Annotated in this window: 49 protein-coding genes (1 of these 49 running past the window's edge); 31 read left to right on the top strand and 18 right to left on the bottom strand. The window is 58.9% G+C overall.

Features of this window, described 5'->3' with window-relative positions; genetic code table 11:
• Positions 1 to 292, bottom strand: the start of a protein-coding gene (radC, locus tag BW950_RS11480) for a RadC family protein (RefSeq protein ID WP_234969098.1). The gene continues 359 nt to the left of window position 1, outside the view; the window shows 292 of its 651 coding nt (coding positions 1-292); it begins with the start codon at positions 290 to 292; the stop codon falls past the left edge of the window.
• 110 nt (positions 293 to 402) lie between these two features.
• Between radC and BW950_RS11475 the strand changes: the two genes are divergently transcribed.
• Entirely contained in the window at positions 403 to 990 is a 588-nt protein-coding gene (locus tag BW950_RS11475) for a DUF6657 family protein (protein WP_143559221.1), read from the top strand.
• 27 nt (positions 991 to 1017) lie between these two features.
• Here BW950_RS11475 and BW950_RS11470 read toward each other — a convergent pair whose 3' ends face one another.
• Positions 1018 to 2103, bottom strand: a complete 1086-nt coding sequence (locus tag BW950_RS11470) for an AI-2E family transporter (protein WP_076489443.1) — start codon at positions 2101 to 2103, stop codon at positions 1018 to 1020.
• A 124-nt stretch (positions 2104 to 2227) separates the two neighbouring features.
• Here BW950_RS11470 and BW950_RS11465 point away from each other — a divergent pair, with 124 nt between their 5' ends.
• The gene (locus BW950_RS11465; protein ID WP_159438787.1) at positions 2228 to 3388 is read left to right on the top strand and encodes a RelA/SpoT domain-containing protein; all 1161 of its coding nucleotides are present in this window, start codon (positions 2228 to 2230) and stop codon (positions 3386 to 3388) included.
• A 104-nt stretch (positions 3389 to 3492) separates the two neighbouring features.
• On the opposite strand, the gene BW950_RS11460 is transcribed toward BW950_RS11465, so the two are convergent.
• From BW950_RS11460 to BW950_RS11450, 3 genes are all read right to left on the bottom strand, one after another.
• Positions 3493 to 3825: a ferredoxin-thioredoxin reductase catalytic domain-containing protein gene (locus BW950_RS11460; protein ID WP_076489441.1), complete on the bottom strand. Its 333-nt coding sequence runs from the start codon at positions 3823 to 3825 to the stop codon at positions 3493 to 3495.
• Between the two features lie 27 nt (positions 3826 to 3852).
• Positions 3853 to 4161, bottom strand: a complete 309-nt coding sequence (locus tag BW950_RS11455; RefSeq protein WP_076489440.1) for a glutaredoxin family protein — start codon at positions 4159 to 4161, stop codon at positions 3853 to 3855.
• A gap of 111 nt (positions 4162 to 4272) precedes the next feature.
• On the bottom strand, positions 4273 to 4680 hold the full coding sequence (locus BW950_RS11450) for a hypothetical protein (RefSeq protein WP_143559220.1): 408 nt from the start codon (positions 4678 to 4680) through the stop codon (positions 4273 to 4275).
• Between the two features lie 201 nt (positions 4681 to 4881).
• On the opposite strand from BW950_RS11450, the gene BW950_RS11445 reads away from it, so the two are divergent.
• Together BW950_RS11445 and BW950_RS11440 are read left to right on the top strand one after the other, a co-directional pair.
• Entirely contained in the window at positions 4882 to 6672 is a 1791-nt protein-coding gene (locus tag BW950_RS11445; RefSeq protein ID WP_076489438.1) for a DNA topoisomerase IV subunit B, read from the top strand.
• Positions 6672 to 8606: a DNA topoisomerase IV subunit A gene (locus tag BW950_RS11440; RefSeq protein ID WP_076489437.1), complete on the top strand. Its 1935-nt coding sequence runs from the start codon at positions 6672 to 6674 to the stop codon at positions 8604 to 8606. Before BW950_RS11445 ends, BW950_RS11440 begins: the two co-directional genes overlap by 1 nt.
• Positions 8607 to 8640: 34 nt before the next feature.
• Here the strand turns inward: BW950_RS11440 and BW950_RS11435 are convergent, their stop codons facing one another.
• Together BW950_RS11435 and BW950_RS11430 are read right to left on the bottom strand one after the other, a co-directional pair.
• Positions 8641 to 9963 (bottom strand): MFS transporter, encoded by a 1323-nt coding sequence (locus BW950_RS11435; protein ID WP_076489436.1) that lies wholly within the window; start codon positions 9961 to 9963, stop codon positions 8641 to 8643.
• On the bottom strand, positions 9960 to 10721 hold the full coding sequence (locus BW950_RS11430; protein WP_076489435.1) for a DUF2161 family putative PD-(D/E)XK-type phosphodiesterase: 762 nt from the start codon (positions 10719 to 10721) through the stop codon (positions 9960 to 9962). The genes BW950_RS11435 and BW950_RS11430 overlap by 4 nt, the downstream gene beginning before the upstream one ends.
• A gap of 121 nt (positions 10722 to 10842) precedes the next feature.
• Here BW950_RS11430 and BW950_RS11425 point away from each other — a divergent pair, with 121 nt between their 5' ends.
• Positions 10843 to 13518 carry an OmpA family protein gene (locus tag BW950_RS11425; protein WP_083943964.1) on the top strand — a complete coding sequence of 892 codons (2676 nt, stop codon included), beginning with the start codon at positions 10843 to 10845 and terminating at the stop codon, positions 13516 to 13518.
• Between the two features lie 116 nt (positions 13519 to 13634).
• The gene (locus BW950_RS11420) at positions 13635 to 13844 is read left to right on the top strand and encodes a hypothetical protein (RefSeq protein WP_076489433.1); all 210 of its coding nucleotides are present in this window, start codon (positions 13635 to 13637) and stop codon (positions 13842 to 13844) included.
• A 113-nt stretch (positions 13845 to 13957) separates the two neighbouring features.
• Here BW950_RS11420 and BW950_RS11415 read toward each other — a convergent pair whose 3' ends face one another.
• On the bottom strand, positions 13958 to 14737 hold the full coding sequence (locus BW950_RS11415) for a type III pantothenate kinase (protein WP_076489432.1): 780 nt from the start codon (positions 14735 to 14737) through the stop codon (positions 13958 to 13960).
• 11 nt (positions 14738 to 14748) lie between these two features.
• A complete protein-coding gene (locus BW950_RS11410) occupies positions 14749 to 16098 on the bottom strand; it encodes an acetate kinase (RefSeq protein ID WP_076489487.1) in 1350 nt (449 codons plus the stop codon).
• A gap of 240 nt (positions 16099 to 16338) precedes the next feature.
• Between BW950_RS11410 and dhaK the strand changes: the two genes are divergently transcribed.
• From dhaK to ptsP, 3 genes are all read left to right on the top strand, one after another.
• On the top strand, positions 16339 to 17340 hold the full coding sequence (dhaK, locus tag BW950_RS11405) for a dihydroxyacetone kinase subunit DhaK (protein ID WP_076489431.1): 1002 nt from the start codon (positions 16339 to 16341) through the stop codon (positions 17338 to 17340).
• Entirely contained in the window at positions 17341 to 17967 is a 627-nt protein-coding gene (dhaL, locus tag BW950_RS11400; RefSeq protein WP_076489430.1) for a dihydroxyacetone kinase subunit DhaL, read from the top strand.
• Positions 17968 to 18051: 84 nt separating this feature from the next.
• Positions 18052 to 20715, top strand: a complete 2664-nt coding sequence (ptsP, locus tag BW950_RS11395; RefSeq protein ID WP_076489486.1) for a phosphoenolpyruvate--protein phosphotransferase — start codon at positions 18052 to 18054, stop codon at positions 20713 to 20715.
• 80 nt (positions 20716 to 20795) lie between these two features.
• Here the strand turns inward: ptsP and topA are convergent, their stop codons facing one another.
• Positions 20796 to 23339 (bottom strand): type I DNA topoisomerase, encoded by a 2544-nt coding sequence (gene topA / locus BW950_RS11390; RefSeq protein WP_076489429.1) that lies wholly within the window; start codon positions 23337 to 23339, stop codon positions 20796 to 20798.
• A gap of 172 nt (positions 23340 to 23511) precedes the next feature.
• Here topA and BW950_RS11385 point away from each other — a divergent pair, with 172 nt between their 5' ends.
• The 21 genes from BW950_RS11385 (at position 23512) to BW950_RS11285 (ending at position 43848) form a co-directional block, all read left to right on the top strand.
• Positions 23512 to 23730 (top strand): DNA-directed RNA polymerase subunit omega, encoded by a 219-nt coding sequence (locus BW950_RS11385; RefSeq protein ID WP_076489428.1) that lies wholly within the window; start codon positions 23512 to 23514, stop codon positions 23728 to 23730.
• A gap of 59 nt (positions 23731 to 23789) precedes the next feature.
• On the top strand, positions 23790 to 24752 hold the full coding sequence (gene miaA / locus BW950_RS11380) for a tRNA (adenosine(37)-N6)-dimethylallyltransferase MiaA (protein ID WP_076489427.1): 963 nt from the start codon (positions 23790 to 23792) through the stop codon (positions 24750 to 24752).
• Positions 24753 to 25024: 272 nt separating this feature from the next.
• Positions 25025 to 25873, top strand: a complete 849-nt coding sequence (gene folP / locus BW950_RS11375; protein ID WP_234969097.1) for a dihydropteroate synthase — start codon at positions 25025 to 25027, stop codon at positions 25871 to 25873.
• Between the two features lie 14 nt (positions 25874 to 25887).
• Positions 25888 to 26709: a diadenylate cyclase CdaA gene (cdaA, locus tag BW950_RS11370; protein WP_094336539.1), complete on the top strand. Its 822-nt coding sequence runs from the start codon at positions 25888 to 25890 to the stop codon at positions 26707 to 26709.
• Positions 26699 to 27643, top strand: coding sequence for a CdaR family protein (locus tag BW950_RS11365; protein ID WP_076489425.1), 945 nt, complete (start codon positions 26699 to 26701; stop codon positions 27641 to 27643). The genes cdaA and BW950_RS11365 overlap by 11 nt, the downstream gene beginning before the upstream one ends.
• A complete protein-coding gene (locus BW950_RS11360) occupies positions 27640 to 28011 on the top strand; it encodes a holo-ACP synthase (RefSeq protein WP_076489424.1) in 372 nt (123 codons plus the stop codon). The genes BW950_RS11365 and BW950_RS11360 overlap by 4 nt, the downstream gene beginning before the upstream one ends.
• 33 nt (positions 28012 to 28044) lie before the next feature.
• Positions 28045 to 28914, top strand: coding sequence for a DUF2225 domain-containing protein (locus BW950_RS11355; protein ID WP_076489423.1), 870 nt, complete (start codon positions 28045 to 28047; stop codon positions 28912 to 28914).
• 15 nt (positions 28915 to 28929) lie between these two features.
• Positions 28930 to 29703 (top strand): tRNA pseudouridine(38-40) synthase TruA, encoded by a 774-nt coding sequence (gene truA / locus BW950_RS11350; protein ID WP_234969096.1) that lies wholly within the window; start codon positions 28930 to 28932, stop codon positions 29701 to 29703.
• Positions 29704 to 29734: 31 nt separating this feature from the next.
• The gene (locus BW950_RS11345) at positions 29735 to 30577 is read left to right on the top strand and encodes a uracil-DNA glycosylase (RefSeq protein ID WP_076489421.1); all 843 of its coding nucleotides are present in this window, start codon (positions 29735 to 29737) and stop codon (positions 30575 to 30577) included.
• Positions 30578 to 30587: 10 nt separating this feature from the next.
• On the top strand, positions 30588 to 32576 hold the full coding sequence (priA, locus tag BW950_RS11340) for a replication restart helicase PriA (protein WP_076489420.1): 1989 nt from the start codon (positions 30588 to 30590) through the stop codon (positions 32574 to 32576).
• Between the two features lie 13 nt (positions 32577 to 32589).
• Positions 32590 to 33084 (top strand): peptide deformylase, encoded by a 495-nt coding sequence (gene def, locus BW950_RS11335; protein ID WP_094336538.1) that lies wholly within the window; start codon positions 32590 to 32592, stop codon positions 33082 to 33084.
• A 3-nt stretch (positions 33085 to 33087) separates the two neighbouring features.
• Positions 33088 to 34089, top strand: a complete 1002-nt coding sequence (gene fmt / locus BW950_RS11330; protein WP_076489419.1) for a methionyl-tRNA formyltransferase — start codon at positions 33088 to 33090, stop codon at positions 34087 to 34089.
• 4 nt (positions 34090 to 34093) lie between these two features.
• Positions 34094 to 35128, top strand: a complete 1035-nt coding sequence (locus BW950_RS11325; protein WP_083943961.1) for a PASTA domain-containing protein — start codon at positions 34094 to 34096, stop codon at positions 35126 to 35128.
• A gap of 46 nt (positions 35129 to 35174) precedes the next feature.
• Entirely contained in the window at positions 35175 to 38297 is a 3123-nt protein-coding gene (gene ileS / locus BW950_RS11320; protein WP_076489418.1) for an isoleucine--tRNA ligase, read from the top strand.
• Entirely contained in the window at positions 38284 to 39258 is a 975-nt protein-coding gene (locus tag BW950_RS11315; protein ID WP_076489417.1) for a hypothetical protein, read from the top strand. The genes ileS and BW950_RS11315 overlap by 14 nt, the downstream gene beginning before the upstream one ends.
• Entirely contained in the window at positions 39255 to 39866 is a 612-nt protein-coding gene (gene hisH, locus BW950_RS11310; protein ID WP_076489416.1) for an imidazole glycerol phosphate synthase subunit HisH, read from the top strand. The genes BW950_RS11315 and hisH overlap by 4 nt, the downstream gene beginning before the upstream one ends.
• A 60-nt stretch (positions 39867 to 39926) precedes the next feature.
• Positions 39927 to 40700 carry an imidazole glycerol phosphate synthase subunit HisF gene (gene hisF / locus BW950_RS11305; protein ID WP_076489415.1) on the top strand — a complete coding sequence of 258 codons (774 nt, stop codon included), beginning with the start codon at positions 39927 to 39929 and terminating at the stop codon, positions 40698 to 40700.
• A gap of 110 nt (positions 40701 to 40810) precedes the next feature.
• A complete protein-coding gene (locus BW950_RS11300) occupies positions 40811 to 41101 on the top strand; it encodes an FmdB family zinc ribbon protein (protein WP_076489414.1) in 291 nt (96 codons plus the stop codon).
• A 58-nt stretch (positions 41102 to 41159) separates the two neighbouring features.
• Positions 41160 to 41606 carry an ArsR/SmtB family transcription factor gene (locus BW950_RS11295; protein WP_076489413.1) on the top strand — a complete coding sequence of 149 codons (447 nt, stop codon included), beginning with the start codon at positions 41160 to 41162 and terminating at the stop codon, positions 41604 to 41606.
• A 48-nt stretch (positions 41607 to 41654) separates the two neighbouring features.
• The gene (locus tag BW950_RS11290) at positions 41655 to 42707 is read left to right on the top strand and encodes a 3-dehydroquinate synthase (protein ID WP_076489412.1); all 1053 of its coding nucleotides are present in this window, start codon (positions 41655 to 41657) and stop codon (positions 42705 to 42707) included.
• A 112-nt stretch (positions 42708 to 42819) separates the two neighbouring features.
• Positions 42820 to 43848, top strand: coding sequence for a hypothetical protein (locus BW950_RS11285; RefSeq protein ID WP_076489411.1), 1029 nt, complete (start codon positions 42820 to 42822; stop codon positions 43846 to 43848).
• A gap of 28 nt (positions 43849 to 43876) precedes the next feature.
• On the opposite strand, the gene BW950_RS11280 is transcribed toward BW950_RS11285, so the two are convergent.
• Positions 43877 to 46474: a helicase-related protein gene (locus tag BW950_RS11280; protein WP_076489410.1), complete on the bottom strand. Its 2598-nt coding sequence runs from the start codon at positions 46472 to 46474 to the stop codon at positions 43877 to 43879.
• The gene (hisS, locus tag BW950_RS11275; RefSeq protein ID WP_083943960.1) at positions 46474 to 47754 is read right to left on the bottom strand and encodes a histidine--tRNA ligase; all 1281 of its coding nucleotides are present in this window, start codon (positions 47752 to 47754) and stop codon (positions 46474 to 46476) included. The genes BW950_RS11280 and hisS overlap by 1 nt, the downstream gene beginning before the upstream one ends.
• A gap of 133 nt (positions 47755 to 47887) precedes the next feature.
• Between hisS and BW950_RS11270 the strand changes: the two genes are divergently transcribed.
• On the top strand, positions 47888 to 48889 hold the full coding sequence (locus BW950_RS11270) for a ribonuclease Z (RefSeq protein WP_499697558.1): 1002 nt from the start codon (positions 47888 to 47890) through the stop codon (positions 48887 to 48889).
• On the opposite strand, the gene BW950_RS11265 is transcribed toward BW950_RS11270, so the two are convergent.
• The 6 genes from BW950_RS11265 to BW950_RS11240 all read right to left on the bottom strand — a co-directional run.
• Positions 48798 to 50048: a nucleotidyl cyclase domain-containing protein gene (locus BW950_RS11265; RefSeq protein WP_076489409.1), complete on the bottom strand. Its 1251-nt coding sequence runs from the start codon at positions 50046 to 50048 to the stop codon at positions 48798 to 48800. The two genes, BW950_RS11270 and BW950_RS11265, sit on opposite strands and share 92 nt — an antisense overlap.
• Positions 50045 to 51859 carry a 6-hydroxymethylpterin diphosphokinase MptE-like protein gene (locus tag BW950_RS11260; protein ID WP_083943959.1) on the bottom strand — a complete coding sequence of 605 codons (1815 nt, stop codon included), beginning with the start codon at positions 51857 to 51859 and terminating at the stop codon, positions 50045 to 50047. The genes BW950_RS11265 and BW950_RS11260 overlap by 4 nt, the downstream gene beginning before the upstream one ends.
• Entirely contained in the window at positions 51763 to 53337 is a 1575-nt protein-coding gene (locus BW950_RS11255; RefSeq protein WP_076489407.1) for a hypothetical protein, read from the bottom strand. The genes BW950_RS11260 and BW950_RS11255 overlap by 97 nt, the downstream gene beginning before the upstream one ends.
• On the bottom strand, positions 53327 to 54382 hold the full coding sequence (locus BW950_RS11250; RefSeq protein WP_076489406.1) for a hypothetical protein: 1056 nt from the start codon (positions 54380 to 54382) through the stop codon (positions 53327 to 53329). The genes BW950_RS11255 and BW950_RS11250 overlap by 11 nt, the downstream gene beginning before the upstream one ends.
• A gap of 19 nt (positions 54383 to 54401) precedes the next feature.
• Entirely contained in the window at positions 54402 to 57431 is a 3030-nt protein-coding gene (locus BW950_RS11245) for a midas domain-containing protein (RefSeq protein WP_076489405.1), read from the bottom strand.
• A 105-nt stretch (positions 57432 to 57536) separates the two neighbouring features.
• The coding region (locus BW950_RS11240; RefSeq protein ID WP_143559219.1) for a transposase at positions 57537 to 57671 on the bottom strand (135 nt) is incomplete at its 5' end.

The following is a 57671-nucleotide window of genomic DNA, read 5'->3' as shown; positions in this document are numbered from 1 at the left end:
GACGTATCCGGTAGTTTCTGGGGGCCAGAACGCGCCGGCAGAACTCAACTGCCGCTGCCAGAAGAGTTGCCTTGGCGGGGCCAACGCCGCTTACTGACATGAGCTCCTGGGGAGTTGCCCGAAATTGGCTCTCTTCCAGCACCCCCAGAACCCGCTGGGCCAGGGCAAAGACGCCGCATCCCTGGTGGCCGCTTCCCAGGACCACCGCTAAAAGATCCTGATCGCTCAGAACGTGGGCACCTTCTCCCAAAAGTCGTTCCCGAGGACCGCAGCCGTTTTTAACCTGTTCCATGTACCGGGCCATCTCTTTGGCCTCTTTTCCCGTTGCTTTCACATCCTACGGAGACGGGAGAAAGAGCGGTCCTGCTTTTGCGAAACGCTTTTTTTCTGTATACTTGGTTCATGGCAGAGATAAAATCAGCACTGGAGATCGCCCTGGAAAAGACCAGGGATATCCAGGGAGACCCCGAGGCGGTTCGGAAGCATGAGGCACGGAACGAGGGGCGGAAGATGCTCGCGACCCTCCGAAAGGACCCCGATTTTCAGCTCAAGAAGGCTCTGAAAGCCTTCCCCAAGAACGAGTTGGTCTGGGTGAAGGAAGGCCTTTTTGAGGCGGTACGGAGCAACTTGGTGCTTCCGCAGGAGGAGCGCGACCTGGCTCGGCTCGATGAACTTGCGACGGTGATGAAGGAATTGTCGCGGGACCGGTCCATGGTCGATGCGATACTTCAGCAAGTACGGGAGTTCTTCTCGCGCTATCTCCAGGATCGAAATCAATTGATAGAGGGGCTCACGGAGCAGTATGGCCCCCGCCTCAAACAGCGGGAGCAGCAACTGTCCCAACAGTATGGCCGTCCCGTGCGGCTTGAGGCATCCCAGGACCCGGAGTTCGCCAAGCTCCTTCAGGATCACCTGGGGAATCTCCAGGAGCAATACCAGCGGGCCCTGGGCGAAGTGGAGACACACCTGCGGAGTATGGCAGGAATTTGAGACAGAGTTTTGGAAAGAGGCGGGGGCCTACAGAAGGGGCGTGTTTTTCTCGGCCAGGATGCGCTCGTAGCGCTTCCCGAACTGCCTCCAGGTAACAATGAAGAGCGACGCAGCCACGGGACCCACCAGGAAGCCGATCAGCCCCAGGTGGGCCAGCCCTCCGATTGTTGAAAGGAGGGCCAGGGCAGGGTGTAGCCCGGTCCGGTTTCCCACAAGTTTTGGGCGAATAATGTTCTGGTTGATACCTACTATCCCGGCGCCCACACAGATAATGATGAACCCTGCCAGGGGACGGCCCAGGAGGATCGACAAGATTCCGGCCGGAAGAAGAATGAGGTTCGTCCCCACCAGCGGTATCATGGAGAGAACCATGGTGACCACTCCCCAGAGAAAGGGGCTGGGGAGTCCCAGGGAGAGAAAAAGAATTGTTGTCATGGCTCCCTCGAGGATTCCCAGAAAAACGGTGCTGGCCAGGGTGGCGCCGATGGTGTTCACCGTCTCGCTTGTTATCTGATCGATATTGTGATCGCTCAGGGGGAGAAACTCCTTGATGCGGTGAACCATACGCGGGCCATCGAGGATAAAAAAGAAGGTCAGCAGGATAGTGATAAGGAACTTGAAAAGTCCTGTGGAGACGCTTCCCAGGTACCGCCGGGCCATGCGCAGAAGATGATCCCCCGAGGCCCGGAAGGTCTCTTCAAAAGCTCTGGCAACTTCCTCCTCCGGCAGATAGGCCAGAACGCTTCTAATGAGGGGGAGGGCAGCCACATGCTCCTGAAGGATGGTCAGAAGTTCGGTCACCGGGGTTTCGCCCCACTGTCGGCGGAAGATCCCCACCAGTTCGATAACTTCTGCAGCCACCAGAGCTGTGACGGTTCCCGCAGGAATAATAACAATCAGAATGATTAGCCCCGTGGTGAGGGCTGCTGCCAGACGGGGTTTGCCGAAACGCCGGGAAATCCTGTCAAAGATGGGCCAGAAGAGATTTGCCAGAACGACTGCCAGAAAGGCGCTAAGCAAAAAAGGACTCATGAGGCGAAAAAAAGCCAGGGAAAAGGCCGTGAGAACCAGAAGGAATATAATTTCCGGTAAAAGATTGTCAAATTTCTTCATCTTTTTCTCTTCCTCCTCGTTCTAATTGTACTGTGCGTGTTATAATGGGGCAATGTACTGCTTAACGTTGCCGCTCCCTTCTCGTCGGGAGCTCCAGTACCAGTATGAGCATCAGGCATGTGCTTTGGAAAAGGCTTTGCACGAGATGCAACGGCGAATAAAAGTTGCCCTGGCGTCGGCCGAGATCAGCAGCCCCACCTTGAAATACCGCATCAAGTCCTTTGACAGCTTCTACGAAAAACTCTTGCGCCGTTCCCGCGAGAGCGGCCCCGGCGGGGATGTGCTTATTACCGATCTCCTGGGGGTTCGCGTGGTCTGTCCCTTTGTGGAGGAGCTCACCGTGGTGGAGGAGGCGCTCCGTGGAGCCTTCGAGATCACCGAGGTGGAGCGGAAAGGCGCTCATCTGGGGGAGACCGAGTTCGGCTACAGCTCGGTACATCTCCTGATCGAGTTGCCCCGGGATATTCGCGACAGCTTTCATCTGGATCGGCGCTGGATTTGCGAGGTGCAGCTTCGGACGATTCTTCAGGATGCCTGGGCCGAGGTGGAGCACGAGCTTGTGTACAAGGCCGAATTGACTCCCCTGGACACAAAGTTGCGGCGCAAGCTGGCGGCGCTCAATGCAAACCTGACGCTCTCGGATATTATTTTTCAGGAAATTCGTGACTATCAGCGCACCATGAGCCGGAAATTAATGCGTCGTCGGGCCACCTTCTGGTCCCAGCTGGGGGAGCTGTCCGGTAGCAAGAGCGCTTCCGGAAACGGTTCCGAGGGCGAGGACCCGATTCATACCGGGAGTGATACCATTGACACCATGTTGATCAGGGCGTTGCACTTCCACAGCCAGAAGGACTACAAGTCGGCTATTCGGGTCTATGGCGATATCCTGGCCTACCAGCCCGAGCCGTATGTGAGCGCCATCATTTACACCCACCGGGGTATGGCCCGCTTTGCGGTCCAGGATACAGCCGGAGCTGTGGAAGATTTCACCGCCACCATCAAGATATCTCCCAAGACCACCAAGGCTTATCACTATCGGGGGGTGGTGTATCGGGCTCAAGGGAAAACAGAAGAGGCTCTGACAGATTTCTCGCGTTGCCTGGAGTACGACCCGTACCACGTGGATTCGAGGATTGCCCGGGCCGAGCTGTATCGCGAGATGGGAGAGCAGGAGACGGCCCTGGCGGATTGCCAGTTTGTCTTGAAGCTGGAGCCCGACAACCCCGCCGCCGGGGAGCTGCTCCGGGAACTTCACGAGCTTCCCGCTGGCCAGGAAAAGAGCTGAGAACGAAAAAAGGCCCAGACAAAAAGGGCCCAGATAAAAGGGCCCAGATAAAAGGGCCCAGATAAAAGGGCCAGACCAGGAGGCGCCAGGCCCGGAACAGGAGCTTACCGTTCCAGGGGGCGTCTTTCGGGGATCTGGGAGACATCGCCTCCCTCCCGGGATTTTTCGGGGGAGAGAAAGAGTCCGCAGAAGCATTGTCCGTAGTCGGCGATGTCCGGGGCAGCGTATGTGCACGGACAGATGATGTCCCGGTCTTCCTGGCGGAGGCCCTCTCCGTCCCGGCATGGACAGAGGTAGTAGCCGTAGCGGTTTACATTGTCGGTAAGGCCTTGAGCAATCCGTTGCCGGAATTGCGCATCTCCCACCGGGACCCACCCGTAATGTCGGGCGGCTTTATCAATAAAATGCTGTGTTTCCTCGACAGTTCGCTGCTTCACAGGGGCCCTCCTGAAAGGTCCTCAGACCTAGAGATCCAGGGCTCGTGTCCAGACCGATTCGGTAAATCCGGAGAATGCCCGTTGATGATCCACCACGAGAATCGGAAAGACCACGACGTTGTCAAAGCGGTCCGAAAGTTCCCGCTTCACCGCGCGCTTTGTCGATTGGTCGATCAGGTCCAGGTGAATGTACTGGAACTGGACGCCCGACGTGGTGAGAAAATCAATCGCCTTGTGACAGAAGGCGCAGGTAGAGAGAGAAAAAACCGTTACCTCGTGATCCCTCAGGGGGCCATCCACTGTTTCGAACGTAAGAGAATCTATTGCTTTTTCCACACCCTAAAGGTAGTTCTTTTTTCTCATGATTTTCAAGGGATACCCGGGAGATATAGCCCCGGTGCGGTGTCCCGGCGTGGCGGAGGCTCTTCTCCGGGGTATTGCGGGGAGCTATTCGTAAAGCTGGGGATTGATAAAGCGGTCGGGATCAGAAACAAAGGGCGGCGCGGCGGTGGTGTTCACGTGAAAACGGAAGACCAGGCGTGTCGATCGCCGGGGATCCCGATCGGCAAAGGAAACCACCTGGGGATCTCCGGCAAAGACCCTCTTGAGCAAGGGCGAGTGATCCAGGATGAGTTGTGTTCGGGGGGTCGTCCAGTGGAGCTCCAGAATGATCGCGGTTATGGTGAGGAGCGGTTCCGGGTCGTCCTCGTCCAGGGTGACATCCTCGTCGGGAAGAACACCCTGCCGGGATTCCTGATCAGCGGCACCCCCCGGAGTTGTGCAGCTTCCCAGGAGGATGATCAGGGCCAGTGCAAAGGCAGGAGCAATCCCCGTGATGTGCCGACAGGTGACCATCAGACCCCTGAGGGATGGATCGTTGAAGAAGAACCAGAACCAACCGGGCCTGCCTTGCAGGACCCTTTCATTCACGGGACACACCATGGATAGTAATAATAATACGCCAAACCAGAGACGCCAAACCAGGGGCTCGAGCCCCAGGAGTAACAAGGGAGGGACGGTGACCACCCCGGTCGGAATGTGATATCTTCCTGTGCGATGACGAAGTACGACGAGAATTCGATCAAAACCCTCTCCAGCCTGGATCACATACGTCTGCGTAGCGGGATGTATGTGGGGCGCTTGGGGGATGGCAGCAATTTTGAAGATGGAATCTACATCCTGATCAAGGAGATCGTGGACAACGCGATCGACGAGTTTATCATGGGCCACGGTCGGAAGATCGAGATCAAGCGTGATGACGACGGAACGATTACGGTTCGTGACTATGGCCGGGGGATCCCCCTGGGAAAGTTGAAAGATGCGGTAAGTCAGATCAATACCGGGGCAAAATACAACGACGAGGTCTTCCAGTTCTCCGTGGGGTTGAACGGAGTGGGGACCAAGGCGGTAAACGCCCTGTCGGAGCATTTTCACGCTGTCAGCTTCCGTGACGGTGCCTGGGCCGAGGCGATCTTCGCTGCGGGGGTTCTCAAAAAACATCGCCAGGGGAAGAAAAGCAGTCAGAAAGACGGCACCTGGGTTCAGTTCAGGCCGGATCACAGTCTCTTCGGGGAGTATCAGTTCAACGAGGAGTTTATCCTCCAGCGACTGTGGAACTACGCGTATCTCAACGCGGGACTTGCGATCCTCTATAACAAACAGAAGATTTTTTCCAACGGAGGATTGAAAGATCTGCTGGCCAATGAGGTGGGCGATGCAGAACTCTACGGAATTGCTCATTATCGGGATGAACGTCTGGAATTCGCCCTCACCCACACTTCCAATTACGGAGAAACCTACTTCTCCTTTGTGAACGGCCAGTTTACCGCTGACGGAGGAACCCATCAGAGTGCCTTCCGCGAAGGAGTGCTCAAGGGTGTCAACGAGTTTTTCAAGAAGAACTACGCCGGAGAGGATGTCCGGGAGGGGATCGCCGGGGCTGTAGCGGTGCGGCTCAAGGAGCCCCAGTTCGAGGGACAGACAAAAAACAAGTTGGGTAACTCTGACATCCGCGGATGGATCGTGAACCAGGTCCGGGAGGCCGTGGCGGATTTCCTCTTTCGCAACCAGGGGGCTGCCAAAAAACTGGAAGCAAAGATCACCCAGAACGAGAAACTTCGCAAGGAGCTTAATACTGTCCGAAAAGAGAGCCGGGAGGCCGCGAAGCGTATCTCCCTGAAGATTCCCAAGTTGAAGGATTGCAAGTTTCACCGGGGCGATCGGGACAAGCGCGGCGAAGAGAGCACGATCTTCATCACCGAGGGAGACAGCGCAACGGGGAGCATGGTAGGGGCACGCGATGTTTACACCCAGGCGATTTTTTCACTCCGGGGAAAGCCCCAGAACATGTATGCGAAGAAGCGGGGCGAGATCTACCGTAACGAAGAGCTCTACAACATGATGATGGCCCTGGGAATCGAAGAAGACGTGGCCACTTTGCGCTACCAGCGAATCGTTATCGCCACCGACGCCGATCACGACGGGTTTCATATCAGGAATCTTCTGCTTACTTTCTTCCTCCAGTATTTTGAGGAACTGGTCGTGGCAAATCACATGTACATCCTTGAGACGCCCCTGTTCCGGGTCCGAAACAAGAAGGAAACACGCTACTGCTACTCCGAAGCTGAACGGGCCCGGGCGGTCCAGGAAATCCGGGGCGCCGAGGTAACCCGCTTCAAGGGGCTCGGCGAAATATCACCCCGGGAGTTCGGTCAGTTCATCGGCGAGGACATGCGGATTGTCCCGGTGAATCTGAAAACCATCAAGGATATTCAGGAGACCCTGACCTTTTTTATGGGAAAGAACACTCCGGAACGACGGGCCTTTATTATGGAGAATTTGATCTGATGGCCTACGTACATACTCTGTTTAACTCCAACTTTCTGGAATACGCCAGTTACGTTATCAAGGATCGGGCCATCCCCCACGTGGAGGATGGCCTGAAACCGGTGCAACGGAGGATTCTTCACTCCCTTCTGGAAGTGGACGACGGCAAGTTTCATAAAGTGGCCAACGTGGTCGGTCACTGCATGAAATACCATCCCCACGGGGATGCCTCCATCTACGAAGCTCTGGTGGTGCTGGCCAACAAGGGGCTGTTCATCGATACCCAGGGGAACTTCGGGAATATTTTCACCGGGGATCGCGCCTCGGCAGCACGGTATATCGAGTGCCGGATCAATCCTATCGCCAAGGAGATCCTCTGGCGTCCCGAGCTGACAGAATACGTCGAGAGTTACGACGGCCGTAATCGGGAGCCTGTGGTCTTTCCCGCCAAGATCCCCCTGGCCCTGGTGCTTGGAGCCGAGGGAATCGCCGTGGGGATGTCCACGCGGATCTTGCCCCATAATTTTGTCGAGGTGATCCGGGCGGTGCAGGCAGCGTTGCGGGGAGAAACGGTAGAGCTCTATCCCGATTTCCCCACGGGGGGGCTTCTCGATGTGTCGGATTATGCCCAGGGGCAGGGAAAGGTCCTGGTTCGGGCAACTCTCGATACGAGCGATGAGAAACGGATCGTGATCAGGGAGATCCCCTTTGGGACTACCACGGAGTCTCTCATCGCTTCGATTGAGAACGCTACCCGGCGAGGGAAGATAAAGATTGCCCAGATCAACGATTATACCTCGGAGAACGTGGAAATCGAGATCCGCCTGCCTCGGGGTGTCTACACCCAGGATGTAGTGGATGGCCTCTACGCCTTCACCGACTGTGAGCAGTCGATCTCGGTGAATCTCTTGATGATTCATGAAAACAAACCCCGCCTTTTTACCGTGCCCGAGGTGATCCAGTATCATGCCCGGCAACTGGTGACGCTCCTGGAGCGGGAACTTCGCCACGAAGAACAGGAACTCCTGGAGCGGTTGCACCTGCGTACGCTGGAGCGGATTTTTATTGAAGAACGAATCTACAAACGGATTGAGGAAGAACGGTCCCACCAGGGCGTTTCTGCAGCAGTATTCGATGGATTTATCCCGTTTCGCGCAGAGTTGGTGCGGGATGTCACCGATGAGGATATAGAACGACTTCTGAAGATTCCGATTCGGCGGATATCCCGCTATGATATCGAGAGAAACCTCCAGGAGGTTCAGGCGATCGGGCAACGCCTGGAGGCGGTCAGGGAGCATCTGAAGGATCTGGTAACCTACGCCCTGGCTTTTCTGGAAGGTGTTCTGGAAAATCACGGGGAGGCCTTTCCCCGGCTCACCACGCTTCAGGCGTTTCGCCGGGTGGATGTCCGCGAGGCTGCGCCCCGGGACCGGCAGCTCCGGTACGACGAAAAGACGGGGTACCTGGGTTACGGTCTTGCCGAAGGAACAGAGGTGGCCGCTGTATCCCCCTACGATCGGGTGCTCCTCATTGATGCCACGGCGGGGTACCGCGTTGTGGACGTGCCGGAAAAGCTTTTTGTCGGGGAGGGGCTCCTTCATGCGGGGCTGGCCGACAAGGAGCTTCTGGCCGAGACGGTCTTTACCCTGGTTTACTGTAACGATCAGGGGGCAGCCTGCTTGAAGCGGTGCGCTATCGAGCAGTTTATCCTGGGCAAGGACTATTCTCTTCTGCCTGAGGGTGCCCGGGTTCTGGCCTTCACCACCCTGGTTGATGGGGTGATTCGGCTGCGGTACAAGAAAAAGCCCCGGATTCAGAAGCTCGAGGAAGATTTTGATATTTCGGAGTATCTGGTAAAGAGCACTCGCGCCGGAGGGGTTCGTCTCTCTACCAAGGAGGTTTCCTCGGTAAAGGTTCTTACCAGCCGGGCCAGGTCAAGACGGAACCAGGCTTGATGGGTGCGGGGCCTGGCGGGGAGGGTAGCGCCCGTCAGGGCCGAAGCTCCCGGGCCTCTTCCGGCGGTGGTTTTGTTGCTTCCCGAGGGGTTTCCGGGGCCTTCCGCCGTTTGCGTGGCGGCCGACGGAGAAACTGAATCGTCAAGGGTGATGTACGAGGGTAGGTGTGGTAACTCTCGGAGGACCCCCGGATGATAAACCCCGGGACCCGATTGATTCTGGACAGGCCAAAGAGGGCGTAGCCTGCCAGGATGAGCGATATGATCCAGTAGAGGGCAGAGCTCCCCAGTTTTCCCATGCCCTGGGAGGCCGCCAGAGGGCCCGCTACGGAGCCGATGCCGTAGAAGACGTAGAGCGCGCTGGCGGACTGAACCATGTCCTCCGGAAGGAGCTGGTCGTTTACCGTGGCGATGGAGAGGGAATACAGGGGAATGGCAAATCCTCCAAAGAGGAAAGCTGCTCCAGTGAGAAATGGGCCCGGCCCGGGGGCAACCCCCAACCCCAGGGCTGCTATCATCCCGGCCAGGGAACTCACCAGAAGCGCAGCGCGACGTCCCGACCGGTCCGAGATAAGTCCCAAGGGCCATTGCATCGCCATCGTTCCCAGGGAGAAGACCAGCAGAAACAGACCGATTTTTCCCTCGCCGAGGCCCATCCCCTGGGCGTAGCGCGGAGCCAGACTCACGTGGGCGCCTGCCACCAGTCCGCTTGTTATAACGCCCATTGTTCCCATGGGAGATTTTTTCAAGACCCCCAGAAGGCGGATCTTCGTGTCCGTTATAAGGGCCTCGCCCTGAACCGTGGTAAGGGTGACAGGAAGCAGGCAGAGCGAGACCAGGATCGAAGTTATGCCGAATATTTCGAACCCTGCGGGAGAGAAATATCCGATCAGGGGCTGAACCAGGCCCATGGAAGAGAGATAGACGATGCCATAGGCAGAGAGGATTCGTCCGCGCAGGGCCTGAGGGCTTGCCACATTGAGCCAGCTTTCGACCACCACGAAAATGATCGAGAGGCACAGGCCGTGGAGTGTTCGCAGAACAATCCAGGCCAGGGGATCAATCAGGAGAACGTGGGCCAGGGAAGAGACCGAGGCCAGGGAAGCGAAGGCTGCGAAGGATCGCACGTAGCCGGCGTGCTTGATCACCAGGATCGCCAGAAACGAGCCCGCCAGCATCCCTGCGTAGTAGGCGGCGCTGATGATTCCGATGGTGCTGTCGGAGAATCCCTCGAGACCGCCTCGCAGGACCACAGCGGTATTCTGGAGGGCAGAGCCGCTTCCCAGGAGAAAGATACTCGCGAAGATGGCCAGGACTGTAGTAGTTACTCCGCGTTCGGGAAGATTCTGGCCGGTCACGGGGCCTCCTGGTGGTTGCGCCCGAGGCCGTGCCGGGGCGTGCTGGTATGGTCATCCCTCTTCACCCGGGGCTCCAGGTCGGGGAGGATCTCCTGGTACCGGCTCAGGGCCTGTGTTCCCGCCGGGGACAACCGGTAGGTGCCCCTCCGTATCCGATCGAACCAGCCATAGCTGTTTTTTGAGAGGATCTGCTGGGTTTGGGCCGGGGCGCCGGCCTGACGCAATTCTGCCGGTGAGGCTTCGTCCCGAGCCAGCAGGAGCTGGGCCACCCGGAGCGATCGCTGGCGCCAGGCCGTGAGGCGGGGGGCTCCCCCAGGGAGGCCTCCCCGGTCAAACTCGGCGTAGCGCCCGTCGATTTCCCGGAGAATCTCTATCCTGCGGCGGCGGGCGGTGCGGGGCTGGAAGGGCTGGGGGTGCAGGAGAACCTCGATCCGTGTTGTTCTCTGGAGAAACCGGACAACCAGGAGGCCCACTTCGAGACGCCGCAGAAGATCTTGCAGGGCGCGCCCTTTTCTCAGGGAGCTCTTGCTCCCCCGCAGGGGAACCGCAATATAGACCGCCTCGGTCAGAGCCTTGCGCCGGGCAGCCTGAAAAAGCAGATCCAGGGAGAGGCGGGTTTTCATCTCTATCACGATGAACTCTTCCGGTTTCTCGGGAGAGCGGGCCACCAGGTCGCAGTATTTTACTTCGGCCGAGACCAGGTAACCCTGTCCCTCCAGCCAGCTCCGAAGCGGATCAAACATCTCGGTTTCGCGCACGCTTCACCCTATCGCGGGAAAGGGTTTTCTGGGAAGAGTCGATTTTCCTGTTCTCTCGTGATATCTTTGTAACAGTAAGATTCCCCGGTTGTTTCCCGATACATAGGATGGTGAGGTGTCCATGAAAACGAATAAACGAGTACTACAATCAGCAATGCGGCCCGGCAGAATATTTCTTGTTCTTCTTTTGGGTCTGGCCGTCGCAGGGGTTTCCTTTGCCGGGGGGGCTCAAGAGAAGGCGCCTCCGGTTCTGGAGATTCCTCCCCAGCCGAGGCAGTTCATTTCTCCCGAGAACCAGGATGGCCTTCAGGATGTTCTTCAGCTTCCTTTCTCCAGCCTGGTGGTGCCCAGCGAGGACACGGTCATCATCGAGTACGCTCTCTCGGTTTTTGACGGCGACGGAAATCTGGTCTTTGAGCAACGGGAGCGGCAGCAGGAGCGGCGCGGGTTCTTCGGGAACCTCTTCGGCGGCGAGAAGCCCCGGGTGGAAATTCCCGAGACCCTGACCTGGGACGGCCGTTACGGGCTTCCCCAGGAACGTCTGCCCCAGGATGCCCAGGAGGGAGCCTTTGTCCCCGACGGCGAGTATACGTATCAGGTGTCGATCGTCGATGACGGCCGGAACGTGATCAGCAGCGCTCCCTTCAACGTAACTGTGGATAATACCCCGCCCGAGATCGGCGAGTTTCCTCCTCTGGAGTATACCATTTTTGCTCCTAACGGAGATGGCCTTCGCGATGACATCTCCTTTGAACTCCAGGGAAGCCGGGAATTGCGCTGGATCGTCCGGATCGTGGACGATCAGGACGACCTGGTTTTCGAGAAGGTTGTCGAGAACGAAACGCCCCGAAGGATGGAGCGGGATGTGCCGCCCCCGGCCAGATTTACCTGGGACGGCACCAGAAGAGTTCCCGGTGAGGAAGATCGCGCCCGGGCGCCCGAAGGAACCTATCGGCTGGTCCTGCGTGGTGAGGATCGTGCCGGCAACGTTGCCGAGGAGACACACCCCCAGGAGGTGACCTTAAGTCTGCAGGCTGCCGAGGTCGTTCTTGCACCGGCCGATGGAAACCGCTGGTTTTCTCCCAACGACAGCGGTGTCAGAGATACCCTGGTTGTGGATATCAACGCATCGGATCCGGATTTCTTTGACCGCTGGACTCTGGAAGTTCTCTCCCGGGGACAGGTTGTGCGCAGCGAGAGTGGTCGTGGAGCCCCTCCTGAAAAGTGGAATTTTGACGGACGCCGCCAGGACGGATCGCGATTCCCCGACGGCACGGTGGCATTGCGGTTGCGGGGTGTCCTGAAAAACGCCGTTGAGGTTCAGTCGGAGCCTCTGGATGTTTATATAGACACCGTGCCTCCCGAAGCCTGGCTGCGGGTCAACACAAAGCCCCAGGAAACTCCCCAGGGGGAACCTCTGGTTTTTGGAGCCGGCACCAAGGGCTCTGTGGCGGGGACGCTCCGTTTTGAGCGGGATGTATCCTGGCGCTTTCGGGTCTCTCTGGAAGGAGCTTCCCTTCTGGAGGGGGATTTGGAGGAGTTCTTCGCGATTTCCGGTCTCACCCCCCGGCAGGTGGGTTCATCGGAGATGAAAGAGGTTGAACTGGTCTGGGGCGGAGAGGATCTCACCGGCCGGGGCGATGCCCCCGACGGACGCTACGAACTTGTCCTGGAGGGCCAGGACCGGGCGGGCAACATCGGCTCGTCGCGGCCTCTCCGGGTCATAAAAGATTCTTCAACTCCCAAAGTGGAGATAACTGCGGAAAATCGACTGTTGGTCCCCCTCTCCCGGGGAGATCAGGCAGGAGTTGACTATCGCATATCCCTGGAAGATACCCAGGGCGTCCGGGAGTTCTCCTTCGAGATTCGAAACGATCAGGGGCGGGTTGTTCGCAGTGAGTATCGCCAGCGGCCTTTTGAGCGATTTCTCTGGAACGGAGTAAGCAACGGCGGCCGCGTTGTGGACGATGGCGAGTACTACGCCTCGGTGGAAGTGGTTTGGCAGAATGGTCACCACGCCCAGGCCGAAGATGACCGGCCCGTCCGGGTTGAGCGAGCACCGGATCCCCCCAAGGTAGGGATTACCCTGACACCTCTGCCGTTTTCGCCCGACGGGGAGGGTAAAAGCGATCTTCTTACAATTGCTCTGGACCTGAAGGCGGAGACGGAAATTCTCGACTGGAAGGTTGCTATCGATGATCCCCGGGGCCGTCCTTTCAAGCAATTTGAGGGTCGGGGAGAGCCTCCTCGGGAGCTGTCCTGGGATGGGCTGAGCGAGTCGGGAGAACTGGTGCAATCCGCCATGGATTACCCCGTTCGGTTTACCGTGAACGATTCCGAGGGGCATCAGGCCACGGCCGAGGCGGTGATCGCCACGGATATTCTGGTGATGCCCGACGGTGACCGTCTGCGTATCCGCATTGCCAGCATCCACTTCGCGGGAAATACGGCGGATCTCTTCATGAGCGATCGGGACAAGCTGGAACAGAACCTTCAGACCCTGAGAAGGCTCGCCCAGAGTCTGAACCGATATCCCGACCGCCAGATTGTGGTAGAGGGTCATGCTGCCCATGTATATCTCCAGTCTCCCGAGAGTATTGCCCGGGAACAGAGGGAGGAGCTTCTGCCGCTTTCGCGACGTCGGGCTGAAGAGGTCATGAAGGCCCTGATCATTCTTGGTGTCGATCGGGACCGCATGAGGGTTCAGGCTCTGGGTGGTGACCGTCCTGTGGTGCCGCATGAGGATCTGGATAACCTCTGGAAAAACCGACGGGTGGAATTTTTGCTCGACCGGTAGCTTCGGGGCGTGACAAAGGTGGCGGCATCCGGTAGGATACTGCCACCACTATCTTTTTTTCGCGCCCCTGCGGTTGCGTGAATGTACGATTACAGAAGATTGCAGAAGGAGATGCTATGTCAAAGGCACATCGGGGGACACCCCTTAAACAGGAAGTTGCGAACTCCGGACGGGGCAAGTGTCCCATCACCGGGCGTGACGGGGTAAAATTGCTCTACGAGCACGAGATTGACGGTGCAAAGGTGAAAATTTCCAAGATGGCCAAGGCCACCCTGGCAAACCAGAAAAAGCGCCAGGAAAAAGCCGAAGCTCAGGCGGGCGCGTAAGAGTCCGCAGAAGCACCCTGCCTGTGGCGATGCCCCGGTGCCTGGCACCGGTGGGTGTCGGCACGATTCCCCGGGGCGCTAACCTCTCCGGGGCCAGGTTGCCCTCTTGGCGGCTACGCCCCCGAGTGGGGGTTCAGCTCGGCCAGGATTCGGAGCCCCTCCAGGGTGAGCCACTGGTCTATCCGGTGAAAGAGCCCGGCCACCGGGGCCAGCTCTTCGGCAAATCCTCCCGTAGCAACCAGTACAGGTTTATCGGTTCCCATCTCATCGGACATTCGTTGTAACACCTCTTTCACCAGGCCCGTGTAGCCGTAGACGATCCCTGCCTGAATTGCGTGCATGGTGGTCCGGGGGAGGGCCGAGGGAGGAGGCTTGAGTTCTACCATGGGAAGTTGGGCCGTATTTGCAGAAAGGGCCCGCATGGCGCTGCGGATGCCCGGTGCGATGCTTACACCCAGAATTGCACCTCGCGAAGAGATAGCTGTAAAGGTAAGGGCTGTGCCGAAATCGACAACAATAGCCGCAGAGCGGAACTGGTGAAAAGCAGCGACAGCGTTTGCCAGGAGATCGTTTCCCAGTTCTGCCGGGATCGGAGCGCTTCGGTCAAGGCCGGTATTGAGATTCTTCTCTACGATCAGGGGAGGCAGGGGGCACAGCTTTTCCGAGACGGTGATAATTGCCGGGGTGAGCGCGGGGACGACCGAGCTGACCACGATCCGATCGATCGAGGCCAGCTCGTGCCCTGCCGTTGCCAGCAGATTGTGGAAGAGTACATGGTACTCATCGGCGGTCTTTTCAGGATCCGTGCGCAGACGCCAATGGTCGAGCCAGGTCGTCCCGGTATGAATACCGAAGGCGATATTCGAGTTTCCCACGTCCACCGTAAGAACCATGCGTCTCTACCTTAGCTTCTGGCAGCAGGAGGTGTCACGATAATCTTGTCCAGCCCGGGGCGCTTTGCGCAATCTTTTCCGACCGATGCGGCCCGTTCCGTATTCACATAGTCGGGTTTCTGGAAAGAGTAGGTGAACTTGGTGTGAACATCGTAGGTTCCTTCCACCAGGGCGTAGGTATCCTCGGTCATCACCAGCTCCTCGTCGGTGGGAATCACGAAGGCCTTCACCGGTGAATCGTCGGTGGTGATCACCGTCTCGGCGTTACGGGTCATGGAGAGGTCGTTCCGCTCTTCGTCGATGGTGATTCCCATGTAGGAGAGGCCGCGCAGGGCTACTGTCCTGACCTGGGGGCCTCGTTCTCCCACGCCTGCTGTAAAGACCACGGCATCGATTCCTCCTGTGGCTGCTGCGTAGGCTCCGATGTACTTCCTGATCCGGTATCCTTCAGCGTCGATGGACAACTGGGCCAGCTCGTCGCCCTGGGCCGCAGCATCTTCGATGTCCCGGCGGTCTACAAACCGTTCGGTGATTCCCAGGACTCCGCTCTTTTTGTTGAGGGTGCTCTCCATGTCGGCGGGACTCATGCCGGTGCGGTTCATCATGTAAAAGGGAATCGCCGGATCAATATCCCCGCAGCGGGTTCCCATGATCAGCCCTTCCAGAGGGGTGAGTCCCATGGAGGTATCCACGGAGACTCCGTTTTTTACGGCACAGACGCTGGCGCCGTTACCGATGTGGGCGATCACAATGTTTGTTTCGAAGGGATCTTTTCCCAGGAGAACCGCAGCCCGCTTGGCGGTATAGAGAAAGGAGGTGCCGTGGAAGCCGTAGCGTCGCACTCCGTGATCCCGGTACCAGGAGTAGGGGAGCGCGTAGGTGTAGGCCATGGAGGGCATCGTCTGGTGCCAGGCGGTATCCATGATCGCGCAGTGGGGGACCTTGGGGAGGACCTTGCGCGCTGCCTCGATTCCCATGATGTTTGCCGGATTGTGCAGGGGGGCCAGACTCTGAATGGAGCGGAACTCCTCCAGCACGGAATCGTCGACAATCACCGATTTTTTGAACTTTTCTCCCCCGTGAACCACGCGATGTCCCACGGCTTTTACCTCGTCCATGGAGGCGATTGCTCCCTTTTCGGGGTCCACCAGGGTATCCATGATAAGCTGGATCGCCTCGATGTGGCTGGGGCAGGGGTGAAGGAGTTTGAGCTCCTCTTTTCCGGGTACTTTGTGAATGATGACAGAGCCGTCGATGCCGACCCGTTCAACAATTCCCGTGGCCAGTCCTTTTTTGTTGCTCCAGTCGTACAGTTGGTACTTTGCCGAGGAGCTTCCGCAGTTCAGCGTCAAAATGATCATAATTGAGTGATCCTCCATGTAGGGTGTTCCTTCATTATTTCACAACCCCTGTTAATTTGGAAGGGCACCGGCGGTGATTGTGGAATCCCCGGGCGGCGTCTTCCGGGCCTGATCGTTCTGGTCTGGGTATCCTGTCTTGAACATTCGTGCGAACCCCGCTGTCTTTTGTGAAAAACTTGCGCCCTTGGAGAAGTGGGCGTACAATGAATCATTCTCACATACAATCAGGGAGGTTCGGAGATGAAGAAGTTGATTAATAGTCCCGACGATGTGGTCCAGGAATCGTTGCGGGGCATGGAAGCCGCTCACGCTGATATTTTGAAAGTGAACTACGATCCGGCCTATATCGTTCGGGCAGATGCGCCCGTGAAGGACAAAGTGGGCGTTATTTCCGGCGGCGGCAGCGGTCACGAGCCGATGCACGGCGGTTTTGTCGGCCGGGGAATGCTCGACGCGGCCTGTCCCGGAGCTGTCTTCACTTCTCCCACACCGGACCAGATGGAAGAGGCCACAAAGGCTGTTTCTTCCGGCAAGGGTGTCCTCCATATCGTGAAAAATTATACCGGCGACGTCCTGAACTTCGAGACTGCCGCTGATCTGTGCCAGGCTGAGGGGATCGAGGTCGAGGCTGTGGTCGTGGACGACGACGTAGCGGTGAAAGACAGCCTCTACACAGCGGGACGGCGGGGCGTGGGTACCACGGTGCTCATGGAAAAGATCGTGGGTGCCGCAGCGGAACGGGGCATGAGCCTCAAGGAGGTGGCTGATCTGGCTCGAAAGGTGAACGCCCAGGGCCGTTCCATGGGAATGGCTCTGACAAGTTGTACCGTTCCTTCGGCCGGGAAGCCCACCTTTGAGCTGGGAGAGGGCGAGATCGAGCTGGGCATCGGCATCCATGGCGAGCCAGGCCGTGAGCGAACATCCCTCAAGACGGCCCGGGAGCTGGTGGATTACATGGGCGAGGCAATCTTCTCGGATCTTCCCTACAAGAGCGGCGACGATGTGATCGTCATGGTGAACGGCATGGGGGGAACACCTTTGATCGAGCTCTATCTGCTCTACGCGGAGCTGGAGCGAGTTGCCAAAGCCCGGGGCATAACCATCAAGCGGCGCCTGGTAGGAAACTACATCACCTCTCTGGAGATGCAGGGTTTCTCCATCACGGCGCTCAAGTGCGATAATCAGATGGTGCAGCTCTGGGACGATCCCGTGCACACCGCAGGACTCAGGTGGGGAGTGTAAATGATCACCCTTTCGCAGATTCTGGCGTGGATTACGCAACTCGACACGGTATACACCGAGAACAAGGCCTATCTGACCGAGCTGGACTCGGCGATTGGTGACGCTGATCACGGCATCAACATGGCCCGGGGGTTTTCCGCCGCCCGAAAGGCGATGGAAGAGACTCCCCCGGCCGATATCGGGGCTGCCCTCAAGGCAGTCTCGATGACGCTGATCAAGACTGTGGGCGGAGCCTCGGGCCCGCTCTACGGAACGGTTTTTCTCAAAGCTTCTGTTACCTGCATGGGTCAGGAATCGATCGACGAGGAGGGGCTGGAACGGCTCCTTTCCGAGGGATTCCGGGGAGTTCAGCAGCGGGGGAAAGCCCAGGTGGGGGACAAGACCATGATCGATGCCTGGGACCCGGCTGTGACGGCCCTGAAGGAGGCGCGGGCCTCCGGTGGGGATGTGGCTGCCATGCTTCAGGCTGCAACGGCTGCGGCCGAGGCCGGTCGCGATGCTACGGTGCCGCTGGTGGCCCGCAAGGGTCGCGCCAGCTATCTGGGAGAGCGGAGCAAGGGGCATCAGGATCCCGGAGCAACCTCGACTGCGCTGCTTTTTGCTGCAGCCCGGGATACGCTCTCGTAATTCCCGAAATTTGTGTCGGGCTCCCCCTCGGGGGAGCTGTCTTTCGTCTCCCCGGTTGTGTCTGTCTATCTGGAGGTGTCTGTCGTGGTTGGGCTTGTAATCGTTTCACATAGCCGTCTTCTGGCCGAGGCGGTTCTGGTTCTTCTCAGGGGGGTGAGTAGCCGCTCGATTCCGCTGGCCTGCGCGGGTGGGACGGGCCAGGACCACCAGGATCTGGGGACCGACGCCATGGAGATTATGGAGGCGATTCAGTCGGTGGACTCCCCCGAGGGAGTTCTGGTTCTCATGGATCTGGGAAGCGCAATTCTCAGTGCCGAGACAGCCCTGGAGTTTCTCGAAGGATCTTTGGCCGGACCGGTCAAACTGGCGCCTGCACCCCTGGTAGAGGGAGGAGTAGCAGCAGCTGTTCAGATTGGTCTTGGGGCAGATCTGGACACGGTCCTTGCCGAAGCGATGGAGGCTCTTTCTCCAAAGCTGAGCCAGCTGGGAAGTCCCGTTCCGGAAGGCGGCGGTCTTCCGGAGAGCGGCCACGGCACAGACCTCCAGGAATCCCGGGGGGGCAACTGTCCGGACCAGGAGGTATCCTGGGTCACCGGGACATTTCGCATCGCCACCGCTCATGGTCTGCATGCGCGCCCCGCTGCCCGGCTTGTTCAGACTCTGGGGCGCTATGCCGTCCAGGCTCAGATAAAAAATCCCGGCCGGGCCACGGGGTGGGTAAACGCCGGTAGTCTGAACAGGGTGACGACCCTTCAGGTCACCCGGGGGCAGGATGTGGAGGTGCGCTGTTCCGGGCAAGAAGCCCGGGAGGCGCTTCAGGCCGTGGCAGAGCTGGTGGCCGAGAACTTTGGCGAGCCCCTTCCGGCTGATAACCTTCCGGCTGATAACCTTGAGGATCATTCCGGGGAGGTGGCTGAGGTGCTGCCGAAATCCTCGAAAAATTCCTCCCCTTCCAGGGAGATGTCGGGTTCCGGGGAGATGTCGGGAGCTGGTGCTCCGGTGGATGCCGCTGTCGGGGGGGAGATCGGGGTCATTCAGGGTATACCTGCGTCTCCGGGTCTTGGCTTGGGTCCGGCGGCTCCTCTTGCTCTGCCTGCTCCTGTTTTCCCCGAGGGAGGGATGGCGCTGGAGGATCTCCGGGAGAAGGGTTTTTCCGCTGTGGAGCGGGGTATCCGGGAGGTGGTCGGGCAGTTGCATCACCAGGCGGCCCTGTCCCGACGCAATGGCCGGAAGGACCAGGCCGAGATCACCGAGGCCCACGCCCTGCTCCTGGCAGACCCCGAGCTTCTGGAAGAGGCCCGAAGAATTGCCGGCCTGAAGGGGTGTCCTGCCCTGGAGGCGTTCTGGCGGGCTGCCCAGGAGGTCGCGGAATCGTATCTGGCCATGGAAGATACCTACTTGCAGGCTCGAGGTATTGATATGCGTGATGTGGCGATCCGCCTTGTGGCCCATGTAGCGCCTGATCTGGTGAAGCCCTCCGAGATCCCCCAAAATCATTCTGTGCTGGTTGCCGATGATCTTCTTCCCTCCCAGACAATGAGCCTGGAGGCCGACCGGGTTGCAGGGATTGTTACCCTTGCAGGGTCGGCCAGTTCTCATGCAGCGATCATCGCCCGGGGGCTGGGCATTCCCATGGTAGCGGCGGTTCCCCTGCCTCCGGGGTGGGAGGGTTCGCTGGCTGGATCATCCCTGGTGATAGACGGGACCCGTGGAACGGTTGAGCTGCACCCCTCGCAGGAGCGGTGCCATCAGGTTCAGGAGTTGATCCGGCACGATCGCGAAGAAGCTGAGGCGCTCCGCCGGGAGGCGGCTGCTCCGGCTGTGCTCGCCGGGGGAGAACTGTTTCCCGTGTATGCCAATGTGGCAACCCTGGCCGATGCCCGTCTCTCTGCTGCCAGCGGTGCCGAGGGGGTGGGACTTCTGCGTACAGAGTTCCTTTTTCTGGGAGCTTCCTCTCTTCCCGACGAGGAGGCGCAGCTTGCAGCCCTGCGGGATATGGCTGAACCCTTCGGGAACCATCCCGTGACGGTTCGCCTTCTTGATATCGGCGGTGACAAGGAGGTCTCGGCCCTGGATCTTCCCGGCGAGGCAAACCCCTTCCTGGGGGTTCGCGGTGTCCGGCTTCTTTTGCAACCCCGCCACAGGGATCTTTTTCAGGCACATCTGCGCGCGATTTTGCGCCTTGCAGCGGAGCGTCCCCTGCGAATCATGATTCCCATGGTCTCTCTGGTAGAAGAGATTCGGGGTGTTCAGGCCGAGCTTGCCCTGGCCCGGGAGGCGCTCCGTGCCCAGGGGGTGCCCTGCGGTGGTTCCCTGCCCTTGGGAATCATGGTGGAAACCCCGGCGGCAGTCTTTGCGGCAGCCACGCTTGCCCGTCTGGTAGATTTCATGAGCATTGGAACAAACGATTTGACGCAGTATGTGATGGCTGCCGAGCGGGGCAACGCGGCAGTTTCCGCTTTGGGAGACGGACTTCATCCGGCGGTGCTGGCTGCTATCAGCCAGACCGTTCAGGGCGCAAACGGTCCGGGAGTTCCCGTGAGTGTCTGTGGAGAGCTGGGGTCGGATGCTCAGGCGGTTCCAATTCTGGTGGGGCTGGGCATCCAGAGCGTGAGTGTCAACGCTGCTTCGGTTGCTCCGGTGAAGCGGCAACTCCGGGGGCTCTGCCGGGACCGCTGCCGGGAGCTGGCGCAGGAGGCGCTTCGGCAGGATGTGGCCGGGGCAAACCGGAGATCCTTCGCCCCGTAATACCGTCGGTGACGCACAGTCCGGTGCTGTGGCGCGTCCCGGTGTGTTTCCCCGGGACATCTTCCCCTCTGATGGTCTGGTCAGGCCTGCTTGATAATCTCCAGTACCTGCTCCAGAGTTATCTTCTCGATCTCCTCGGGTTTCTGAAGTTCTTCGGGGAGGGAGAAATTTTTGGTCCCTGCCTTTATGTACGGTCCGTATCGGCCGTCGTAGATCGCTACCTTGCGGTTCTTTCCGGGATCCTTGCCAAAATCACGCAATACTTTGGGGCCGCCCCGACGCCCCTTCTTTTCTTCAGCCAGGAGCTCCAGGGATCGTTCCAGGGTGATGGTGTAGACATCGTCTTCTTTCTTGAGTGACCGGAACTCCCCATTGCATACCACGAACGGGCCAAATCGTCCGATGTTCGCCACAACTTCCTGAGCCGATTCAGGGTGAATGCCCAGTGTCCGGGGGAGGCTGAGAAGCTTCAGGGCCAGTTCCAGGGTTATTTCACTGGGACGAACCCCCTTGGGGAGGCTTGCCCGTTTGGGTTTCTCCGAGCTTTCCGGGTCGGTCTCGCCCAGCTGGACGTAGGGTCCGTAGCGTCCGGTCAGGCAGAAAACGTTCTTCCCCGATTCCGGGTCGGTGCCAATGGGGGCCGGTCCTTTTTTCTGGACCTCAATAAGCTCGGTGATGTCTTCCTCGGTCAGATCGGCCGGGGCGTACTCTTCGGGTATTGAGGCATGGACCTCCTGGTCGCCCTCGTAGTGGATGATGTAGGGTCCGTAGCGTCCCACCTTGACAGTCTGGTGCTCCCGGAGCTGGGGAAGGGCGATGCTGCGGGATGCGTCCGGCTGAATCTCGCTTTCCCGCCGTTCCACAGCTTTTTGCAATCCCTCTTCGGAGAGGTAGAACTCCTTCAGGTAGGCCTGGGATTCCCGTTCTCCCAGGGCGATCTCGTCCAGGGCGTTTTCCATGTCTCTGGTGAAACTGTAGGTGATGAGTCCCTCGAAGTGATTCTCCAGAAGCTGGATCACGGCCATGCCGGTAAAGGTGGGAGCCAGGGCTTTCTCCTGTCGGCGAATATAGGATCGCTCGTAGAGAGTGGCGATAATCGCGGCATAGGTGGAAGGACGGCCGATCCCTCGCTTTTCCAGCTGCTGTACCAGGGATGCCTCGGTGTAGCGTGCTGGCGGCTTGGTGCGGTGCTGGTCCGGTTTTACTGCTTCGGGGGCCAGGGGATCTCCCTCGGCCAGGGGAGGCAGGAGGACCTCCTTGTTTTCCAGGGCAGCTTCGGGGTTATCTGCTCCCTCCACGTAGACCCGAAGGAATCCCGGAAACTCGATAGCGTTTCCCGTGGCGGAGAAGGTCGCTTCTCCCACGGAGATCAGGACCGTTTGGGAGCGCTTTCGGGCGTTTGCCATCTGGCTTGCCAGGGTTCGTTTCCAGATCAGCTCGTAAAGGGAGCGCTCCCGCCCGGTCAGCGATGTTTCGTCGGGATGACGGAAGGTGTCGCCGGCGGGTCGGATCGCTTCGTGAGCTTCCTGGGCTCCCTGGGAGGCGTTATGCTGACGGTCCTCCCGGGCCAGGTAGTCTGCTCCGTAGAGTTCCCGGATCTGTTTTCGTGTAGCCTCCACCGCTTCTGAGGAGAGGGAGGGGCTGTCGGTACGCATGTAGGTTATGTACCCTTCTTCGTAGAGGCGCTGGGCGGTTCGCATGGTTTCCCGGGCGCTGAGGCCCAGTTTGCGGTTCCCCTCCTGCTGCAGGGTGGATGTAATGAAGGGCGGGGCTGGCCGGGATGTTACCTCCCGGGATTTTACATCTTTCACCGCCCAGGAAAGCTCCTGCAGCGTCTCCTGGAGCTCCTCCACCCGGGTTCGATCCAGCTGGAGCAGGGCATCGGACTTAAGTGTTCCCGTGGCGGGATCGAAATCCTTTCCCGACGCAACCCGTTTGCCCTGGAACTCTGTCAGCCGCGCCTCGAAGGGAGGCTGGTGGCCGGGCTTGGAGAGGATTGCTGCCAGATCCCAGTATTCCGAGGAGACAAAGCGGATTCGCTCCCGCTCCCGCTCCACGATCATCCGGAGACCCGGGGACTGAACCCTCCCGGCCGAGAGGCCGTAGGCGATCTTTTTCCAGATCAGCGGCGAGAGGGTGTAGCCGTAGAGGCGGTCCAGGATACGCCGCGTTTCCTGGGCCCGCACCAAGGCAAGGTCCAGGGAGCGGTAGTTTTTCAGGGCATGGCTGATAGCGGAGCGGGTGATTTCGTGAAAAACCATGCGCCGCACGGGAATCTTGGGTTTCAGTACTTCCAGAAGATGCCAGGAGATGCTCTCCCCTTCGCGGTCTTCATCAGTGGCAAGGTAGAGAACCGATGCTTGTTTCAGTTGCTCCTTGAGGTGCTTGATGATCTTGGCCTTGCCCTTGGGCGTAACATAGAGCGGAGCAAAATTATCTTCCACGTTGATTCCCACCCTGGCCCAGGGTTCCTTTTTGACCCGGGCGGGGATCTCCGCTGCTGACTGCGGGAGGTCCCGGACGTGGCCGATACTGGCCTCTACCACGTACTCCGGGGGCAGAAAGCGTTTGATGGTGCGGGCCTTTGTGGGGGACTCAACTATTACAAGCGCCGATTCTGACATAGTTTTCGCAATCCTTTCGCGCTGAATGTTCGATGATTAGGGTTGCTTTCGTCAAGGACAAAAGGCCCCCTCGGCTTGCACTGTTCTGCATTTGTGCGATATAATTCATCTGCGTATAATTCTTTACGCTACAAATTTGACCGATTGTAAATAATTGGACAACGGAGGCATAATGGCAATACCCCTCGACGATCTTATTCAGGATGATCGTAATATATACGAGCTTACCGTCGCCGCTATCCGGCGGTCCCATCAGATCGGGGAGATCCGTCGGGCCTTCAGCTCCGACGAGCATGGTAGCGTGAACGACGAAGATGGCGAAAAGGTCGTCTCCCAGGCTATCTCGGAGGTGCTCCTGAACCAGGTCCAGTTTGAAATGATCGAGAATTGATCGACCATCGGGTTGATCAAAAGGCCATCGGGTTGATCAAAACCTGAAATGATCGAACATTGAACCCTGATCTCTCCGCCGCCGCGATCAAGGCGGTTGTTCTCTTTGGCCCCACGGCAGTGGGAAAAACCGGAATACTGCAAAAGGTTCTTGCCGAAAACCCGCGCCTTGCCGGGGCTGTGGAGATCGTCTCGGCCGATTCGCGCCAGATCTACCGCGGAATGGACATCGGTACAGCGAAGCCTTCCCGGGATGAGCTGGAAGCGGTTCCTCATCACCTGATCGATCTGCAGGAGCCCACGCGATCCTTTGACGTGGGGCAGTTCGTGCGCTCCTGCGATAGGCTGTGCCAGGAAATCTGTCTTCGGGGTCGAATCCCTCTGGTAACAGGAGGAACAGCCTTTTACCTCCAGGGATTCCTCTGCGGGTTGCCCGAGGTTCCGCCATCGTCCCGGGAGGTCCAGCGCGAGCTTTCCCGGCGGGCCCGGGAGGAAGGACTGGCTCCTTTGCGGCAGGAGCTTGAGCGGGTAGATCCCGAGAGCGCTATCCGCATCGGGGAAAACGACGCCTATCGCATTGTGCGGGCGCTTGAGGTCTATCTCGTCTCGGGGAGGCCCCGGTCGTCTTTTCATGAGCCCCGGGATATCCGTCAGGACCTTTCGGTACAGATTGTGGGGCTTACCCGGGATCGATCCGAGCTGCACCAGCGCATCAATCGCCGGGTTCGCGCCATGATGGAGGCGGGGCTTCCTGGAGAGGTGGAAGAGCTGGTGCGATCAGGCCTCGGAAAAGATGATCCGGGGTTCCGGACGATCGGCTACAGGGAGTTTCTGGAGATTTCCGGGGATCCTCCCTGGTCGGAAGAGGAGCTGGGGCGCATTCAGGAGCGAATTGCCCGGAATACCCGTCACTACGCGCGACGCCAGGAGATCTTCTTTCGCAGATTGCCCCAGGTCCGGTGGCTTCAGGCCGACGATTGTCGGGGGCTCGAGGAGATTCTTTTGGAGGCGCTCCCGCCTTGACAGGGATAATTCCATCGCGCATACTGCCCTCCTGTTTTGCGCGGAGATCCTAACAGCTGGTCTTGTGCCACGTTTTGCTCCCGGGTTTTTCCCGGACAAAGCCTGGTCGCAAAATAATAGATATTGCACGTGACAAAAGGAGACGATTGTGCCCTGCGGACGAAAACGCAAGCGAAAAAAAATCGCTACCCACAAACGGAAGAAAAAACTCCGGAAGAACCGCCACAAAAAACGAAATCGTTAATGCGTAGCCTCCTTCTGCGGTCCGGCCTATGAGGATCGGCAGTTTTGCGCGGCCTCGAATCATGGGTATCATCAATGTTACCCATGATTCTTTTTTTACCTCGAGTCGGGTTGCCGACGGTGAGCGCGCGAGGGAGATGGCGGTGAAAATGGTCGGCCACGGAGCCGATATACTGGATCTCGGGGGGGAGTCGTCCCGACCCGGGAGTGACTATGTACCGGCCGATGAAGAATTGCGGCGGCTTATGCCTGCCCTCAAGGCGATCCGGGAAGCGCTCCCGGAGATTCCTCTCTCGGTGGATACGCGGAAAGCGGTAGTTGCCGAGAAGGCCCTTGATGCGGGCGCCTCCATGGTGAACGATATCTCCGGGCTTCGTGATGATCCGGACATGCCTGCCCTGGTGGCGGAACGGGGTGTCCAGGTTTGTCTCATGCATATGCGGGGTACTCCCCGGACGATGCAGCAGGAGCCCCACTACGACGATCTGCCAGGTGAGCTTCGGCGCGAGCTGGAATCTCTGGCGGGGCGGGCTTTGGAAGCTGGAGTGAAGCCGGGCCAGATTATTTTGGACCCCGGAATCGGTTTCGGGAAGACCTTCGGCCATAACTGGAGTATTCTCGGGGAACTTGAGTCCTTGAGTGAGCTTGGGTACCCCCTGATGGTGGGGCTTTCACGCAAGAGCTTTCTCAGTGAAGCCGGCCTTGATCCTGAATCGGGGCGCGGAGAGCCCTTGGCCCCGGAGGAGCGTCTTTCTGCCACTCTGGCGGCGCAACTCTGGTGTACCCTCCAGGGGGTTTCGATCCTGCGTGTCCACGATGTGAAACCCGCTGTGGAGACGGTGCGTGTTCTGGAGAGGATTCTCACCGCGAAGAGATAGCCGAGAGGGGAGCTGTGGCAGCGCTGTACGAAATTTGGTTCGTTCAAAATATTATTCTCCCCTCCCTGGATGTCCTCCTCCTTAGCTTTCTTATCTACAAAGGATATCAAATCATTCTGGAAACCCGGGCTGTCCAGGTTTTTCGGGGTGGTCTCTTTCTGGGTGGCCTCTACGCAGTCTCGTTTTTCCTGAATCTGCGAACTCTCCTGTGGCTGATAAACCTTCTTGCTCCCAGTTTTGTGATCGGCGTGGCCATCATTTTTCAGCCGGAGTTGCGCAAAATTTTCACCAAGCTTGGCCAGGGGCGATGGATGCAGCCCGGGGGGCGATCCAGGCCGCACCAGTTCGAGGAGGTTCTCTCGGCTTGCGAGAATCTTTCGCGTCAGCGCCGGGGGGCTCTTATTGCCTTTCCGCGATCGGTGGGGTTGAAGGATATCATTAACACTGGCACGGTGATCGACGCCGAGGTGACCAGCGCTCTGTTGCAGACCTTCTTTCTCTTTGACACACCTCTCCACGATGGGGCCGCTATCATTGAAGACGGCCGGATCGCTTCGGCGGGGAGCTTTCTTCCCCTCTCGGAGCAAACCGATGTGCGTCGCAGCTTTGGAACCCGCCACCGTGCGGCTTTGGGCCTTGCCGAAGAAAGCGATGCCGTCGTTCTTATTGTGAGCGAGGAGACGGGGTTTATCAGCCTCGCCTACGATGCAAACCTCTACTACGATCTCTCCATCGATGAGGTTCGCACCCAGCTTGTGGAGCTTCTGGATACAACGGGACGGCCTGCCCGAAAGCCCGGAAAAGAGCTTGAGGAGGTGGCGGAGCTTGAAGATTAAGAGCTGGTTTCAGCGACTCTTCCAGAATTGGCCCGTGAAGGTTCTTTGCTTCGCCGTGGCGCTCCTGTTGCTCGTCTTTCATGACATAACCCGTCTGGAAGAGCGATTTCTCACGGTTCCCCTGGAGGTGCGTCTCAGCGCGAATCTGGTGCCTGCCTCAACTTATCCGCAGCAGCTTCGGCTCCGGTTGCGGGGAGAATCGGAGCAGGTCTTCAGGATTGTCGAGGATGACCTCCGAGCTGTTATCGATCTTCGGGATTTTTCCCGGGAAGGGGTATACCGTGTTCCTGTGGATCTGGAGCGCCGGGGTGCTGCTGCCGAGCCGGGAACGCTGGAAATATCGGTAGAACCGGAGTCCCTGGAGATAACCCTGGAGGAGAAGGCGATCAAGAGCGTCGAAGTTGTGGCAAGTACCAGTGGTTTTGTTCCCACAGGCTACTCCCTGGAACGGACTATCATGACCCCCTCGGCGGTAGAGATTCAGGGCCCCCGCAGCCGGATAGAAGGGGTTGAACAGATACGGACCGAGGATGTGGATCTCTCGTCGCGGCGGGAGGATTTCACCGAGCGGATTCGACTGGTTTCGCCGGATCCGCTTATCGCCTTTCGGGGTGGTGAAATTGTGGAACTCCGGGGTATTGTTGAAGAACGGGTGGTCCTGGAGACTTTCGATCCTGTTGATATTGTCGTCTCCGGCCTGGATCAGCGGTTTTCCTTGGACGGAGAACTTCCCTCGGGTTCAATCCGGGTTCAGGTGCGCCAAATCGATCTGGAGGGACTTGCTCCGGGAGAACTGGAGCTCTCGGTGGACGCCTCGGCAGTCAGTGCCCCGGGAACAATCCGGTTGCCCCTGCGACCCGTGGTTCCTCCCGGGTTTGTGGTGCTTCGCTACGAACCTACCTCACTTCAGCTGAACGTGACGGCGGCGCCGTGATTCGGGGAATCGGGGTTGACGTTGTAGCCGTGGACCGTCTGCGGCCCTGGCTTGATGACCAGCGGTTGCTGAAGCGCTATTTTGCACGGCAGGAACGGGATGCAATTTACCAGCGTCGGGACGGTGCTGCTCTTTCCCTGGCTGCGCGGTTTGCCGCCAAGGAGGCTTTCGCCAAAGCCCTGGGAACGGGGTTTCGGGGCTTTCAGCTTCGCGAGGTCTGGGTTGTGAACGATCCTCTGGGCAAACCGGAACTTCATGTGAGTGGTGGTGCAGCCCGAGCCCTCTCCCGCGTGGGAGGAACGCGGCTGTGGCTCTCTCTTACCCATGAGCAGGCCCATGCTATTGCTATGGTGGTGATCGAGGGCTAGGGTAACCGGAGAAGCAATAACCAGGAGGCAGTCGTGGCAGCGGAATCATCGCTTACATTTTTCGCAAAAAAAGCCGAGGAGTGTCCCCTCTGTGGCGAGCATTTTTACCGTGAAGAGATGCGTACCGGCCGGGGCAGGCAGATCGCAGGAAATCTCACCCGGGAGCTTCGTCGCAATTATGAGCCCTCGAAGCAATATGGTCCGGTCTATCCCCTGATTTACCCCGTTCTGGTCTGTCCCAAGTGTTTCTACGCTACCTATCCCGATGATTTTGTGGCGGTCCCCGATCAGATTCTGGGAACGCTTCGCGACGAGACGGACAAGCGGCTGGATGCGTTCAAGGGTGTTCTGGATTCCCTGAATTTTTTGAATGAACGGGGGCTTGAGGAGGGAATAGCCAGTTACGTCCTGGCCACGTTCTGTTATGAGCATTTCCCCAAGCAGTTCTCGCCCACCTTCAAGTGCGGGATGAGCCAGCTCCGGGCAGCCTGGCTGTCGGGCGATCTCCATGCCCTGCGCCCCACGGAGAACTTCGATTACCTGGCCCGGGTGTTTTATCGGAAGGCCCGGTTTTACTATTCCCTGGCGGTGGAGCGGGAGCAGACCGGCCAGGAGCCGATGACTGCGGCGAGCAATTTAGGTCCCGACCTGGATAAAAACTACGGCTACGATGGAGCTCTCTATATTACAGGGCTTTTGGAATATCAATACGGCCCCACGTCGGACCCCGAGAAACGGAAACTTTCGCTGGATCGGGCAAAGCGAACCGTGGCCCGCATCTTCGGAATGGGCAAGGCCAGCAAGCACAAGCCTGCGGCAATTCTGGATAACGCCCGGGATGTTTACGAGAGCATTTCCCGCGAGCTGGGCTCGGCCAACACCGATCCTGAATCGCAGGAGTAGCTCCCGGGGTCAGCTATGACGATACTCATGAAGGTCGCCTACGATGGCACGGAGTTCTGCGGATACCAGATTCAGAGATCGGATCGGACCGTTCAGGGAGAGCTTGAATCGGCTCTGGAGAAGCTCCTGAGACGCCCCGTGCGAACGGTCTGCGCCGGACGAACCGATACGGGGGTTCACGCTCTGGGGCAATATGTCTCATTTTCCACGGACTGCCCGGGGATTGAGCCCTCGTCCTTTGCTCCAGCCCTCAACAGCCGTTTGCCCAAGGATGTCACCGTTATGGCATCCCGGCAGGTGCCCGATGATTTTCACGCTCAGTACAGCGCGAGGCAGCGACACTACCGATATTTTCTCTATGCTGCGCCGGCAATTTTACCCCATCGCAGGCGCTACGCCTGGCGGATTCCCGAGTTTCCCTCTCTGGAAAGGCTGAACCGCGACGCCTCGGCTCTTGTGGGCACGCACGATTTCTCAACCTTTGCGATGCTGGGCGGGGAGCAACGCAGCACCGTGAGAACCATCTCCTATGCACGGTTCGAACCCGATCGGGATGATGGGCTGGAGTTCCGCATTGGCGCCACGGGGTTTCTTCGAAGGATGGTTCGTTCTATTGTGGGAACCCTGATCGAGCGGGAGCGTCTTTGTCTGCGGGGGCAGGAGGTTCCTCTTTCCCTGGAAGAGATTCTTGCCCGGGGTGACCGCCGGGGTGCGGGGACGACAGCCCCTCCCTGGGGATTGTTTCTCTACGATGTCGAGTACGAACCGCCAAATCAGCCCGATCGATGAAATGCATGGAATCAGTAAAGGGTGGTGAACCATGAAACGCTACGAGGCGTTGTATCAGATAACCTGTAATGCCGAAGACCTCCTTCGCGGCGGTCCGCGTCGGGATCATTCTTCTCTGGCCGACCGGGTCTCCTCCCTGATGGAGCGAATGGACGCCGACGATCATCCTGTTGATAGTGGTCCCCCTACTGTCTCTGGGGAGGTCCGGCGGGCAACTCCTGGTGTGGTGCACCAGAATCCTCAAAATTCCCGGATTTCCCGGGGTCAGGGGGATCTGCCCGAGCGCCGGGCGCGTCTGGCTGCTTTGGAGGCAGAAATACGAAGCTGTTCACGCTGTGCTCTCTCCCTGGGCAGGACCCGGACTGTGGTTGGCGAGGGCGTGCTGGATCCCCTGGTGATGGTGGTGGGCGAGGGGCCGGGCCGGGACGAGGACCAGCAGGGCCGGCCCTTTGTGGGCAAGGCCGGGCAGTATCTCGATAAGTGGCTGGAAGCGATTGATCTTTCCCGGGAGACCAATGTCTATATCACCAATATCGTCAAGTGCCGTCCTCCTGAAAATCGGGATCCCCAGCCCGGTGAAACCGATGCCTGTGCCCCCTGGCTCCACGAGCAGATTGCCCTGGTGAGACCTCGTCTTATCCTTACTCTGGGCCGGATCAGTCTGCGGGTTCTCACCGGATCAACCCGAGGAATCACCGGGCTCCACGGGTCACGTTTCTGCTATCGGGACATCCCGCTTGTTCCCACATTTCATCCCAGCGCGGTGCTCCGGAATCCCGAGTGGCGTCGTCCGGTCTGGGAAGATCTCAAGGAGGTGCGCCGGTGGCTCGATGAGGTGACCGGTCAAGAGGCTCCCGGGGAAACCGGGCGGTGAGCGTCCTGCCGTGGTAATCCTCGATGTAGCGGTTTCCGTGCCGGTGGACCGGCTTTTTTCCTATTTGCCTCCCCGGGAGGGGCCGGTTCCTGCCCCGGGGTGCCGGGTAATGGTCCCCTTCGGTCGTCGAACCCTTACAGGTGTTGTGGTGGCCAGGTCCGAGGCCCTGGCCGATGGGGTGAACCAGGAGGGGCTCAAAGAGGTATTGCGGGTTCTGGACCAGGAGCCGCTTTTTGGTGATTCCTGGCTGGAAATGGCCCGGTGGGTTTCCCGGATGTATCTCACAACCCTGGGAGAAACCCTGGCTACGATGTTGCCGGGCGCAAAAAAGGCCAAAGACCTTCCTCTGGCGGGAGGGGACGAACCCGCCGTCGCTCCGCAACGGCTGGAACTCTCCCAGGAGCAAGAGCATGCCATCGAGATTATTTCGCAGCCTCTCTCGCCCGGGGAGGAGTCCTGGCATTACCTCTACGGAATTACGGGGAGCGGCAAGACCGAGGTGTTTCTCCAACTGGCCGAGAGGACCCTCCAGGCCGGACGGGGGGTGATCTATCTGGTTCCCGAAATTGCCCTGACCCACCAGTTATTCGATCATATTTCCCGCCGTTTCGGAGCGGTGGCTGCCATGCTCCATTCGGGGCTCACCCCTGCCCGGCGCCTGGGCGAGTGGAGGCGTATCCAGCGGGGCGAGGCCCGTCTTGTGGTGGGTGCCCGGAGTGCTGTCTTTGCTCCTCTCTTGCAGGTGGGTCTCATCATTATCGACGAGGAACACGAAGGGTCCTACAAGGCGGGGAACGCGCCTCGCTATCACGCGCGCCAGGTTGCGTTGTGGCGGGCGGTCCAGGATGGTGCGGCCTGCGTGATGGGTTCGGCCACTCCCTCGGTGGAAGCCTGGCATCTGATGCAGACGGGGCGGCTAAAAAAACTGGTTCTCACCCGCCGCCTTGCAGGGGGAGCCTTGCCCTCGATTCGGACCATCAATATCCGGGGGGCGTCGGGGCTGATATCGCCTCCTCTGAAAGAAGCCCTGCTGGAGACCCACCGCCAGGAGGGGCAAAGCATCCTCTTTCTCAATCGGCGGGGATTTGCCGCTGCTTTCCAGTGCCGATCCTGTGGCCACCACGCCGAATGCCCGCGCTGTTCTGTTCCCATGACGTATCACAAGGGACAAAATCGTCTGGTTTGTCATTACTGCGGGCACCGGGGACATCCCGAGCAGGTCTGCTCCCAGTGCGGATCTCTCGATGTGGGATATACCGTTTTTGGTACCGAGCGAATCGAGGAGGATATCTCCCGGGAGTTGCCTGAGCTCTCCGTGGCGAGGCTCGATACCGATACTACTCGTCCCAAGGGGTATCTTCAGGACGTGCTGGAGCGGTTTGCCCGGGGCGAGATAAACGTTCTTCTGGGAACGCAGATGGTCGCCAAGGGATTGAACTTCCCCGGTGTTCGTACGGTGGGGATTATTATGGCCGACACAGGACTGAATCTTCCCGATTTTCGTGCAGCCGAACGGACCTTTGCCCTGATCGTTCAGGTGGCGGGTCGGGCGGGGCGCTTCCGGGACGACGGGCAGGTGCTGGTGCAAACCGTGCGGCCCGAGCACGATGCGATCAGTCGTGCTGCAGCCATGGAGGTGGAGGAGTTCTACCGGGGGGAGCTGGAGGTTCGCAAGGCCCTGCTCTTTCCTCCCTTTTCCCGTTTGATCCGGCTGGTTCTGCGTTCCTCCCGTCGTAATGCCGCTGAAGAGGCTTCGGAAGAGGTGGGTCGTCTGGCCCGGGAGGCAGCCCGGAACCTGCCCCGGGACCGTGGCGTTGATGTTTTAGGCCCCGCCCCGGCGGCGCTGGAACGGATAAAAAATAACTGGCGCTACCAGATTATCCTCCGGGGGGAGGGTTTGGGAGAACTTCATTGGGTGTGCCGCCGTGCTGTGGGGAAGGCAGGGAAAATGAAGCAGGTCTATTTGGAAGTGGATGTAGACCCGGTCAACCTCTTGTAGGTAGACTGGGGGGGTGATTTCACTTGTTTATCATCCGGACGAACGGCTTGTAACGCCGGCAGAACCTCTGGCGGAGATCACCGCTGCTACGGCGGAGCTTGCCACGGCGATGGTTCAGACTATGGTGCGCGCAAACGGAATTGGCCTGGCTGGCCCCCAGGTGGGCAGGATGGAGCGGCTTTTTGTGGTGGGGCTTCCCGATGAACCGCCCCGGGTGTTCATCAATCCCCGCATAACGGCTCGCTCTCCCGACGAAGAAAAATACGAGGAGGGGTGTTTGAGCATCCCTGGAGTGTACGCTAACGTCCTCCGTCCCCGTGCGATAGCCATTGATGCCTGGGATGCCCAGGGAAACCCCTTTTCGCTGGAAGCGGAGGGGTTGCTGGCTCGGGTAATCCTCCACGAGTACGACCACCTGGAGGGGGTCCTCTTTGTGGACTACCTGCCGCAACGGCGACGGGACCGGCTGCTGCGAAGCTATCGCAAGCCGGAATCATCGGAGGTCTAGGAAATGCGCCTTCTCTTTGCCGGGACCCCCGACATCGCGTTACCCACTCTGAGGACTCTGGAAAAGACGCGCCACGAGATTGTCGGTGTACTTACTGCCCCTGATGCTCCGGCGGGACGGCGCCGGGTCTTGACCCCTCCACCGGTGAAGGTCTGGGCGGAGGATAAAAATACCCCCGTGATCCAGCCGGAGCGCCTGGGGGCTGCTGCCCGCCAGGAAGTGGCCGCCTTGAAGCCCGAGCTTCTGGTGGTTGTGGCCTACGGGAAAATTTTCGGGCCCCGTTTTCTCGAGCTTTTTCCACAGGGAGGGATCAATATGCATCCTTCCCTGTTGCCGCGCCACCGTGGGCCCAGCCCCATTCCTGCGGCTCTTCTGGCAGGAGACCAAATCACAGGGGTAACGGTGCAGTACCTTGCCCTGGAGATGGACGCCGGGGATATCTTGGAACAGCGGGAAGTTCCTCTCTCCAGTCGGGCCACAGCCGTGGAGTTGTACCACGAACTGGGCGTTCTGGGTGGTGAGGCCGTTGCGTCGGTGGTAGAGCATATTGCCCGGGGAACCGCTCGGCCGCGTCGGCAGGTTGCGGAAGACGCCACCTGGTGCCATCTGATTCGCAAGGGAGAGGGAGACCTCACCTGGCAGGAATCAGCCGTGGTGATTGACCGGATGGTTCGGGCCTATACTCCCTGGCCGGGGGTTCGCTGCCGTTGGGGCGAGACGCCGTTGCAGCTTCTTGAGACAGAGCCGCTCCCGGAGCATTCCTCTTGTGAAATCCCGATCCATCGTCAGGGTGTCTCCGGACCGAGCAGGGAGGCTGCTCCCGGAACTGTCCTCGGTGTAGACAACGGCAAGGGAATTCTGATACAAACCGTAGACGGTATTCTGGCGGTTCGTCGGCTGAAATTGCAGGCCAGGAAAGAGGCGGACTACCGCTCCTTTCTGAACGGCAACTCTTCTATTATTGGCAGCGTTTTGAATGTTGGCAGCGTTGTGAAACAGGCGTAAAATCATGAAATTATTTACGGGACTCAGAAAAAGCATCCGCGACGAGAACCTTCCTCCGGAACGAAGGGTTTTTCGCACCACCGTTTGGGCCTTTATTGGAATGTTCACCATTCTGGTGCTGGCGTCTCTAACGGCCTTTCTTGTGGCTCTTCGAGGGCCCGAAGAGACGGTGGTTCCCGATATGGCGGGGCAGGAGTTGCCCCAGGCTTTGATCCAGCTCCAGGAGCGGGGTCTCCATTCCTACGTACAGCTTCGTTACCATTCGGATCCCGGTCTGAAAGGGCGTGTGATCTCCCATGCTCCCGCTCCTGGGTCGGTGGTTCGGGCGGGTCGCCGGATCACGCTCCTGATCAGTCAGGGGGCGATCATCGAAGATATAGGGGATTATCGGGGAATGCAGCTTGCTGATGTACGGGAGGAGATCCAGGGGCTGGGATCCGGAGGCACCCGTGTTCTGACTGTGGGGAACGTATCCAACGTCTTTGACGATGCCTCCCCGGGAACGGTGATCGCCCAGACGCCGGAGCCGGGAACGCGCATCTCGGGGTCGACCACGCTGGATCTGGTGGTGAGTCGGGGGCCTGATATCGAGACCTTCTCGCTGCCCACCTATCTGGGGATGGACTGGAACGATGCGCTTCAGGTTCTGGCCCGAGACGGTGTCCCGTTTGTCTTTCAGCTTGAACAGGAACCCACGTCGGGGCGAGCCGCTGTGGTGGTGAGCCAGTCTCCCGATCCGGGAACAGAGATAGAGGCGGGGACTCCCGTCTCCCTGCGTATCCGGAATCAGCCGAATCCACGCTCGGGCCGACGCTTTGGTATTTTTGATCGTACCCTGCCTCGCTATGCCGTGGCGGTAGAACTCAGTGCTGTGGCTGTTGGGCCCGGTGGGGAGACCACCACCCTTTTCACCATGAATCATCCCGGGGGCCGTGTAGCGTTTCCGTACGAGCTGGAAATCGGTTCGACGATCATACTCTACCGCTTCGACACCGAAGTGATCCGCTACCCCGTCATGAAGGCCCAGGACCAGGACTAGCCCCCGGACCAGGAATCTGAACGGACCAGTAAATCAGGAGGAGACTGTGTATAAACCGGTGGACCCGAAGGTAAACTTTCCTCAAATGGAGGAAGGAGTTCTCTCCTTTTGGAAAGAACACGCAATTTTTGAAAAATCTATGGAACAACGCGAGGGGGCTCCCCAGTTTGTCTTTTACGATGGCCCCCCCTTTGCCACCGGATTGCCTCATTTCGGCCATCTTGTTCCTGGCACGATCAAGGACATTATTCCCCGTTATCAGACGATGGCGGGAAAGCGGGTTGAGCGCCGTTTCGGGTGGGACTGTCACGGTCTGCCCGTAGAGTACGAGATGGAGAAGGAACTGGGTATTTCCGGTGCCGGCCAGATCGAAGAGTACGGTGTGGCCCGGTTTAACGAGGCTTGCCGGGGGATCGTTCTCCGCTATACCGCCGAATGGGAGCGAATCGTTACGCGTATGGGCCGCTGGGTGGACTTCGAGAACGATTACAAGACCATGGAGCCGGAATACATGGAGACGATCTGGTGGGTCTTCAAGCGGCTCTGGGAAAAGGGGCTGATCTACGAAGGTCACTACATTCTCCCCTACAGCCCTGCCCTGGCAACGCCCCTTTCCAACTTCGAGGTTAATCTGGGGGGCTACCAGGAGGTCGACGACCCGGCTATAACGGTTCGCTTTGAGCTTGAAGACGAGCCGGGTGTCTATATTCTTGCCTGGACCACGACACCCTGGACCCTTCCCAGCAACCTTGGGCTCGCTGCGGGAGAGGACATCACCTATGTGCGCGTCAAGGATGGTGAAGACACCTATATTCTGGCCGAGGAACGTCTGGGACATTATTACCGCGAGGGTGATTCCTTCCAGATCGAAGAGAAGCTTTCCGGTAAGGATCTGGCAGGTCGGTCCTATCGCCCTCTTTTTCCCTACTTTGAGGATCTGGCCCAGGAGGGCGCCTTTCGGGTGCATCTGGGAGATTTCGTTACCACCGAGGACGGTACGGGGATCGTTCATATCGCTCCCGGGTTTGGTGAGGATGACTATAACCTCCTGAAAGACACAGGGCTGCCCGTGGTGGTGCCGATCGACGCTGAAGCCCATTTCACCTCGCAGGTTCCCGATTTTGAGGGCCTTCAGGTCAAGGAAGCCGATAAGCCGATCATTCAGTATCTGAAAGACCGGGGCTCTCTGGTGAAGCGTGAGACCTATCGCCACTCCTACCCCTTTTGTTACCGCACAAAGAAACCCCTGATCTACCGGGCTGTCAGCTCCTGGTTTGTGGATATCGAAAAGATCAAGGCGAAAATGATCGCCTCCAACGATAGGGTCCACTGGGTTCCGGAGCATCTGCGCAAGGGGCGCTTTGGCAAATGGCTCGAGGGAGCCCGGGACTGGGCGATCAGCCGAAACCGCTACTGGGGAAATCCCATTCCCGCCTGGCGGTGTGATGTCACAGGGCACATCGAAGTGATCGGTTCCCGGGAAGAGTTGCACGCCAAAAGCGGCGTCTGGGTAGATGATCTCCACAAGCACCACGTAGACCAGATCACCTGGCCCGGTCCGGGGGGAGAGGGAACCATGCGACGGGTTCCCGAGGTGCTCGATTGCTGGTTCGAGTCGGGGGCGATGCCCTATGCCCAGAATCACTATCCCTTTGAGAACAAAGCCCTCTTTGAGCAGAACTTCCCTGCAGATTTTATCTGCGAAGGCCTCGATCAAACCCGGGGATGGTTTTATACCCTTACGGTTCTGGCGGCGGCGCTCTTCGATTCTCCGGCTTTTCAGAATGTGGTAGTGAACGGGCTGGTCCTGGCTGCCGACGGCAAGAAGATGTCCAAAAGCGAGCGCAATTACAGCGATCCCCAGGAGATCATCGACCAGTTTGGCGCCGATGCCCTGAGACTCTTCCTCATGAATTCTGCCGTTATCAGGGCCGAGGATCTCAAGTACAGCGATGAAGGAGTGCGGGAAGTCCTGAAAACGGTAATCATCCCTCTCTGGAACGCCTACAGCTTCTTTGTTACCTACGCCAACATCGACGGTGTGACCCCTTCGGCCCCGCCAGCCTCGCCCGACAATCCCCTGGACCGGTGGATCCTGTCGGAGGTGGAGCGCCTGGTAGAGACTGTTCGTAACCACCTCGACAGGTATGAGTTGCAAAGGGCAATCGATCCTGTCGTAACGTTTATCGATAGCCTCAATAACTGGTACATCCGCCGTTCCCGGCGGCGTTTCTGGAAGAGCGAGAACGACGCCGACAAGAACCAGGCCTACGGAACGCTCTGTCATGTCCTGAAGACCCTTGCTCTCACGGCGGCGCCGATCATCCCCTTTATCACCGAGGAGATATACCAGAATCTGCGAACCTCGGAGGATCCCCTGTCGGTACACCTCTGCGATTATCCCAGTCCCGACGCAGCGCGCCGGGATACAGATCTGGAGCGAAAGATGGAGGTCACCCGTCAGGCCGTGAGTCTGGGGCGGGCGATCAGGACCATGCACAATCTGAAGATCCGCCAGCCTCTGGCCGCGATCCATCTGGTCACCCGGGATACCGATGCCCGCCGGGTTCTTCGGGAGATGGAAGATATCATCCGGGAAGAGCTGAACGTAAAGGATGTGATTTTCCGGGAAAACGAGGAAGAGCTTGTTGAATATAGTGCCAAGGCAAACTTCCGGGAATTGGGGCCCCGCCTGGGCAAAGGCATGCGGAGTGCCGCCCAGGTAATTCAGGAGCTCAAGGCCCGGGAGATCCAGCAGCTCCTGGAGGGAAGCACCCTGAACATCGAGGTCGAGGGTGAAGCGGTGGATATAACCATCGATTCTGTCCTGGTGCAACGGCAGGAGAAAGAAAACCTGAAAGTTCTCAACGAGGGGCTCCTCACGGTCGCGCTGGATCCGGAAATTACCCGGGAACTGCGGCAGGAGGGGCTTGTACGGGATCTGATTCGGGCGGTCCAGAACGTCCGCAAGGATCAGGGCCTTGCTGTGACGGACCGGATCGTCCTGAGTCTTGAGGGGCCTGAGGAGCTGCAGGACGCGGTCAGTTCTTTCGAAGACTATCTGGCGGGAGAGGTTCTGGCCGAGCAGATTCAGTGGGCTGCGGCGACCGATGCCGCAGAGATTGCCCTTGGCGAACTTACGGGCCGGATCTCTGTTGTGTCTGCCTAGGAACCTCCTCCGGGGCGGCCGGGCGCGGGGAGGGCTTCTCCTCCTCGTTTTCCTTGTGGGGGCGGGGTGTGCCTCCCTTCCGACCCCTCCCGAGATTCCCCAGGAGGCTGGCCTCGAGGATGGACTAAAGGATCGCCTGGGCGATGAGCTGGGGCCTTTTCTCTTTCGTTCCCTCGCCGTGGGAGCTCCTTTCCTCGACGAACTTCGTCCCCAGTTCTTTTTTGCCGTAGATCTCCGGGAGGAACCCTCAATAATGGATGAGCTCCTCCAATTGGGGGTTGTGGAACAGATTGTTGCTGACAGGGCGCACCTGCTCCTGGGAGCTTTCGAGGAAGGCAAGGCCCCCCGCTTCTGGGTGGAGGGGAATTTCCCCCGCTTCAGGACGCCCTGGGGGCTTTTCTTTTCCGGTTGGCGCCGCCTGGGGCCGGGGCACTGGCGGGATGTCCAGGGAACCGAGGTTATTCGCTACCGCCAGGGCCTTCTGGAGATATCCTATCCTGCTCTGGAATCTCCCAAAGCTGATCTGGAAGCTGATTTGAAAGCTGATCTGAAAGATCTGTCGAAAGAACCTCTTCTGGAGGATCATCTCCGGCACATCCATCAGAGGCCTACGGGCTTTTTTGTCATGGTCAGCCCCTCTCTCTTTGAGACTTCTGCCCAGGGATCAGGAACCTCCCGGCTTGACGCGCTGAACCCCGAGACGCTGGTGCTCCAGCTCCGCGGCGGAGGGGATGCTGAAATGGAGTTGCTCTTTTCCGGCGAACGCCAGGCTCGGGTCGTGCTGGTAAGCCTTCGCCTTGGTTCACGGCAAGTGCTGCCCCTTCTGCACCTCGAGGCCGGGCCGGATTTTGCTATCGAGCGTCAGGAAAAATCCGTGTATCTGCGGAACGTACTGCTCACCGACGAGAGCGTGCGTCTCCTGGTGCAGAGAATCATTCAACCTCAGGAGGAAGATCGGTGAGTGTTGTTATCGTTGATTACGACGCAGGAAACTTGCGGAGCGTGGAATCGGCCTTTTCCTATTTACAGGAGCCCTTCCGGGTTACTCGTGAACCCGATGATGTCCGGGGAGCTGATCGCCTGGTGCTTCCGGGAGTGGGCGATGCCCGGGCCGCCATGGGTGTTCTGGAAGAGCGGGGACTGGTTTCCGCGATCAGGGAGTTTCTCGCCCGGGGAAACCCCTTTCTTGGTATCTGCCTGGGATCCCAGATTATTCTGGACCGCTCCGACGAGAGCGGTGCTTCCTGCCTGGGCATTCTTGAAGGGACAGCGACCGCCTTTGATCCTGGCCAGGGCCTCAAGATTCCTCACATGGGGTGGAACACCATCACCCCTCGGGGAGATCATCCCCTTCTGAGAGACCTTTCCCGGGAGAGTTCCTTCTATTTCGTTCATTCCTTCTTCCCGAATCCCCGCGACCCCGGCGATGTTCTTGCCTGGTGTGACTACGGGGTCTCCTTTGCTGCCGTGGTGGGTCGGGGAAATCTGGCTGCCACGCAGTTTCATCCGGAAAAGAGCGGCGAGGCCGGGTTGCGGTTGCTTCGGAACTTTCTGGGCTGGAAGCCCTGAGAGGGGCTGCCGATTTTTCCGGGGGGGGGCAGAAGAGGATGCGTAAAAAGGAGAGTGATCATGCTTCAAAAGAGAATTGTTGTTTGTCTTGATGTCCGGGATGGGCGGGTTACCAAGGGAGTTCGCTTTAAAAACAATGTAGAGATCGGTGATCCCGTTGCGCTGGCGCGGCAATACTACGAGACCGGTGCCGATGAGCTGGTCTTTTATGATATTACCGCCAGCGCTGAAGGAAGAGGGATCATGATTGAGGTGGTTCGTCAGGTAGCGGCCCAGATCTTTATCCCCTTTTCTGTCGGAGGGGGGCTTGCCAGCCTGGAGGACATGCGAGCGGTCCTGCTGGCCGGGGCGGAAAAGGTGAGCCTCAACAGCCAGGCTGTCAAAAATCCTGCGATTCTCCGTGAAGGTGCGGCGCGATTCGGACGGCAATGTATCGTTCTTGGTATGGACGCGCTTGCCGACGAGGCGATGCCCAGCGGGTATCGCGTTGTGATCAACGGCGGGCGGACACCCACGGATCTGGACGCTCTGGACTGGGCTCGTCAGGCTGTTTCCCTGGGAGCGGGTGAGATTGTCCTGAACAGCATCGATGCCGATGGGACCCGTGAGGGTTACGAGTGCCGTCTGACCGGAATGATTTCCCGGGCTGTCTCCGTTCCTGTTGTCGCCTCGGGAGGAGCGGGAAAGCCGGAGCACCTTCTGGAGGTTTTTCAGGAGGGCTCGGCCGATGCAGCTCTTGTGGCGAGCATGGTCCATTACGGCGATTATACCGTGCCCGGTATCAAGGCGTTTCTGGCAGAGCAGGGGGTGCCGGTGCGGGAAAACATCGGGTAGGTTCCGGGCTGATCTGATCCCCGCCTTCGCTCTTCGGCTCTTGCCCGATGTGCTCCAGTTCGGTATATTTCCGTATCCACTTATTGTTCCATCACTTGGGAGGTGAACAAATGCCTAGCTATGATTATCAGTGCCGAAGTTGTGGCCACACCTTCGAGACCTTTCAGTCCATGGCAGCCGATGCGCTGGTTGATTGCCCCTCCTGCGAGAAGCCCGAGTTACGACGAATCATAACGGGGGGAGCCGGAGTCATCTTCAAGGGAAGCGGCTTTTATGTGAACGATAGCAAAGCAAAAGGAAGCGGAAGTGCCAGCGAAGGGAAGGCAGGGAAGGCTGCGCCTGCGGAGGCACCAAAGAAATCGGAGCAAACCAGGAAGGCCGAGAAAACCGCCGCAACCTGATTGCCTATGCAAAAGACTATATATTGATTTATTTTCCCTTCTCCGGTAGACTGTATTCATGAGTACCTATTCAACGAGTGGAACGGCGGGGTGCTGTTCCGACGAGTCCGTTGACCTCTGCGCCGAAAAGCTCAAGGTCTGCGGCCACCCCATGCGGTTGCGCCTCCTGTGCCGGATAGCCCGGGGGGAGGAGGCGTGTGTATCCGAGCTGTGGACCTGTCTGGGCCAGCCCCAGCCGGTGGTCTCGCAGCATCTGGTAGCGCTGAAACAAAAGGGTGTTGTAGAGAGCGAAGTTCGCGGAAACCGCCGCGTCTACCGAATCATCGACCCCTTTATCGAAAATCTGATCTTTGCTCTTCAGGCAGGGATTATCGCACCCGACAGGGCACCGGGAGATTGGACCTCAGACCGGACCCCGCAGGAGCCCCCGGAAGATCCCGAGAACGCCCGGGAGTCCCGGAACACCACCCCGGTAGAAGAGGCTCTGACAAAAACCTGCTGCTGATACCCCTCGGCCTGACGCAGAGGGGCCTCGTCGTATACAATAGGCCACATGAATATTGCTCAGCTGGAACTGGGAGGAGCCTCTTCCCGGGTTTCTCTTGTGAAGCCTGAAGAGGCTCTTGTGTGTGATTCCCCCAGGGGTGATTCCGGGGGCTTCGAGGCTGTTATTGTCGATGAAAATACCGCCAGGCTCCTTCCGAAGGAAGGCCTCCCGGGCATTCCCTCCTCTCATCTTGTGGTCCCCGCCGGGGAAGCCTGCAAGGATATGGCCGTCTTGAACTATCTTCTCCAGGAGTTCGCCCGTCTGGGATTGCGTCGCGACAGCGCCATCGCTGCCCTGGGTGGGGGAGCTGTCACGGATCTTGCCGCCTTCGCGGCGAGCATCTATTTGCGGGGAATCGAGGTGGTGCTGGTTCCCTCATCGCTCCTGGCCATGGTCGATGCAGCGATCGGCGGCAAAACCGGGATCGATCTGGAAGGATACAAAAATATGGTGGGCACCTTTTACCCGGCTCGGGAAGTGCGCCTTGTCCCGGAGCTTCTGCAGACCCTGAGCGAGAGGGAATACCGCAGCGGTCTGGCCGAGGTGATCAAGGCGGCCTTGCTGGATGATCCGGAACTTCTGAAGATTCTTGAAAATGAGGCTCCGGCGGTGTGCGGGCGGGATCCGTCCCTGCTCCCGGAGCTGATCCGTCGGGCGGTCCTGGTAAAGTGCCGGGTGGTGGCCGAGGATTTCACCGAGCAGGGTCGCCGCGCTCACCTGAATCTGGGCCACACCTTTGGACACGCTCTGGAGGCGTGCCTTGGTCTTGGGGTCTGGACCCACGGAGAGGCCGTGGCCTGGGGAATCGCTCGTGCCATGGACCTGGGGCGGGCCGAGGGACTGACGGATCCAGCCTGGGCTGAACGGGTGGAGGCGATTCTGGACCGCTACGGGTATCCCTGGAGAGAGCGTCCTGCCAGGGCAGAAAATATCACAGATGCCATGGCCCAGGACAAGAAACGCCGCCACGATGGGGTATACTTTATCGTGCAGACCGGCCCCTTCGCAACGGTGCAGCACCCTGTGCCGCTGGAGCGGGTTCGGTCCCTCCTGGAATAGCCTCCGGATGAAAACTGGTTCAGGGGCCTGGGTATACGGCCCCTGCCACAGACTATCAGGGAGCGGCAATTTCTTCAGGAATATCTTCACACCAAGGAAAGGTGAAACGACGATGAGAACAAACCGAAAGGTGCTGGTGCAGCTGCTGTCTGCAACTATCCTTATGGCAGGGGGCTGGATCTTTCCGGTTGCGGCCCAGGAAGAGCTTCTGCGGGCCTCGGGAGAAATTCTCCGGGGATCTATCCTGGAAGACGCTCGCAACGTTTACCGGGTTCGGGTTGAAGAGGGTGCGCTGATCGAGGTGATCGCCGCCAGTACCGAGGTAGATACCTGGATCGATGCAGAATTGCCCAACGGCACTTCCCTGAGTAACGATGATTACGATGGACTGAACGCGGGATTTCTGCGGGTCATGCCCTCGTCGGGACAGCTGGTTCTCAGGGTCTCTGCGGCCTTCCGTGACCGGGAGGGGCGATACACGCTGACTGTGACGTCCCGGCGTCCTCCCCGGGAGATCGCAGCAGGAGAGGTCCGGCGGGGTGCTCTGGAAAAAGGAGAGGGCGGGGGTGACCGCTGGTCCAGCCTCTACCAGGTGAGGGGAAGGGCCGGTGACGAGATGACCATCGATCTCCGTTCCGATGATTTTGACGCCTTCCTGGAGGTCATCGATCAGGAGGGGCGCAGCTTCTACGACGATGATGGCGGCGAGGGGCTGGACAGTCGCCTGGTATACCGGTTTCAGGATGACGGGACGCTCCTGGTAATAGCCACCAGCGTGGGCGGGAGCCGGGCCGGTTCCTACGAGCTGGAGATATCCTCCCAACGCAGGACCCTGGTAGCGCGCTACGATGGAACCTTGCGTCAGGGCGGGCGCCGGGCCTACGATGGACGTCTCTACAGCGTCTACGAGTATGAGGGGCGCCCGGGGCAATCGGTTCGTATTGCTCTTGACTCCGATGACTTTGACCCCGTGCTCTACGTGAGTGACCCCGACGGGCGTCCCCTGGCGATGGACGACGACGGAGGCGGCGATGGAAACAGCTTGCTGGACATTGTCCTGCCCTCATCGGGAATGTACCGCCTCTTCGTGACCTCCTTCTACGAAGCTTATGGCGATTATCGGCTGACGATCTACGAATAGATCCCCGGGAAACCGGGCAGGGTCGGCCTCAGACCTGCTCCAGAATCTGCGAGAGCCGGCGGTAGAGGGCGCTCACCTTTTCGATCTGGCCCGGGGGACAACTTGCCTCCTGGAGCTCGTCGATGAGTTGCTCCAGGCTGGCCAGGCTCTCGGCTACGGCGTTCAGAAAGCCCCGGTTGGGCTTGAACCAGTAATGGCTGTCCCGGGAACAGTAGAGCGCGATGAACCCCAGCTGGTGGTGAGACCGCTTCACCGGCGCCAGAGCAAGGATGTTTTCCAGGAAGCGCAGAAGCTCCGGCGCTTTTTCGGGCATCTCCAGGGCGTCTTTACCGGGCCAGGAGGCGCATATCTTCGGCGACGCCGGCAGATAGGGCGCTATTCGCAGGAGGGTCGAGAGCTTGAGCCCCTCCAGGAGGGAATGCTTGCCCAGCTCCACCCGCACGCGAACAGCGCCGGTGGAGCTTTCCCGGGGGATCGTCTCTCCTTTGCGGCCCAGGGCGGTGAGGGTATCGTAGGGAATGCAGGCTATTTTCTTCTTGCCCTTGTAGGGTTTCAGAGGAATCGTGTGTTCGCCAAGCTGAATCTGCCAGGTGGTATCCCGCCGGGAGGCGCTGCGTTTCTCCCCGGGATGGTTTTCATCGGACCGTGCCTTCTTCTTGCCTCCCCCGGCTATCTCTGTACAGAGTCCCCGGTACAGATCTTCCGAGATCTTCCGGACCCATTCCTTTCTCAGGGGCGAGACGCTGCGTGCATAGGTTTTGCTGGTGCGTACGATCTCGCCTGCCACGATAAAAGGAGGGGATTCCCGGAAGAGTCCTGACCCCGGGTGAATCTGGATTCGCTCCGCCGTCAGGCTCTGGTACACGCCGCGGCCGGTGTGGATACAGACAAACTGGATAAGACCCCGGCCGATTGCCGTGAGATAATCCGACCTCGGCCCCCCGGCGAGAACCGGGATGTCCATGTCCGAGACGATCTCCTTGAGTTGCTTTTGCACGTTGACGATCTCTGCCATGGTGCGGGGGTCCAGGTAGCGGCTCTGGCAGAAGGCTGTAGGGTTTCGGGCATCCTGGTATCCGGCGAAAAGGCGCAGGTAGCTCACAAAATCTCCCAGCTCGTCGCGGTACCGGTGGTGGGCCTGGCGGGCTTCTACTTCCTCTCCCGGGGGCAGAATGAAGGGCGTGGCCGAGGTGAGAAAGGCCACAGCCGTGATCACCTCCTCCAGAACCTGGGGGAAGCGGTTGATTGCTTCCAGAATGATCCGGGAGTGGCGCGGCAGGAGGGGAAAGACAGCCATCATTCGGCCTGTGGTGGTGAGTTCCCTTGTGTCATCGATGGCATCGAGCAGGCGGAGCGTCTCGACCGCTCCCAGGATGTTTCCCCTGCCCGGAGAGGAGATAAAATCGAAGTTCTCGAAATCCCTGATTCCCAGCTCGGCCATCCTCAGGACAACCTCGGAAAGGTCGGTCCGGTATATTTCGTCTTCCGGGAAAAGAGGCCGGTTCTCGTAATCCTGTTTGCTATAGAGGCGGTAGCACCGCCCCGGCTGGGTTCTTCCGGCCCTGCCTTTGCGCTGATCGGCTCCCGCCCGGGCGATGGGGCCTTCGATAAGCGCCGAGGTATAGGTTCGGGGGTTGTAGTGGTTTGTCTTGGCCAGGCCACTATCGATAACCAGGGTAACCCCGTTGATGGTGATGCTGGTTTCGGCGATATTTGTCGCCACCACCACCTTGGTTTTTCCTTCGGGGGGCGGCGGGAAGACTGCATCCTGTTCCTCCTTGGAGAGGCGCCCGTAGAGAGGAAGGATCTGGAGATTTCCGTGAAAGGGTTGAGAGTAGAGGCGGGTGATGCAGTCCTTGATCATCTGCTCTCCCGGCAGGAAGATCAGAAAATCGCCCGGAGTTTCTTCCTCTTCCATAACTCGGGCGACGATGTCCGTTATCTGGTTCAATCGGGCGTCGTAGGAGGCCTCCCGGAGGGATCGGGGTTCTTCGCGGTCTTCCCGGAATGATCGCTCCTGATGAAGGTTTGCCCGGAGCGCCGGACCCAGAGGGTCATCGTAGATTACCTGAACGGGGTACATGGGTGTGTCGATTGAGACCACCGGGCAGGAATCGAAATACTCGCTGAAAACGGTGGTATTGATCGTGGCCGACGAAACAATGACACGAAGATCTTCCCGCAGGGTCAGGGCGCGCTTGAGGAGGCCCAGGACAAAGTCGATATTGAGGCTTCGCTCGTGGGCCTCGTCCACCATGATGACGCTGTATTCAGAAAGATGCTGATCAGCTTTGATCTCCTGCAGGAGAATCCCGTCGGTCATAATCTTGATTCGCGTCTCGGGGGTGGTGTGATCGTCGAAGCGCATCTTGTAGCCCACCAGGCCGGGCATGGGGCTCTCCAGCTGGCGGGCGACAAAGGCGCTCACCGAAACAGCCGCTATTCGCCGGGGCTGGGTGATGCCGATGACGCCCTGCGCTGCGTACCCTGCCTCGTGGAGGATTATCGGCAACTGGGTGGTTTTGCCGCTCCCCGTGGGGCTCTCCACGACCACAACCCGGTGGTCCTGGAGAGCCTTCAGGATGCGTTCCCGCTGCTGGTAAACAGGAAGATCTGTGGATTTCATTACGTCAGGAGCCTTTGTATTGTCTCCAGTGCGGTCTTTTCGGTAAGGTCCTGGTGATTCTCCCGGGTGGCCAGGACGCGCAGGTTCACCGTTCCTTCCTGATATTCCCGGGGGCCGCAGACAAGGGCCAGGGGGATTGCCCTGCGCTCGGCAAAGGCGAACTGACGTCCAAGTTTTTGCGCCTCGGGGAAGACTTCGCACCGGATGCCTGCGGCGCGCAGGCGCTGGCCCAAGGCGTGGTAGTGACCCGTCAGGGCGGTGTCTTGCATGGTAATCAGCACGTCCGCTGCTGCGGCGTCACCAGGAAGTTGACCCAGCTCCTCGAGTCCTGCAATGAGCCTGTCCAGGCCGATTGAGGCGCCCACGCCGGGCATGGATTCCTTGCTGTAGAGCGAGACCAGGTCGTCGTAGCGGCCGCCGGAGCAGACCGAGCCGATCCCTTCGGCTCCCTTCAGAAAGGTCTCAAAGACTACGCCTGTGTAGTAGTCGAGCCCCCGGGTGATCGAAGAATCCAGTACCACTGTCCCCGGGGGGACCAGTGTCTCCAGGGCTTCTCCGATCTCTCGCAGGGTTTGGCTTTCGGGGCATGGCCCTCCTGCGAGGGATTCCAGAGTTGAGAGAATCTCCTGAAACGTTCCTGATGCTCCGATAAAGGCCAGGGTTTTCTCGGCTACCTCGGCCGACGTCAGGGAGGTCAGGGTTTGCCGTGTTTCGTCGGCTCCTACTTTGCGGAGTTTGTCCACGGTGCGGAGAATTTCCACGCTCTTGTTTTCCACATCATGAGCCTGAAGAAAGCGGTTGAAGATTCCCCGGTGCGAGATATGAACTGTCACGCCCGGTATTTTGAGGGCCCTGAAGGCCGCGGTGATCATGAGAATTATCTCCAGATCGGCCGAGACGCTGCTGGTTCCGACGATGTCAAAGTCGCACTGGGTGAACTCCCGGTAGCGGCCTCGCTGGGTGTTCTCGCCACGAAAGACTTTGTTGATATGAAACCGCTTGAAGGGAAGGGTCAGTTCATTGCGGTGCATCGCCATGTAGCGGGCAAAGGGAACGGTCAGATCGAAGCGAAGCGCCACATCGCGTCCCCCGTGATCGTTGAATCGATAGACCTGTTTGTCTGTCTCGCCCCCGCCCTTGCCCAGAAGCACCTCGGCGTATTCCAGCAGGGGAGTATCGATGGGGACAAAGCCAAAGGAGCGAAAGGTGTCCTCCAGGATGCGTACCAGTTCTTTCCGGCGGATTTCGGCGGGAGGAAGAAAATCCCGGAAACCCTTCAAAATTCTCGGTGTAATCTCCATAGTGAGGTTAGTATAGCTGATGCAGGCGATTCAGTAACCCCATTTCTGCGGGCAGTGCTGCCTGCAGTGACAGTCGCGGCAAAGGCGTGGTACAGTCTTGGGGATTATGAACATGGAAGCCTTTATTCTCGGTTGCGGCGGTATGATGCCCTTGCCGAATCGGCATCTCACCTCGGTGCTTCTGCGTCGCGAGGGAGAGGTCTTTCTCTTTGATTGTGGCGAAGGTACGCAGGTGAGCTTGCGTGCCTTGAACCTGAAATGGAAAAAGATCAGCGCCATCTTTATTTCTCATACCCACGCTGATCACATAACGGGGCTTCCCGGCATGCTCATGCTTTCAAGCCAGGTCGATCGGCAGGACCCCCTCTTTCTCATCGGCCCGCCCCGCCTGGCCGAGTACGTCGAGGCAAACCGGCGGGCTCTTGAGATGCACATCAACTATGAAATCCGGGTTCAGGAGATCCAGGATCCCTCCCTCCCCCAGGATGTGTTTTTCGGCGAGGGCTACCGGGTCCGGGCGTTTCCGCTCAAACATTCCCGGGTCTGCGTGGGCTACAGCTTCATCGAGGATGTCCGGCCGGGAGTGTTTCACCCCGAGCGGGCCGAGGCGGCCCAGGTTCCCCGGGGTGCTCTCTGGGCACAGCTTCAGCGGGGCGAGGCCGTGCAGAACGCCGTCGGTGAGGTTGTTACGGCTGATATGGTGCTGGGGCCGCCCCGAAGAGGCCGGAAGTTTACCTTCATGACCGATACGCTTCCTGTGGCTTCGGCGATGCCTCACATAGCCGGTTCAGATCTTCTGATAAGCGAAGGAATGTTCGACGAGGCAAACCGGGAGAGCGCCATGGCAAAGAAGCACATGACCGCCGCCGATGCAGCCCGTCTGGCTCGGGGAGCCGGGGGAATAAAACAGATGGGGCTCATTCACTACAGCCCCCGCTTTACCTATGGGGAACTGAAGGTCCTCCAGAGGGAAGCCCGGGAGATCTTTCCCGAGACCTTTCTTACGAGGGATCACATGACTATCAAGATTCCCCAGGACGATGGGGTTCTTGATGACTCGAAGGTCTCCGACTCTTCTGCTTCCCGGGATGTTCCCGATTCTCAAGATCTATGAGGTAATCCCGGTATTTTTGCGGGTCCGGTTGAAAGCCTATGATCCTGCCCGATGTGCTCTTGCTGCGCCGCAGTGCTTCGGCACATTCTGCCAGGAGGCGATCGGCCTGGACAAACCGCACCGCACGGGAGGATGCCCCGCAGGAGAAGTCTGCCGTAGAGCGGTTCCAACCGAGCCGCTCTCCCCAGTAGTAGCGCTGAAACCGCTCCACCATAGCCAGGGCGTCGGCCAGGGTTGTGTTGGGAATCAGGACGGCAGCGCCGTGTAATTCGTATTCAAAGCACAGATCGGGCAGCGAGAAGAAGGAGAGTACCGCCCGGGCGTTCTCCCGGTAGCTTTGATCGCCCCGGGTTCCTTGCGTGAACTCAAAGAGGACCACCGTAAGATCCTCCTCGGAGAATCCTGCCCGCTCCAGTTCCGAGGCCAGGCGCTCTTCCAGCAGGGGGCCGGGCTGAAGGCCTGAAGAAAGACCCTCCGATGGTGTTGTCTCCGGGGTCGGGGACTCCCGTGGTGGCGTGGTGTCGCGTGGCGCGGCAGGATCTGCCTCACGAGAGGGGGCTCCTGCGGAGCTCCTGGCGGCTTTCTTTTGCCGCCGCCCCTGGAGAAACACCCCGAGAGTCACCGAGGCAGTACAGGCCAGAATGACCAGTGATGCCTTCAGGGCCCGTTTCAGGATGGGATAGAGGTCCTTCCGAAAGAGCAGGGGGTATGTAGCGGTGATGATCCGCCCGGGCCCCTGGGGCATGGCAAAACTTCGGGAGTACCGGCGATAGTCCCGAAGGGACGATTCAGCCTGGGGTGGCCCGCTTGGGGATTCGCCAAAGTAGGTGCTTCCGGCGGCCCAGAGATAATCCAGTTGCGCGTCTTGAAGGATGATGCGTATCTCGCCGGGGACTCCTCCGCGATGGAATCCTTCCTCGCTGGAGGTGGAGGCAAGATGTTCCGAGAAGAGCCGGGCAGCTTCGGGAAGATTCTGGCTTTGCCAGAGCGATGCCGCCTCAAGAGAGAGGGCGTCAAAGCTTTTTTGTGCCAGATCCTCGCGAGTGTTGCGGAGGTTGCGAACTTCCCATCCTGCCCATAAGGCAATTGCAAAAAAGGCGACCGCCACCGCTGTAGCGTAGCCGTAGAGGAGAACTCTGTGCCAAGAGCTGTTTTTCATCTCATTAATGAGTATCGGTTACTTTCTTCCAAAATAAAACCCCTTATCTTTTCCAGTTCTTCGACGATGGAGCTGCGTGACAGGGCTGGATGATCCAGCGTGGGGAAACTGTCTGGCCTGAGGTGATGTTCTTCGGGCAGGGGGCGTTGGCGGCGCAACAGAAGGGGGAGATGGGCTCTTCCGTGGTGTCCCAGGGCCTCCAGGAGGACCGGTGCAGGGATTGTCGCCTCCCGTCCCAAAGCCTGAAGTCGTTCTATTACCGTTGCCAGCTCCCGCAGGTGCAGTTTCCAGAACCGGTGGGCGGAAAATTCTTCCGGGGGAGACGGCAGCGCCGGGGAGGCGAGGGGGAGATCCCGGGAGATATTTCTGGCCCGGGCTATCCGTCCAGTGCGTGAGGCCATGGCGGGGGTAGAAAAAAAGGGGCGGTCCCGGGGCGTATGGTCCCGGGAGCGGGGGGATGGAGTCGCGGCGGGGTATACCCGGTGAGCGAAAAAGTGCTCTTCCGGAAGAAGACGGCGGGAGCTGCGATGGGCCAGGTGATAATGGTAGGTCCCTCTGCAATAGGTCTTTCCCCGGGGAAACCCGCCGTCGGATCCAGCCACCTCCACCCGGGATGCGCCAAGGAGCCGGGCCAGGAGAACGGCAGCTTCCGTGACGGACTCCGGCGGGTAGGGTAGAGGTGTTACGGAGGCTCCGGCCCGCAGGAGCAGGTGGTGCAGGGGGTGGTTTCCGCAATACCAGACGAGGTGGTCCCCGGTGGTTCTGCAGGCTGCCGCCGGGGCTGCTCCGGCATCGGCCAGGAGCCAGGTTTCTTCCGGCAGGGTCTGCCGGAGATGGAGCAGGCTCCAGGTCTGGGGGTCCAGAAGCACCACCCCGGCGGGAATGATCCCCCGTTGCAGGAGCGCCGGAAGGGCCGTGTCCGTGGCAAGGAGTTTTGTTCGTGGCAGGGAGGTCAAGGTGTCGAGCCAGGGTTCCAGGCTCGGTCCTGCCGCAAGGACAACCAGTTGTTCTCCAGCAGTGCTTCGGCGCAGGCGCTCCCAGGATGACGATGTTCCCCGGGAAGATGAGTGGAAACGGTAGCTGTTATGAAGGGTGTGGGAGAGCCAGCGTCGACTGAAGGTGCCGATCGTGAGGGTATCCTGGGCCAGAGCCTGGAGTTTCTTCTGGATTGCTGCAAGGCAGGCCCGAAAGTGGTCCCTGTTTCGGGGGTGGTCCGTCCAGGCCTGGAGGGGAATGGTCTGCAGACCATCGCGGATCGCCGGAACATGGATCATCTCCAGGGTGGTCGCCGCCTCGGCGGGATCCAGGGCAAAAAAAAGCCTGCCCGTGAGTATTTCCCGGGAGAGGTCCACCTCCTGGAGTATCCTTCTCAGCACCTGGGGGGATCGCTCCACCACCAGGATTGTCGTTCCAGAAAGCCTCTGAATACCGGCATGGGCCAGAAAGCCCCCGCCCAGGCCCAGGAGTATGAGAGTTGCCGGAGCACTGTTCCCGGCTCTGGTGTTCAGGCTGTCTGCAATTTTCTCAGCCTCCCTCATGGGGGCGTAGCGTGAGTGCAGAGCCTTTCCTCCGTCACTGTCGGTGAGTCGAAAGCTCCTGTGGCCGTCGCGGGTGGTCAGGGTGGCCAGTTCGTCCGAGGGAGATTCCTGGAGAAGCTGGGTGGCCAGTTCGGGACTGACCGTCTCCAGGGCGGCAATATTCCGCAGGAGGGTGGTCATGGAGAGAAGGCCCCGACAAGTTTCAGGAGCTTTTCCAGGGCTTCCCGGGTAGACGCCGCCGATGTTTCCCAGGAGGAGGAGCCCCGGTACCATTGAATCGTCTCGATTGGAGCCAGGTGCAACAGCAGTGAGAGGAGGCGTTCCCGCGATGATCTGTCGTGAGACCCCGGTGATTCCGGTGGTGGTTCCCGCAATTCGTCGTGCCACATCATGATTCGCTGCTGTGCCTCCTGTACCCGCTGATGAAAGGGGTGGCGTTCTTCTGAGCGCAATGAAAAAGAACCCCGGGGAGGGGTGGTCCCGGAAGGGAGAGGTCTCTCATCGGCCCAGGCTGGCGAGGGGGAGAGAAAAGAAACAGAGCCGGTTTTTCGATGGGTGTTAATCATTTCCAGCACTGGTTCCCGGTAAAGCGCCAGCGTCCGGTTTTGCCAGCCCCGGACTCCGTCCTGCCACTGGAGAGGCCTGATCTGATCAGGGGGCCCCAGTCTCTGAAAACGGAGCGTTTCCTGGGGTGCCAGGCGGTCCGATGTCAGGGCCAGGTAGCGATCGTTCCAGTGAGGTCGGGCGTGATTCAGAAGATCCCGGCTGCAAAGATCCAGCCCGGCCAGGATCAGGTGGGCTTGTGGAGCCAGAAGATTTGCCAGTGCCAGGAGAGATGCCCCCACCGTGGGCTGGTCCTGCAGGAAGGGCCAGCGAAAGGAATCGGATGCGAGCTCTTCTCCCACCCAACCGGTCCGGTAGAGAAAGGGGCCGTGGCTGTCGCTGGAGGATCTGCGGGAGGAGGCGCAGGGGCTGGCCCGGAGAGGGAGCGCCAGCACCGGGATTGATGCGCCTCCGGAAAGGTCAGAACCTGTCCGGGTGTAGCGCGATGCCCAGAACCCGCCGTCGCTATGGAGATTCACGGCGGGGGAAAAGCCGAAACTGGAAAGCCCCAGCGTGGCCGAACTTGCCGCGATAACAGGTGTCGTTTCCCGGGCCTGGTGAGGAATGAAGCGTCGGGCCTGGTCCAGGCTGGGGCCTGCGGCAGCCACCAGGAGGCTTTCCCCCTGAAAATGCAGAGAGCTGCGCCGCTTCTCCAGGAGAGTCCGGCGAAGGGCATTCGTGAGCCAGAGCCTTCCGAACGATGCAGTTGTGGCAAGCTCGGCCTGAAGTGCACGGAACACGGCCAGGACGAAGTGTTCCGTTTGCTCCATCCAGAGAGGGATCGCTGTGCGGGCTCCGGGCCAGGAGATCACCTGAATTGTTGTGACCTCCAGGGGGTGCAGGCTGTTTCGCAGGGCTTGCTCAAGATTGCCCAGGGGAATGGCCGGCATTGTTCCATCCAGGGAAACTCCCTCAGGGGAAGGCCGAAGCCCGATCACCCGGAGGGAGGGGTGACGCTTTTGCAGCTCCCGGGAAACGATGCCGGTTCCATCGCCGATAAGCACCGCCGTGCCCCGGGGGTATTCCAGAGAGACCGTGTCGATGAACCGTTGGGCCTCCCGTCGCGGATCGTAGCGGGAGTGCAGGAGGCGGCCCTCCACCAGGACGGTCTGTTCCCCGCTTCGGGTGGGAAGGTATTCAAAGTGCACGGAGCTCGGCGGGGTCCAGCAGGGTATAGGGTAGGGGCGTTTTCATGGAGACCTTGAAGAGCTGCTGCAAGGTATTGCCAATACTGTGCACCAGAAGGTCCAGGTCTACCAGGGGATGTTTGTGCCCGGCAAGAATGAAAGAGTCTTTGCCATCCCGGAAGAGACTGAAGAGATCAGCGCAGAGTACTGCGCAGGTATCAAGAAGATCTCGGGAAAGGTACTGCTCGTCCAGGTGGGGGCTTCCCTGGTGAATCCGTTCCACCAGAGGTTCCAGGGAGACACGCAGAGCTGTCAGACTGGCCTGCCTGTCTTCCTTTGAATCTCCCTTCGAAGCTTCCTGGCGCAGTCGATCCATCAGCACCGGCAGGTGTTCCCGATCAAGGACGGAAATGCCCTGGGAAGCAGCAAGTGGTCTGTGGCGGCCATCGAAGAGAAGGTACCCTGCCCGCTCCGTTACGGCCGCCAGCAGTATATCCAGGACTTCCTGGTCCAGTTGCAACAGAGGCGATTCGCAGATGACAAGGGCCGCCATGATTTCCCGATTGTACAGGAAGGGGAGCAGGGCGATGCGGTGGAAACGCTGGATATCGCTGGTGGAAAAATAGGGCCGCAGGGTTTCTCTTCCGGAGCCTTCCAGGAGGACCGCTCCGTCACGGCTACAGAGTTGCCGAAAAACCGGGGTTGGTATGCGCAGGCGAAAGCGGGTTGTTTTTCCCAGACCGGCCGTTGCCATGGGGGAGAAGGCCTGACGGGACTGCTCGGGAATCAGAATGGCCCCGCTGGCAATATGAAGATGCCGGTGAAGAAGCGAAAAAAGATGGGACGGGGTGGTTATGCCAAAATCCTGTTGAAGGTGGAGTTCTTTCAGCAACGCGCGAACTGCCATGCCCGGGTCAATCTCGCCAGAACCTGTATCGGAGATATGACTCGAAGTGTCGCTGATCCCCTGATCGGAGAAGACCTCTCCTCCCCGCATGGCCAGTGCCCTGGTCAGGGAGGAGGGGTGATCATCGTCGTGGCTTGCCAGCCGATCTACTAGACCCATGAATAACCCGCCTGGAGCGTCAGGTCTCTATTCCGAGCTCTTCGAAGAGGTGTTTGTAGACCTCAAAATGCTCGGATTGAGCGAACTCCTCGATCTTGTCGTCCGGAAGTGCTTCCAGGAGCTGATCCATATAGCTCAGGACCGAGCGCATTTCCTGCTTCAGGTCCTCCGGGAGGTCAGCGATCGAACTTCGCCGCTTGGCCGGCGCTGGCGTCTGATCCGGTTTTTGCTCCTGGAGGGGCTCTTCGTCGGACAAGTCCTGCTCCACGGCAGTGGCAAAATCCTCATAATTCTCTTCCGAGAAAGAGGTCGTGTCAGGCTGTTGGGCGGGCTCCTGGTGCTGCAGGGGCTCCTGGATTTGCGGTTCGTCCTCGGGAGGGAGCGAGAGTTCCTCGTCGTCGATCTCGAGGTCGCTTAAATCGGTAAAATCTTCCTGGGGAGCTTCCTCCGGCATCGCTTCATCCAGGACCTCATCCTGCTTCGGCGATGCTTGATCGGCCGTGGAGAAATCGGGGTCTTCTTCGTCGATTTCTATTTCGAATTCCTCATCCAGTACCAGTTCATCATCCAGAGTGAGGTCCTGGGAAAGGGTTTCGTCAGAATCGTCCTGAACCTCTTGGTCAAAAGCCGGATCGATCTCGATGCTGTTCTCCTCAATTGCGAGATCGTCTTTCTGGAGGTCGAAGTCATCCTCCAGAGTGAGGTCCTCAGCCTGATCCTGGAGAGGAGTCTCCCCGATTGCGAGATCGTCTTTCTGGAGGTCGAAGTCATCATCCAGAGTGAGGTCCTCAGCCTGATCCTGGAGAGGAGCCTCCCCGATTGCGAGATCGTCTTTCTGGAGGTCGAAGTCATCCTCCAGGGTGAGGTCCTCAGCCTGATCCTGGAGAGGAGTCTCCTCAATTGCGAGATCGTCTTTCTGGGGGTCGAAGTCATCCTCCAGGGTGAGGTCCTCAGCCTGATCCTGGAGAGGAGTCTCCCCGATTGCGAGATCGTCTTTCTGGGGGTCGAAGTCATCCTCCAGGGTGAGGTCCTCAGCCTGATCCTGGAGAGGAGTCTCCTCGATTGCGAGATCGTCTTCCTGGAGGTCGAAGTCATCCTCCAGGGTGAGGTCCTCAGCCTGATCCTGGAGAGGAGTCTCCTCAATTGCGAGATCGTCTTTCTGGAGGTCGAAGTTATCATCCAGAGTGAGGTCCTCAGCCTGATCCTGGAGAGGAGTCTCCCCGATTGCGAGATCGTCTTCCAGAGATTCTTCCAGGGAAAGCTCATCGGCTGTATCGGGCTCAACAGGAGCGGGCGTCGCGGAAATATCGTCCGATTCATCCTCAAACTCTTCGAGCGAATCGAGATCCAGCTCAATCCTGTCAATCTGGTCTTCGGCATTTTCTTCGGTATCGTCCGTGAGCGAGTCGATATCGGCGAGTTCTTCGTCGATGTTCATCTCGGCCAGTTCGTCGATTGCAGTATCGTCTCCGTCAATGACGAAGGGGGCATCCCCGGATTCTTCCAGTGTTATCTCATCAACCGGGTGATCCAGGGATGGCGGTTCCTCCAGCTCTGGCTGGTCTTCTTCACTGTCCAGTTGAGGCTCTGCTGCGTGATGATCCGTGAGAAAATCCTCGTCCAGCTCCGCAGTTTCTCCTGCTTCCTCGGTGAACTCAGCGGTGTTCAGGATATTATCCAGCTCGTCTCCCGTGAGGGCGATCGTCTCGTCCTCCTCGTCGCCCTCCTCGAAGAAACCGGATCCCGCCTTCTCTTCCGGATCAGCTTTTCCCTGATCGGACTGACTGGGTTGATCGGACTCTTCCCGAGGAACAGGAGAAGCGGCCTCTGGAGAATCACCCCCCCGGGGAGGATCAGCTGCAACGGGGGCTCTCGCCGCGGACGCAGTCTCTTTGAGTACCGATTTCAGTTCTGCCAGTTCCTGTTTTATCGCACTCAACTCGTCCTGAATACGCTGGAAGGCATCGTGTTCCTGTTGGTCCATTGGCTTTGGTATAGCACTTCCCGAGAGATTTTGCAAATTTCCCGGAGCCTCCGCAGAGAGGTTATCCTCGTCCAGGAGAAAATCCTCCTCGTCGGGTGTTATCGTATTGGGAGGGCCATCGGGGGAGATTTCTATACCCTGTTCTTCGGGGGTGAAATTGTGGCTTTCCTGGTCCGGAAGATCCGGCTCGGAGAGGTCCTGATCCAGCTCGGGAAGATCATGATCGTCCGGGGCCGGTTCGTAGAGATCAATGTCTTCAAGACTCAGCTCTTCTATCTCGTCATCTGCACCGGGCATCATCTCGTCAAAGCCGTTTTCCCGGGCAGATTCCGGTTCTTCTTCATCCAGTTCCAGAGATCCGTCAACGTCCAGGTTCTCGTAATCCAGAGTCTCGTAGTCGTCGTCCAGGGATTCTGTGATCGAATCAAGATCAAAATCATCGGTTTCTGATTCGATGTTCCGGGCTTCCGCGTCCAGGTCCTCTTCATCCTGATCGCGTCCCTGGTCGCGGTCAAACTCTGTGCCGTCAAAGATGTCTTCTTCCGATTCCGGGGCCTGATCACCCGATTCCGGGGCCTGATCACGGGAGGTGGGAAAGGTTGTCTCGGTATCGGGTTGATCTGTCAGGCCATCCAGGTCGGGGAGGGTGCCCAGATCATTCAGATCATCAAGATCGTCAAGATCATCTCCCAGGTCAGCAAAGGGATCTCTTCCGTCCGGGGGATCGCCTATGCCTAGGTCGTCAAGGGAAATCAGATCATCCTCTTCTGCTGAAATCTCTTCCGGATCCTGGTTCTGGCTTCTTCCCGGGGATGATTCCCCGAAAGGGGGCTCATCATCGAGGGAGGGGGGGAAGTCATCGAGGTTTGCCAGATCCCCCAGATCATCGAAATCGTCGGCTCCGGGAGGATCGTCAAAACCATCCAGGTCTCCCAGATCGCCCAGCAATGAGGGATCGAAGGCATCTTCTTCTGTTTCGAGAACCTCTTCCGGTCCCGCCTTGACCCACACGCCATAGCGTTCAAAGTCCTGATCCAGGATGTCTTTTTCTTTTTGCTTGCTCATACGTTTCCGCTCCCGGCCGGAGATATTTCCATTCTATCCTATTGTCGGTATTTCGAGGGGATTATTAAGCGTGAAATTATGCCGGCTTTTCATCTTTTTTCAGGTTCATCGTCGAATTCCGGGGAATGCGTGACGGATGCGAAGGAAGAAATATTCGTCGTCCCGGAAGCCATAGGCGACCCGTTTGATCACCTTGATCTTGTTGTTCATACCTTCGAGAACACCGGTATTCAGCCGGTA

Origin of the sequence: Alkalispirochaeta americana, assembly GCF_900156105.1 — a bacterium.
Classification (GTDB): domain Bacteria; phylum Spirochaetota; class Spirochaetia; order DSM-27196; family Alkalispirochaetaceae; genus Alkalispirochaeta; species Alkalispirochaeta americana.
The sequence above is the reverse complement of the archived record's forward strand: the minus strand, read 5'-3'. Positions and strand labels throughout refer to the sequence as shown.

Excerpts from the sequence above, each read along its gene's own strand:
- BW950_RS11475 (WP_143559221.1), top strand. The coding sequence starts at position 403 with ATGGCAGAGATAAAATCAGCACTGGAGATCGCCCTGGAAAAGACCAGG.
- BW950_RS11470 (WP_076489443.1), bottom strand. The coding sequence starts at position 2,103 with ATGAAGAAATTTGACAATCTTTTACCGGAAATTATATTCCTTCTGGTT.
- BW950_RS11450 (WP_143559220.1), bottom strand. The coding sequence starts at position 4,680 with ATGGTCACCTGTCGGCACATCACGGGGATTGCTCCTGCCTTTGCACTG.
- BW950_RS11445 (WP_076489438.1), top strand. The coding sequence starts at position 4,882 with ATGACGAAGTACGACGAGAATTCGATCAAAACCCTCTCCAGCCTGGAT.
- BW950_RS11440 (WP_076489437.1), top strand. The coding sequence starts at position 6,672 with ATGGCCTACGTACATACTCTGTTTAACTCCAACTTTCTGGAATACGCC.
- BW950_RS11425 (WP_083943964.1), top strand. The coding sequence starts at position 10,843 with ATGAAAACGAATAAACGAGTACTACAATCAGCAATGCGGCCCGGCAGA.
- BW950_RS11420 (WP_076489433.1), top strand. The coding sequence starts at position 13,635 with ATGTCAAAGGCACATCGGGGGACACCCCTTAAACAGGAAGTTGCGAAC.
- BW950_RS11415 (WP_076489432.1), bottom strand. The coding sequence starts at position 14,737 with ATGGTTCTTACGGTGGACGTGGGAAACTCGAATATCGCCTTCGGTATT.
- BW950_RS11410 (WP_076489487.1), bottom strand. The coding sequence starts at position 16,098 with ATGATCATTTTGACGCTGAACTGCGGAAGCTCCTCGGCAAAGTACCAA.
- dhaK (WP_076489431.1), top strand. The coding sequence starts at position 16,339 with ATGAAGAAGTTGATTAATAGTCCCGACGATGTGGTCCAGGAATCGTTG.
- dhaL (WP_076489430.1), top strand. The coding sequence starts at position 17,341 with ATGATCACCCTTTCGCAGATTCTGGCGTGGATTACGCAACTCGACACG.
- topA (WP_076489429.1), bottom strand. The coding sequence starts at position 23,339 with ATGTCAGAATCGGCGCTTGTAATAGTTGAGTCCCCCACAAAGGCCCGC.
- BW950_RS11385 (WP_076489428.1), top strand. The coding sequence starts at position 23,512 with ATGGCAATACCCCTCGACGATCTTATTCAGGATGATCGTAATATATAC.
- folP (WP_234969097.1), top strand. The coding sequence starts at position 25,025 with ATGAGGATCGGCAGTTTTGCGCGGCCTCGAATCATGGGTATCATCAAT.
- truA (WP_234969096.1), top strand. The coding sequence starts at position 28,930 with ATGACGATACTCATGAAGGTCGCCTACGATGGCACGGAGTTCTGCGGA.
- BW950_RS11345 (WP_076489421.1), top strand. The coding sequence starts at position 29,735 with ATGAAACGCTACGAGGCGTTGTATCAGATAACCTGTAATGCCGAAGAC.
- fmt (WP_076489419.1), top strand. The coding sequence starts at position 33,088 with ATGCGCCTTCTCTTTGCCGGGACCCCCGACATCGCGTTACCCACTCTG.
- BW950_RS11325 (WP_083943961.1), top strand. The coding sequence starts at position 34,094 with ATGAAATTATTTACGGGACTCAGAAAAAGCATCCGCGACGAGAACCTT.
- hisF (WP_076489415.1), top strand. The coding sequence starts at position 39,927 with ATGCTTCAAAAGAGAATTGTTGTTTGTCTTGATGTCCGGGATGGGCGG.
- BW950_RS11300 (WP_076489414.1), top strand. The coding sequence starts at position 40,811 with ATGCCTAGCTATGATTATCAGTGCCGAAGTTGTGGCCACACCTTCGAG.
- BW950_RS11295 (WP_076489413.1), top strand. The coding sequence starts at position 41,160 with ATGAGTACCTATTCAACGAGTGGAACGGCGGGGTGCTGTTCCGACGAG.
- BW950_RS11290 (WP_076489412.1), top strand. The coding sequence starts at position 41,655 with ATGAATATTGCTCAGCTGGAACTGGGAGGAGCCTCTTCCCGGGTTTCT.
- BW950_RS11285 (WP_076489411.1), top strand. The coding sequence starts at position 42,820 with ATGAGAACAAACCGAAAGGTGCTGGTGCAGCTGCTGTCTGCAACTATC.
- BW950_RS11280 (WP_076489410.1), bottom strand. The coding sequence starts at position 46,474 with ATGAAATCCACAGATCTTCCTGTTTACCAGCAGCGGGAACGCATCCTG.
- BW950_RS11270 (WP_499697558.1), top strand. The coding sequence starts at position 47,888 with ATGGAAGCCTTTATTCTCGGTTGCGGCGGTATGATGCCCTTGCCGAAT.
- BW950_RS11265 (WP_076489409.1), bottom strand. The coding sequence starts at position 50,048 with ATGAAAAACAGCTCTTGGCACAGAGTTCTCCTCTACGGCTACGCTACA.
- BW950_RS11260 (WP_083943959.1), bottom strand. The coding sequence starts at position 51,859 with ATGGTACCGGGGCTCCTCCTCCTGGGAAACATCGGCGGCGTCTACCCG.
- BW950_RS11250 (WP_076489406.1), bottom strand. The coding sequence starts at position 54,382 with ATGGGTCTAGTAGATCGGCTGGCAAGCCACGACGATGATCACCCCTCC.
- BW950_RS11245 (WP_076489405.1), bottom strand. The coding sequence starts at position 57,431 with ATGAGCAAGCAAAAAGAAAAAGACATCCTGGATCAGGACTTTGAACGC.